This window comes from Nocardia sp. BMG111209, assembly GCF_000381925.1.
Classification (GTDB): Bacteria; Actinomycetota; Actinomycetes; order Mycobacteriales; family Mycobacteriaceae; genus Nocardia.
The window spans coordinates 1-55,825 of record NZ_KB907310.1; the positions used below are offsets into that span (position 1 = coordinate 1).

Annotated in this window: 56 protein-coding genes, 2 rRNA genes and 1 riboswitch (1 of these 59 cut by a window edge); of the genes, 38 read left to right on the forward strand and 20 right to left on the reverse strand. The window is 68.2% G+C overall.

Going from position 1 to position 55,825, the window contains the following annotated elements; translation table 11 throughout:
- The 5 genes from G361_RS0138270 to G361_RS0138295 all read left to right on the forward strand — a co-directional run.
- Positions 1-589: ribosomal RNA gene (locus tag G361_RS0138270) — 23S ribosomal RNA — on the forward strand; the annotation flags it as partial.
- A 151-nt stretch (positions 590-740) separates the two neighbouring features.
- Positions 741-857, forward strand: a 5S ribosomal RNA gene (gene rrf / locus G361_RS0138275).
- Positions 858-1,068: 211 nt separating this feature from the next.
- Positions 1,069-2,028: a nitronate monooxygenase family protein gene (locus G361_RS0138280; protein ID WP_026344020.1), complete on the forward strand. Its 960-nt coding sequence runs from the start codon at positions 1,069-1,071 to the stop codon at positions 2,026-2,028.
- 120 nt (positions 2,029-2,148) lie between these two features.
- Positions 2,149-2,233: riboswitch (ZMP/ZTP riboswitch) on the forward strand.
- 17 nt (positions 2,234-2,250) lie between these two features.
- Positions 2,251-3,657, forward strand: a complete 1,407-nt coding sequence (locus G361_RS0138290) for a glycine hydroxymethyltransferase (RefSeq protein WP_019932443.1) — start codon at positions 2,251-2,253, stop codon at positions 3,655-3,657.
- Between the two features lie 84 nt (positions 3,658-3,741).
- On the forward strand, positions 3,742-4,125 hold the full coding sequence (locus G361_RS0138295; protein WP_019932444.1) for a hypothetical protein: 384 nt from the start codon (positions 3,742-3,744) through the stop codon (positions 4,123-4,125).
- On the opposite strand, the gene G361_RS0138300 is transcribed toward G361_RS0138295, so the two are convergent.
- Entirely contained in the window at positions 4,119-4,652 is a 534-nt protein-coding gene (locus G361_RS0138300) for an LOG family protein (RefSeq protein ID WP_019932445.1), read from the reverse strand. The genes G361_RS0138295 and G361_RS0138300 overlap by 7 nt on opposite strands.
- A 210-nt stretch (positions 4,653-4,862) precedes the next feature.
- On the opposite strand from G361_RS0138300, the gene G361_RS0138305 reads away from it, so the two are divergent.
- The 5 genes from G361_RS0138305 (at position 4,863) to G361_RS0138330 (ending at position 10,863) form a co-directional block, all read left to right on the forward strand.
- Positions 4,863-5,903: an LLM class flavin-dependent oxidoreductase gene (locus G361_RS0138305; protein ID WP_019932446.1), complete on the forward strand. Its 1,041-nt coding sequence runs from the start codon at positions 4,863-4,865 to the stop codon at positions 5,901-5,903.
- A 117-nt stretch (positions 5,904-6,020) separates the two neighbouring features.
- Positions 6,021-6,812, forward strand: a complete 792-nt coding sequence (locus G361_RS0138310) for an HAD-IIA family hydrolase (RefSeq protein WP_019932447.1) — start codon at positions 6,021-6,023, stop codon at positions 6,810-6,812.
- Between the two features lie 422 nt (positions 6,813-7,234).
- Positions 7,235-7,867, forward strand: coding sequence for a TetR/AcrR family transcriptional regulator (locus G361_RS0138320; protein WP_036496571.1), 633 nt, complete (start codon positions 7,235-7,237; stop codon positions 7,865-7,867).
- Positions 7,868-7,917: 50 nt separating this feature from the next.
- Positions 7,918-9,882 carry an NAD-binding protein gene (locus tag G361_RS46165; RefSeq protein ID WP_019932449.1) on the forward strand — a complete coding sequence of 655 codons (1,965 nt, stop codon included), beginning with the start codon at positions 7,918-7,920 and terminating at the stop codon, positions 9,880-9,882.
- 120 nt (positions 9,883-10,002) lie between these two features.
- A complete protein-coding gene (locus tag G361_RS0138330) occupies positions 10,003-10,863 on the forward strand; it encodes an alpha/beta fold hydrolase (protein WP_026344022.1) in 861 nt (286 codons plus the stop codon).
- Between the two features lie 12 nt (positions 10,864-10,875).
- On the opposite strand, the gene G361_RS0138335 is transcribed toward G361_RS0138330, so the two are convergent.
- On the reverse strand, positions 10,876-12,963 hold the full coding sequence (locus G361_RS0138335) for a prolyl oligopeptidase family protein (RefSeq protein ID WP_019932451.1): 2,088 nt from the start codon (positions 12,961-12,963) through the stop codon (positions 10,876-10,878).
- 120 nt (positions 12,964-13,083) lie between these two features.
- Here G361_RS0138335 and lpdA point away from each other — a divergent pair, with 120 nt between their 5' ends.
- The gene (gene lpdA, locus G361_RS0138340) at positions 13,084-14,487 is read left to right on the forward strand and encodes a dihydrolipoyl dehydrogenase (protein WP_019932452.1); all 1,404 of its coding nucleotides are present in this window, start codon (positions 13,084-13,086) and stop codon (positions 14,485-14,487) included.
- A gap of 181 nt (positions 14,488-14,668) precedes the next feature.
- On the opposite strand, the gene sigI is transcribed toward lpdA, so the two are convergent.
- Positions 14,669-15,520 (reverse strand): RNA polymerase sigma factor SigI, encoded by an 852-nt coding sequence (gene sigI, locus G361_RS0138345; RefSeq protein ID WP_019932453.1) that lies wholly within the window; start codon positions 15,518-15,520, stop codon positions 14,669-14,671.
- 182 nt (positions 15,521-15,702) lie between these two features.
- Between sigI and G361_RS0138350 the strand changes: the two genes are divergently transcribed.
- Positions 15,703-16,572 (forward strand): hypothetical protein, encoded by an 870-nt coding sequence (locus G361_RS0138350; RefSeq protein WP_019932454.1) that lies wholly within the window; start codon positions 15,703-15,705, stop codon positions 16,570-16,572.
- On the opposite strand, the gene G361_RS46170 is transcribed toward G361_RS0138350, so the two are convergent.
- Both G361_RS46170 and G361_RS46175 read right to left on the reverse strand, forming a co-directional pair.
- Positions 16,537-18,303: an ATP-binding protein gene (locus tag G361_RS46170; RefSeq protein ID WP_063711943.1), complete on the reverse strand. Its 1,767-nt coding sequence runs from the start codon at positions 18,301-18,303 to the stop codon at positions 16,537-16,539. The genes G361_RS0138350 and G361_RS46170 overlap by 36 nt on opposite strands.
- A 100-nt stretch (positions 18,304-18,403) precedes the next feature.
- A complete protein-coding gene (locus G361_RS46175) occupies positions 18,404-18,802 on the reverse strand; it encodes a helix-turn-helix domain-containing protein (RefSeq protein ID WP_019932456.1) in 399 nt (132 codons plus the stop codon).
- 96 nt (positions 18,803-18,898) lie between these two features.
- Here G361_RS46175 and G361_RS0138365 point away from each other — a divergent pair, with 96 nt between their 5' ends.
- Positions 18,899-19,753, forward strand: a complete 855-nt coding sequence (locus G361_RS0138365; protein WP_019932457.1) for an SDR family oxidoreductase — start codon at positions 18,899-18,901, stop codon at positions 19,751-19,753.
- A gap of 126 nt (positions 19,754-19,879) precedes the next feature.
- On the opposite strand, the gene G361_RS0138370 is transcribed toward G361_RS0138365, so the two are convergent.
- A complete protein-coding gene (locus G361_RS0138370; RefSeq protein WP_019932458.1) occupies positions 19,880-20,812 on the reverse strand; it encodes an NADP-dependent oxidoreductase in 933 nt (310 codons plus the stop codon).
- Positions 20,813-20,962: 150 nt separating this feature from the next.
- On the opposite strand from G361_RS0138370, the gene G361_RS0138375 reads away from it, so the two are divergent.
- Entirely contained in the window at positions 20,963-21,481 is a 519-nt protein-coding gene (locus tag G361_RS0138375; RefSeq protein WP_019932459.1) for a MarR family winged helix-turn-helix transcriptional regulator, read from the forward strand.
- A gap of 7 nt (positions 21,482-21,488) precedes the next feature.
- On the opposite strand, the gene G361_RS0138380 is transcribed toward G361_RS0138375, so the two are convergent.
- Positions 21,489-22,049 (reverse strand): TetR/AcrR family transcriptional regulator, encoded by a 561-nt coding sequence (locus G361_RS0138380; RefSeq protein WP_019932460.1) that lies wholly within the window; start codon positions 22,047-22,049, stop codon positions 21,489-21,491.
- A gap of 104 nt (positions 22,050-22,153) precedes the next feature.
- On the opposite strand from G361_RS0138380, the gene G361_RS0138385 reads away from it, so the two are divergent.
- Positions 22,154-22,558 (forward strand): nuclear transport factor 2 family protein, encoded by a 405-nt coding sequence (locus G361_RS0138385; protein WP_019932461.1) that lies wholly within the window; start codon positions 22,154-22,156, stop codon positions 22,556-22,558.
- Here the strand turns inward: G361_RS0138385 and G361_RS0138390 are convergent.
- Positions 22,552-23,091: a carboxymuconolactone decarboxylase family protein gene (locus G361_RS0138390; RefSeq protein WP_019932462.1), complete on the reverse strand. Its 540-nt coding sequence runs from the start codon at positions 23,089-23,091 to the stop codon at positions 22,552-22,554. The two genes, G361_RS0138385 and G361_RS0138390, sit on opposite strands and share 7 nt — an antisense overlap.
- A gap of 355 nt (positions 23,092-23,446) precedes the next feature.
- On the opposite strand from G361_RS0138390, the gene urtA reads away from it, so the two are divergent.
- The 6 genes from urtA to G361_RS0138420 all read left to right on the forward strand — a co-directional run bounded on the left by urtA (position 23,447) and on the right by G361_RS0138420 (position 29,276).
- Complete coding sequence (gene urtA, locus G361_RS0138395; RefSeq protein WP_036496573.1) at positions 23,447-24,724, forward strand: urea ABC transporter substrate-binding protein; 1,278 nt, start codon at positions 23,447-23,449, stop codon at positions 24,722-24,724.
- A gap of 88 nt (positions 24,725-24,812) precedes the next feature.
- Positions 24,813-25,697, forward strand: a complete 885-nt coding sequence (urtB, locus tag G361_RS0138400) for an urea ABC transporter permease subunit UrtB (protein WP_019932464.1) — start codon at positions 24,813-24,815, stop codon at positions 25,695-25,697.
- Entirely contained in the window at positions 25,694-26,836 is a 1,143-nt protein-coding gene (gene urtC, locus G361_RS0138405; RefSeq protein WP_019932465.1) for an urea ABC transporter permease subunit UrtC, read from the forward strand. Before urtB ends, urtC begins: the two co-directional genes overlap by 4 nt.
- A gap of 254 nt (positions 26,837-27,090) precedes the next feature.
- Entirely contained in the window at positions 27,091-27,879 is a 789-nt protein-coding gene (urtD, locus tag G361_RS0138410; protein WP_052173023.1) for an urea ABC transporter ATP-binding protein UrtD, read from the forward strand.
- Entirely contained in the window at positions 27,863-28,570 is a 708-nt protein-coding gene (urtE, locus tag G361_RS0138415) for an urea ABC transporter ATP-binding subunit UrtE (RefSeq protein ID WP_019932467.1), read from the forward strand. The genes urtD and urtE overlap by 17 nt, the downstream gene beginning before the upstream one ends.
- A gap of 13 nt (positions 28,571-28,583) precedes the next feature.
- Entirely contained in the window at positions 28,584-29,276 is a 693-nt protein-coding gene (locus tag G361_RS0138420) for a GntR family transcriptional regulator (RefSeq protein WP_019932468.1), read from the forward strand.
- 15 nt (positions 29,277-29,291) lie between these two features.
- Here the strand turns inward: G361_RS0138420 and ramB are convergent, their stop codons facing one another.
- Positions 29,292-30,701, reverse strand: a complete 1,410-nt coding sequence (gene ramB, locus G361_RS0138425) for an acetate metabolism transcriptional regulator RamB (RefSeq protein WP_019932469.1) — start codon at positions 30,699-30,701, stop codon at positions 29,292-29,294.
- 142 nt (positions 30,702-30,843) lie between these two features.
- Between ramB and G361_RS0138430 the strand changes: the two genes are divergently transcribed.
- Positions 30,844-32,427: an ATP-dependent DNA ligase gene (locus tag G361_RS0138430; RefSeq protein WP_019932470.1), complete on the forward strand. Its 1,584-nt coding sequence runs from the start codon at positions 30,844-30,846 to the stop codon at positions 32,425-32,427.
- A gap of 255 nt (positions 32,428-32,682) precedes the next feature.
- On the opposite strand, the gene G361_RS0138435 is transcribed toward G361_RS0138430, so the two are convergent.
- From G361_RS0138435 to G361_RS0138460, 6 genes are all read right to left on the reverse strand, one after another.
- Positions 32,683-33,159 carry a DUF4254 domain-containing protein gene (locus tag G361_RS0138435; RefSeq protein ID WP_019932471.1) on the reverse strand — a complete coding sequence of 159 codons (477 nt, stop codon included), beginning with the start codon at positions 33,157-33,159 and terminating at the stop codon, positions 32,683-32,685.
- Between the two features lie 19 nt (positions 33,160-33,178).
- On the reverse strand, positions 33,179-34,087 hold the full coding sequence (locus tag G361_RS0138440) for a class II fructose-bisphosphate aldolase (protein ID WP_019932472.1): 909 nt from the start codon (positions 34,085-34,087) through the stop codon (positions 33,179-33,181).
- Complete coding sequence (locus G361_RS0138445) at positions 34,084-35,025, reverse strand: hexose kinase (protein ID WP_304412522.1); 942 nt, start codon at positions 35,023-35,025, stop codon at positions 34,084-34,086. Before G361_RS0138445 ends, G361_RS0138440 begins: the two co-directional genes overlap by 4 nt.
- Positions 35,026-35,033: 8 nt before the next feature.
- Positions 35,034-36,197, reverse strand: coding sequence for an N-acetylglucosamine-6-phosphate deacetylase (locus G361_RS0138450; RefSeq protein WP_019932474.1), 1,164 nt, complete (start codon positions 36,195-36,197; stop codon positions 35,034-35,036).
- A 187-nt stretch (positions 36,198-36,384) separates the two neighbouring features.
- The gene (locus tag G361_RS0138455) at positions 36,385-37,308 is read right to left on the reverse strand and encodes an ROK family protein (protein ID WP_019932475.1); all 924 of its coding nucleotides are present in this window, start codon (positions 37,306-37,308) and stop codon (positions 36,385-36,387) included.
- A complete protein-coding gene (locus G361_RS0138460; RefSeq protein ID WP_026344024.1) occupies positions 37,305-38,213 on the reverse strand; it encodes an SIS domain-containing protein in 909 nt (302 codons plus the stop codon). The genes G361_RS0138455 and G361_RS0138460 overlap by 4 nt, the downstream gene beginning before the upstream one ends.
- 152 nt (positions 38,214-38,365) lie before the next feature.
- Here G361_RS0138460 and G361_RS0138465 point away from each other — a divergent pair, with 152 nt between their 5' ends.
- From G361_RS0138465 to G361_RS0138480, 4 genes are read left to right on the forward strand one after another with little or no spacing between them, the layout of a single operon-like run.
- Positions 38,366-39,610: an extracellular solute-binding protein gene (locus tag G361_RS0138465; protein ID WP_019932477.1), complete on the forward strand. Its 1,245-nt coding sequence runs from the start codon at positions 38,366-38,368 to the stop codon at positions 39,608-39,610.
- Positions 39,607-40,503 carry a carbohydrate ABC transporter permease gene (locus tag G361_RS0138470; protein WP_026344025.1) on the forward strand — a complete coding sequence of 299 codons (897 nt, stop codon included), beginning with the start codon at positions 39,607-39,609 and terminating at the stop codon, positions 40,501-40,503. Before G361_RS0138465 ends, G361_RS0138470 begins: the two co-directional genes overlap by 4 nt.
- Positions 40,500-41,345: a carbohydrate ABC transporter permease gene (locus G361_RS0138475; RefSeq protein ID WP_019932479.1), complete on the forward strand. Its 846-nt coding sequence runs from the start codon at positions 40,500-40,502 to the stop codon at positions 41,343-41,345. The genes G361_RS0138470 and G361_RS0138475 overlap by 4 nt, the downstream gene beginning before the upstream one ends.
- Positions 41,342-42,130, forward strand: a complete 789-nt coding sequence (locus tag G361_RS0138480; protein ID WP_019932480.1) for a DeoR/GlpR family DNA-binding transcription regulator — start codon at positions 41,342-41,344, stop codon at positions 42,128-42,130. The genes G361_RS0138475 and G361_RS0138480 overlap by 4 nt, the downstream gene beginning before the upstream one ends.
- 775 nt (positions 42,131-42,905) lie before the next feature.
- Here the strand turns inward: G361_RS0138480 and G361_RS0138485 are convergent.
- Positions 42,906-43,682: a hypothetical protein gene (locus G361_RS0138485; protein WP_231387235.1), complete on the reverse strand. Its 777-nt coding sequence runs from the start codon at positions 43,680-43,682 to the stop codon at positions 42,906-42,908.
- Between the two features lie 266 nt (positions 43,683-43,948).
- Here G361_RS0138485 and G361_RS0138490 point away from each other — a divergent pair, with 266 nt between their 5' ends.
- The 8 genes from G361_RS0138490 (at position 43,949) to G361_RS0138525 (ending at position 50,296) form a co-directional block, all read left to right on the forward strand.
- Positions 43,949-44,350 (forward strand): hypothetical protein, encoded by a 402-nt coding sequence (locus tag G361_RS0138490; RefSeq protein WP_019932482.1) that lies wholly within the window; start codon positions 43,949-43,951, stop codon positions 44,348-44,350.
- Between the two features lie 87 nt (positions 44,351-44,437).
- Positions 44,438-45,310, forward strand: coding sequence for an ABC transporter ATP-binding protein (locus G361_RS46180; RefSeq protein ID WP_019932483.1), 873 nt, complete (start codon positions 44,438-44,440; stop codon positions 45,308-45,310).
- Complete coding sequence (locus tag G361_RS0138500; protein ID WP_019932484.1) at positions 45,307-46,071, forward strand: ABC transporter permease; 765 nt, start codon at positions 45,307-45,309, stop codon at positions 46,069-46,071. Before G361_RS46180 ends, G361_RS0138500 begins: the two co-directional genes overlap by 4 nt.
- Positions 46,068-46,865: an ABC transporter permease gene (locus G361_RS0138505; RefSeq protein WP_019932485.1), complete on the forward strand. Its 798-nt coding sequence runs from the start codon at positions 46,068-46,070 to the stop codon at positions 46,863-46,865. The genes G361_RS0138500 and G361_RS0138505 overlap by 4 nt, the downstream gene beginning before the upstream one ends.
- A 112-nt stretch (positions 46,866-46,977) precedes the next feature.
- Entirely contained in the window at positions 46,978-48,081 is a 1,104-nt protein-coding gene (locus G361_RS0138510; RefSeq protein WP_052173003.1) for an ABC transporter substrate-binding protein, read from the forward strand.
- Positions 48,082-48,297: 216 nt separating this feature from the next.
- Positions 48,298-48,744 (forward strand): cupin domain-containing protein, encoded by a 447-nt coding sequence (locus G361_RS46185; protein WP_019932487.1) that lies wholly within the window; start codon positions 48,298-48,300, stop codon positions 48,742-48,744.
- Positions 48,741-49,922 carry a PLP-dependent aminotransferase family protein gene (locus tag G361_RS0138520; protein WP_019932488.1) on the forward strand — a complete coding sequence of 394 codons (1,182 nt, stop codon included), beginning with the start codon at positions 48,741-48,743 and terminating at the stop codon, positions 49,920-49,922. Before G361_RS46185 ends, G361_RS0138520 begins: the two co-directional genes overlap by 4 nt.
- Positions 49,922-50,296, forward strand: coding sequence for a hypothetical protein (locus tag G361_RS0138525; RefSeq protein ID WP_036496639.1), 375 nt, complete (start codon positions 49,922-49,924; stop codon positions 50,294-50,296). Before G361_RS0138520 ends, G361_RS0138525 begins: the two co-directional genes overlap by 1 nt.
- Here the strand turns inward: G361_RS0138525 and G361_RS46190 are convergent, their stop codons facing one another.
- The gene (locus G361_RS46190) at positions 50,297-51,280 is read right to left on the reverse strand and encodes an XdhC family protein (protein ID WP_019932490.1); all 984 of its coding nucleotides are present in this window, start codon (positions 51,278-51,280) and stop codon (positions 50,297-50,299) included. It lies immediately after the preceding gene.
- Positions 51,281-51,293: 13 nt separating this feature from the next.
- Positions 51,294-51,917 (reverse strand): NTP transferase domain-containing protein, encoded by a 624-nt coding sequence (locus tag G361_RS0138535; protein WP_019932491.1) that lies wholly within the window; start codon positions 51,915-51,917, stop codon positions 51,294-51,296.
- A 78-nt stretch (positions 51,918-51,995) separates the two neighbouring features.
- On the opposite strand from G361_RS0138535, the gene uraD reads away from it, so the two are divergent.
- Positions 51,996-52,508, forward strand: coding sequence for a 2-oxo-4-hydroxy-4-carboxy-5-ureidoimidazoline decarboxylase (uraD, locus tag G361_RS0138540; protein WP_019932492.1), 513 nt, complete (start codon positions 51,996-51,998; stop codon positions 52,506-52,508).
- A complete protein-coding gene (gene uraH / locus G361_RS0138545) occupies positions 52,508-52,933 on the forward strand; it encodes a hydroxyisourate hydrolase (protein WP_019932493.1) in 426 nt (141 codons plus the stop codon). Before uraD ends, uraH begins: the two co-directional genes overlap by 1 nt.
- A gap of 39 nt (positions 52,934-52,972) precedes the next feature.
- Here uraH and G361_RS0138550 read toward each other — a convergent pair whose 3' ends face one another.
- Together G361_RS0138550 and G361_RS0138555 are read right to left on the reverse strand one after the other, a co-directional pair.
- A complete protein-coding gene (locus G361_RS0138550) occupies positions 52,973-53,698 on the reverse strand; it encodes an FAD-binding oxidoreductase (protein WP_019932494.1) in 726 nt (241 codons plus the stop codon).
- Positions 53,685-54,317 carry a sulfite oxidase-like oxidoreductase gene (locus tag G361_RS0138555; RefSeq protein WP_019932495.1) on the reverse strand — a complete coding sequence of 211 codons (633 nt, stop codon included), beginning with the start codon at positions 54,315-54,317 and terminating at the stop codon, positions 53,685-53,687. Before G361_RS0138555 ends, G361_RS0138550 begins: the two co-directional genes overlap by 14 nt.
- A gap of 241 nt (positions 54,318-54,558) precedes the next feature.
- On the opposite strand from G361_RS0138555, the gene G361_RS0138560 reads away from it, so the two are divergent.
- Together G361_RS0138560 and G361_RS50605 are read left to right on the forward strand one after the other, a co-directional pair.
- The gene (locus G361_RS0138560; RefSeq protein ID WP_019932496.1) at positions 54,559-55,650 is read left to right on the forward strand and encodes a substrate-binding domain-containing protein; all 1,092 of its coding nucleotides are present in this window, start codon (positions 54,559-54,561) and stop codon (positions 55,648-55,650) included.
- A 13-nt stretch (positions 55,651-55,663) separates the two neighbouring features.
- Positions 55,664-55,825, forward strand: partial view of a sugar ABC transporter ATP-binding protein gene (locus G361_RS50605; RefSeq protein WP_019932497.1) — the start only. Its footprint extends 1,671 nt past the window's final position; the window shows 162 of its 1,833 coding nt (coding positions 1-162); it begins with the start codon at positions 55,664-55,666; its stop codon lies beyond the right edge, outside the window.

A 55,825-nucleotide genomic window follows, 5' to 3' on the forward strand; every position in this document is an offset into this window, starting at 1 on the left:
TCAGGTGTTGAGTGTAAGTGCACAAGGGAGCTTGACTGTGAGACTGACGGGTCGAGCAGGGACGAAAGTCGGGACTAGTGATCCGGCACCGGCATGTGGAAGCGGTGTCGCTCAACGGATAAAAGGTACCCCGGGGATAACAGGCTGATCTTCCCCAAGAGTCCATATCGACGGGATGGTTTGGCACCTCGATGTCGGCTCGTCGCATCCTGGGGCTGGAGTAGGTCCCAAGGGTTGGGCTGTTCGCCCATTAAAGCGGCACGCGAGCTGGGTTTAGAACGTCGTGAGACAGTTCGGTCTCTATCCGCCGCGCGCGTTAGAAACTTGAGGAAGGCTGTCCCTAGTACGAGAGGACCGGGACGGACGAACCTCTGGTGTGCCAGTTGTTCCGCCAGGGGCATGGCTGGTTTGCTACGTTCGGAAGGGATAACCGCTGAAAGCATCTAAGCGGGAAGCCTGTTCCTAGATGAGGTTTCTCACCCCTTGAAGGGGGTAAGGCTCCCAATAGACGATTGGGTTGATAGGCCGGAACTGGAAGCGCGGTAACGTGTGGAGGTGACCGGTACTAATAGGCCGAGGGCTTACCAACGAAGGTGTTACGCGTCCACTGTGTAGTGTCTGAAACAACACACGAACCCCATGGTTCGAGGGGTTTCGGTGTGGCTGGAGAGGGTTGATTCCCTTTCTGCGCCTCACCGGAGTCTGTCGAGTGTGTGGGGGTGTGGATAGTTTCATAGAGTTACGGCGGTTATAGCGGTGGGGAAACGCCCGGTCCCATTCCGAACCCGGAAGCTAAGCCTGCCAGCGCCGATGGTACTGCACTCGCCAGGGTGTGGGAGAGTAGGACACCGCCGGAACATACATTCAGTGAAGGGGACCCGTGATTACGGGTCCCCTTCACTCGTTCCACGACCGGAAACAATGGCCTCCAACAGAATTGTTGGGGGCCTTTTTGCGTCCACGGTGCACACATGTCGACGGCTACAGAATGCGTCGACGTCCCGAGTGCGGTCCGGTCCCTGCGGGATCCGGCGACCGGTGATCGGTGATCGGTTGCAGAATCGGGGGATGACATTGCGTACCGCATTGACCGAGCAGCTCGGCGTTCGATACCCCATAGTGTCGGCACCTATGGGTGGCGAGGCCGGCGGCGCGTTGGCTGCGGCGGTCTCCGAAGGCGGCGGGTTCGGCATGATCGGCGCCGGCCGTGGTGATCGTGAATGGCTGCGCCGGGAGGCCGGGATCGCTCGGAATGCCACCGGGAAGCCTTGGGGTATCGGTTATCTCACCTGGGCGATCACAGAGGCCGTGATCGCCGACGCACTGTCCCACGAGCCTGCGGCGGTGATGCTGTCGTTCGGCGACCCGACACCGTTCGCCCGGCTCGTGCAGGATGCGGGTGTGCCACTGATCCTGCAGGTGACCGATCGGGCGGAGGCCCGGCGTGCCGTCGATCTCGGTGCCGACGTGATCGTGGCCCAGGGCGGCGACGCGGGTGGGCACAGCGGCGAGAACGCCATCGGCACCATGTCTTTCGTCCCGGCGGTGGTGGATCTGGCCGGGACGATTCCGGTGCTCGCGGCCGGCGGGATCGGTGACGGTCGTGGACTGGCGGCCGCGCTGGCGCTCGGTGCGGCGGGGGCACTCATCGGCACCCGTTTCCAGGCCAGCCCGGAAGCTCTGGTGTCCGAGGAGATCGGTAAGGCGATCGTGGCGGCGGACGGTGAGGACACCGAGATCAATCGCACGCTCGATATCGCCCGCGATGCCCCGTGGCCCGCGAACTATCCGGCTCGTACCCTCGGCAATCCGTTCCTGGACCGCTGGCGGGACCGCGACGACGAACTGCGCGCCACTCCCGAAGCGTTGCACGAGTATCGAGCGGCGGCCGCACGCGGTGACATATCGGTGATCCCGGTCTGGGCCGGGCAAGCGGTCGGCCTCGTCACCGATATCCAGCCTGCCGCGGATATCGTCGCCGCCATCGTGGCCGAAGCGGAACGCGCACTGGCCCGTATCGACCGCTGAATGCGGGACGCACCGGCTGGATGCGGAAGGCACAGAACGATCGACCGCCGAATTCGGACGCGACGCGCGCACGTCCGCCCGGCCCTGATCACACCCGGTGGCAGGTTCGACGGTATGGTGTCCCTGGGCCGTGACTGGCGCCTGTGGATGGAATCGACCATCAGGAAGCGGCCCCGAATGCTTGCCGCGCGCCTGGGCCTCTGACGAACAGGAGGCTCGAAGGTGTCCGAATCCGAGGCGTTCCGATCCGGTCTGGATGTCGTCCGCGCGGTCGAACCGCGTATCGCGGCGGCGATCGCACAGGAACTCGACGATCAGCGTGAATCGCTGAAGCTGATCGCCAGCGAGAACTACGCCTCGCCGGCGGTCCTGCTGGCGATGGGGAACTGGCTGTCCGACAAGTACGCCGAAGGAACGATCGGACGGCGGTTCTATGCGGGCTGCCGCAACGTCGACACGGTCGAGTCGATCGCGGCGGAGCATGCCCGTGCGCTGTTCGGCGCGGAACATGCCTACGTGCAACCACATTCGGGTATCGATGCGAATCTGGTGGCATTCTGGGCGGTGCTGGCGCAGCGCGTGGAGGTGCCGGCCCTCGAGCGGGCCGCGGTGCGGCAGGTCAACGATCTCACCGAGGCGGACTGGGCGGCGTTGCGACGGGAGCTCGGTGATCAGCGCATGCTCGGCATGTCGCTGGACGCCGGCGGGCATCTCACACACGGGTTCCGGCCCAACATCTCCGGCAAGATGTTCGACCAGCGCAGTTACGGGACCGATCCCGAGACCGGCCTGCTCGATTACGCGGCGGTCCGGGAGGCCGCGCGGGAATTCCGGCCGTTGATTCTGGTGGCCGGTTACTCCGCCTATCCGCGACGGGTCGACTTCGCGATCATGCGCGAGATCGCCGACGAGGTGGGTGCCACGCTGATGGTGGACATGGCCCACTTCGCGGGGCTGGTGGCCGGAAAAGTGTTCTCCGGCAACGAGGATCCGGTGCCGCACGCGCATATCGTCACCAGCACCACGCACAAGTCCCTGCGCGGTCCGCGCGGTGGGCTCGTGCTGTGCGATTCCGGTCTGGTGGATCAGGTGGACCGGGGCTGCCCGATGGTGCTCGGCGGACCGCTGCCGCATGTGATGGCGGCGAAGGCGGTCGCGCTGGCCGAGGCCCGCGCACCGGAATTCGCGGATTACGCGCAGCGCGTGGTCGACAACGCCAGAGCGCTCGCCGACGGGCTGCTGCGTCGCGGCGCTCGCCTGGTCACCGGCGGCACCGACAACCATCTGGTCCTGATCGACGTCTCCGGGTACGGGCTGACCGGTCGCCAGGCCGAGTCCGCGCTGCTGGATGCGGGCATCGTCACCAATCGCAATGCGATTCCCCGGGATCCGAACGGCGCCTGGTACACCACCGGTATCCGCGTCGGCACTCCGGCGCTGACCACCCGGGGTGTCGACGCGGCGGGTATGGACGAGATCGCCGATCTCCTCGACATCGTGCTGCGTGCCACGACGCCGACCGGTAAGGCGCGCTACGCACTTGCCGACGGTGTCGCCGAGCGCGTGCGTGCCCGCTCGGCCGAACTGCTCGCCCGCCATCCGCTGTATCCGGGTCTCGAGCTGCGATGACCACCGGGACCTGCCGCGTCACGGCCTGCCACGTTATGGGAATCACAAGGTCACCGAAAAGGTTGTGTCCCTAGTCTTTCGGGCATGAGGAAGATTCTGCCGGCCGCGATGTCGCTGGCTGTGCTGTGGGGGGCGTCGACGGGAACGGCGCATGCGTCGTTCTCGTCCTCGACTTCCGGAAGCTGTTCCGAGACCCTGGACGACTGGGGCTACTTCTACGCCTATACCTACCAGTACGCCTATGTCGACGGCGGCGTGATCGAAAGCGAAAGCCACAGCTTCAGTTTCAGCGGATTCCTGGACGGCGGGGAGACAGCGACGCTGTTGCGGAGCGCGGACAACAAGTGGGCGATCTACCGCGCCGGCGTGCTGGAATTGGCGGTGCCCTACATCTCCGGCGCCGGCCTGTACATGAGGGATGTCGGCGGGCCGGTCGCTGGCGAGTGGATTCAGTTGTGTGACTACTGAATTCGAGCAAGCGCGGCGGCGAGCGCGATCTCGGCCGCCTCGGCCGCGGTGGTCGCCGTGCGTGTGGGGCCGACGGGAGCGCCGGCGGCGTCCACGATCGACCAGCCGCCCAGCGACACCACCGGGAGGTCACGATGCCGGGCGAACGCGAATTCCGTCAAGGTGCCCCAGGATCCGCCGATCACGATGACCGCGTCCGCCGACGCCACCAGGATCGCGTTGCGGGCCTCGCCCATATTCGTGTACACCACGGCGGACAGACCCGGGCACACCGCCGTCCGATCCGTATCCGGCCGGATGCCGACCACGAAACCGCCTGCGCCGGAAGCGCCTTCGGCAACCGCCGCCATCACACCGGTGCCACCGCCGCAGAGCACCACCGCACCCGCCAAGGCCAGGAGGCGACCGGCCTCCCGAGCCGTGCCGGCTTCCGGCTCGGTGCAGTCGCGTGGGCCGCAGACCGCGATCTGTGGCGCCGGCCGGGACGGTCCGGCGGATGCGGCTGCTCCGGTGGGCACGGCGGTCATCCTAACCCCGCCGATCTCTGCGGCCACGGCTGAGCGCGGGCATCCCGGACCAACCGGTCCGATATAGCTGGTTATCCTGATCGTCGAACAAGGCAGGCCGAGATCGCACACCACCGGTGTGCACGGCGGCGAGATCGTCCTGCGCGGTACCCGCGTCCGAATTGATCGAAAATCCGGCTGTTCGCGACGCCTGTCTGACAAGGCGGTGCAATGACCTCCGCACGGATTCCCGAGCGTCTGGGCCTGTTCACCCGGCTCGTTCGTTCCTCGGCCGACGAGGACGCGGCGACGGTCTTCCGGCACGCGCTGGAGCAGATCGCGGCGGCCGAGCGGCTCGGCTTCGAGACCGCGTGGGTGGCGCAACATCATCTGGAGCCGGACGAGGGCGGGCTGCCGTCGCCGCTGGTATTCCTCGCACACGTCGCGGCCAGGTTCCCGGGGCTGCGGCTGGGCACGGCGATCGTCACGCTGGCGCTGGAGGATCCGATCCGGGTGGCGGAGGACGCGTCCGTGCTGGACACGCTGGCTTCGGGCCGGCTCGAGCTCGGTTTCGGCGCCGGTGGCTCGGGGCATGCGTTCGACCTGTTCGGAGTGCCCGGTGCCGAGCGGCAGCGCGTGTACGCGGACAAGCTGGACCGGGTGCGGGCCGCGTTGTCGGGTGCGCCGCTGCTGGGTGCGCGGCGGCTGAATCCGCCCGGTGGCACCCTGCCGCAGCGGCTCTGGCAGGCGACGTTCTCGGTATCCGGCGCGGAGCGGGCCGGTGCCGCCGGGGACGGGCTGCTGTTGTCGAAGGCGCAGCCGCGCGCGGCCGCCGCACCCGATGCCACACTGTCGCAGCTCCAGGAGCCGATGGTGGACGCGTATCTCGCGGCCCTGCCCGCCGGCGCGGTCCCGCGGATCGGGGCGTCACGCGGGGTGTTCGTGGCCGACGATCGCGAGACGGCACAAACGCTGGCCGAGCGCGGCGCCACCCGCCACCTCGCCTGGCAGCGCCGCAACGGCGGCGGCCCCGAGCGGGCCGACACCGTGGCCGAGGTGCTGCGCGACTGCTACGTGGGGACGCCGGACGATGTCGCGGAGCAGGTGGCCGCCGATACCGTACTGGGCCGCGCCACCGAGTTGATGATCCAGGTGCATCCGGTCGATCCGGGTCACGAGGCCACCCTGCGCTCTGTCGAGCTGTTCGCGACCGAGGTCGTGCCGCGGCTCGGCCGCCCGATGCCGGGCACGGTGACGACCGGAACGCTGTGACGACCGGAACGCCGGCATCGTCCACGACGGGAGTGCCGCGCACCGGACGACAGGAGTGTGAAGGCCGCGTCGGGAACAACCTCCCGGCGGCTGTTCCGGCGCGGGTAGTCTCGGGGGATGTCGGGTGTGGCGGGCGTCCTGTACGACATCGACGGGGTGCTGGTGACCTCCTGGCGGGAGATTCCGGGGGCAGCCGCTACGCTGCGCCGGATCCGGGCCGCCGGGCTGCGGCGGGCCTTTCTCACCAACACCACGTCGGTCACCTGTGCACAGATCGCGGCGCGGCTGCGGGGTGTGGGAATCGAGGTCGAGGACGGGGAGATCGTCACCGCGGCCCGGTTGACCGCCACATATCTGCGGCAGGAGTATCCGGGTGCGCGGGTGTGGGTGCTCAATCACGGTGATGTCGACGCCGATCTGGCCGGAGTGCCGCGCGACGACGAGCGGCCCGAAGTGGTGGTGCTCGGTGGCGCCGGCGCCGAATTCACGCATCGGGCGCTGAGCCGCGTGGTGGAACTGATGCTCGACGGTGTTCCGGTGGTCGCCATGCAGGGCGGGAGCACCTGGGCCACCGCCGACGGGCTGCGGATCGATACCGGCGTCTATCTGCCCGGTCTGGAGGCGGCGGGGCGCGCGCGAATCACGGTGGTGGGCAAGCCGTCCGGTACCGGATTCCACATCTGTGCGGAGTTGATCGGCAGTGGCCCTGCGGACATCGTCATGGTGGGCGACGATCTGTACTCGGATGTCCTTGCGGCACAACGGATCGGGATGATCGGAGTATTGGTGCGAACCGGTAAGTTCCATGCGGCCGCACTGGCCGGGGCGGAGCGGGCGCCGGACTATGTCGTGGACTCGATCGCGGATCTGCCGGACGTACTCGCGGGCATACCCGATGCGTTGGAGTAAAGCCGAATCGCGGAAATTAGTCTATGAATTTCCTCTCAATCATTCTTCTGGTCAAGTGATGAACTCGGCGCCGACGGGGTACGCGGTGATCGGTCGATCGCTTGTGCAATGTCGCGCGAATAAAAACTATGAGAATTATTAAAAAACGCCTTCCCTTGTCGAAGGCGCACAAGTAAGGTGTGCGTGGCAAACAGTTGGTGATCATCTGATTCTGATGGTCCGGAGAGAGAAGTACGTAATGGACGCGATCATCAGCCTGCTCAACTTCGCTGCGAACTTGGTGACGGCACTGGGCACCGGCTCATCCGCGATAGGTTAAGTCATACAGCCAACTTTCGGCTAATTTGGAAGTCTCCTGAAGCTGGAAAGGAAGACCCCGATCCGTGACAACCGGATCGGGGCTTTCGGTATTGTCTGGCGCAATGTCACAGGAAACGAACACGGGCAGGATGTACGCCGGACAGCCCGTAGAAGACCGGCAGCGGCAGCGACGTGCGCGTTTTCTGGAGTCCGGTCTCACGGTGTTCGCGCGCGACGGCTACGCGAACAGCTCGGTGGGGGCGATCTGCAAAGATGCCGGACTCTCCTCGCGTCAGTTCTACGAGGAGTTCACCGGCCGGGAATCGCTGCTGCTCGAGCTGTACGAACAGATCGACAGGGAGTCAAGGGAATCGGTGGCCGAGGCGCTGGCGGCCCATACCGACGCCGCCGCGGTGGAGACCATCGATGCGGCGGTGCGGGCCTACATCGAGTCGATCGGACGGGATCCGCGCAAGGCGCGGGTGGCGCTGGTCGAGGTGGTCGGCGCGGGGCCCAAGGTGGAGAAGTTCCGGCTCGAATTGCGCCGTGCCTGGGGATCTTTGCTGGCCGGCGCGGCCGAGGACGCGGCGTTGCACGGTGAGATCCCTTCCGGCGACTACGAGATGCGCTCGCTCGCGATCATCGGCGCGGTCAACTACGTCGTGGATGCCTGGAGCGGTTCGGATCCCAGGCCGCCGCTGACGGATGTGACCCAGGTGCTGCGGCGGGTGATCATCGGCGCGGTCAGTGCCTGAGCGCGCGCGGCAACCGTTGCCGGCGGACGCGATTCGCTAGCATCGGCAGGGTGGAATCGGCGGGGACGGCGGCGGGCGCACCGAATTTCGTTCTGTGCGGTGGCAATCCGCTCGTTCATCAGCTGGCTGTGCGGTTGCTGGAACGGTACGGCGAGGCCACCGTGACCGCCGTACTGCCCGCCTCGGACCCCGAATGGGTGCCGTTGTTGCGGGCACTGGACCGGGTGCGTGTCATATTCGCCGCACGGCCGGACGAGGCCACGTTGCGGGCCGCCGGGGTGGCCGAGGCGCACGCGCTGGCGTTGCTGGACAACGGCGATGTCGAGAATTTCCACGCCGCGCTACGGGCCTCCGAGATGAATCCGCGCATTCGGCTGGTCATCCGAATGTTCAACACCGGCCTCGGATTTCGAATCCGTACTTTGTTCGCCGACTGCGTGGTGCTGTCCATCTCGGAAATGGCGGCGCCGTCGCTCATCGCGGCCGCGCTCGGCGAGCGCGCGGTGACCTATCTGCGGCTCGGTGAACGCACGCTCTATGTCACCGAATCTGAAACAGAATCTGTTCATCCGGTGATCTGTGGCATCCGGGAAAGTCCGGACGGTGTCGAACTGGTGGCACCCGGCGAACCCGCCGACCGCGCACTGGCACTGGCGACGCGGGTGCCGTATTCGCCACGGCGGCGGCATCGCTGGCTCGGAGTGTTCCGTTATCTGGTGCGCAACACTCTGATTCGGCTGATGCTGGTGCTGCTGTGCCTGGTCGCGCTCGGCTGCTGCCTGCTGGTCGCGACCGGAACCGGTTGGGGCGCGGCAGCATACGAGACGTTGCTGGACGCGGCGGGCGCCGCCGGTTCGGAACCGGAGAAGCGGCCGATGTTCAAGGTGCTCCAGCTGGCGATCACCTTCGTCGGCCTGGCGATGACACCGGTGGTGACGGCCCTGGTCGTGGGCGGGGTGCTGCGCGCGCAGTTGACCGCGTCGGCCCGCCCGGACCCGTCCCGATACGAGAACCACGTGGTGGTGGCCGGATTGGGCAATGTCGGTATGCGCATCGTCGAGCAGCTCAGCGATCTGGGTGTCCGGGTGGTGGCCCTGGACCACAAGGAGGATGCGCGCGGCACCGCTCTCGCGCGCTCGCTCGGTGTGCCCGTGGTGTTCGGCCAGGCCACGTGGGAGGACTCGCTGCACGCCGCCGGGGTGGCCCGGGCCCGTGCTCTGGTGCTGGCCACCAACAGTGACGCGGTGAATCTGGAGGCCGCGATGCTGGGCCAGTCCTACCGTGACGACCTGCGCGTGGTGCTGCGGCTGTCCGACGACGACCTCGCCGAGCGGGTCCAGCGCAGTCTGCAGAAGGCCGTGGCGCGCAGCGTGTTCCAGCTGGCCGCACCCGGATTCGCCGCCGCGCTGGTGGAGAGCCGGGTGATCGCCACGCTGTCGATCGACCGCACCACCCTGCTGGTCGCCGAACTCCCGGTGGAATCCGGCTCCGCCCTCGCGGGGCGTCCCATGCACGCCGCAACCCTGCCCGGCCGCACTCGCGTCCTGGCGGTCCAGCGCGCGGTCGGTGTGGAACCGAGCTGGCAACCACCCCCCGACACCGTCCTCACCCCCGGCAACCACCTCATCGCGATCGCCACCCGCGCCGGTCTGGACGAGCTCCAGATCCTCTGCGCCGCAGGCACTCCCGCCGCATCAGCGGATCCGGTCGCCGAGTCGCCGCCGGTCCTGCCCCCGTCCGGGCCGGTCGCGCCGACTGTCGCGGCGGTTCGGGCATCGGTCGATTCGGCCGCCGTGACGGAGTCGCTCATCCTGTCCCAGACCGCGCCGGTCGCGCCGGTCGACGCGGCTGTCGTGACGGAGTCGCCGCTCACCCTGCCCCTGTCCGGGTCGGTCGCGCCGGCCGCCGTGGTGGCAGCGGAGCCGCCCGACTCGCCGGATACTGCTGTAGCGCAGCCGATTCGGGAGCCGTCGGCATCGGCGAGTGCGGACGAACGAACCGATCCCGTGGCGTAGGCCCATATCGGTGGCGGTGCCCGGCCGTATCGCCGGGTGCTCGGTGGGACTCGTGTTCGGCGGTCTGCGGCCGTGTCGTGGGGCAGGCTGATACCGCTGGTCCCGGTAGCGTGGCGGCGCATGGAGACTGTCCCAATCCAGTTGGCGGACGGGAGTACCGTTCCGGTGCGGATGGTGCCCGCGCGTGGGCCGCATCGGCACCCGATCACGCCGGATGCGCCGCGGGCGGTGGTCGTGATCATGCCCGGGTTGGGGGTGCCGGGGATGTACTACGGCGATTTCGCGCGGGAGCTGGCCGGGCGCGGATTCGATGTGGCGATCGGGGAGTTGCGGGGCAACGGGGACAGCCGGCCTGCCGTCGGGCCCACGAGCACCTATGGGTATCACGAGTTGGTGTCCGTGGATTTCCCGGCGATGTTCCAGGCGATCCGGGACCGGTTTCCGGCGAGTACGCCGATCCTGTTGGGGCACAGTATCGGTGGTCAGTTGGGAGTGATGTACGCGGCGCGGATCCGCGGGCGGCTCGGGGGGCTGATCCTCGTCGCGTCCGGGACGCCGCATCATCGCGGCTATCGCGGTCTGGCGGGGCCGGGCATGGTGTTCGGGCCGACCGCGGTGTCGCTGGCGGCCAACCTCTTCGGTTACTGGCCCGGCGACCGGATCACCGCCGGTGGGTTCGGCCGGCAGTCGAAGGTGCTGATCGCCGACTGGGCCCGGCTGGCCCGCACCGGCCGATTCGTCCCCGTCGACGCGGATATCGACTACGAGGAACGGATCGGCCGGCTGACCCTGCCGGTGTTGTCGATCACGGTGCGCGGCGACGAACTCGCCCCGCGCGGTTCCGCCGACCAGCTGCTGGCGAAACTGCCCCGGGCCCGGATCACGAAGTGGCACAACCCGGATCGGCTGGGCCACAACGGGTGGATCACCGATCCGGGGTCGACCGTGACGCGCGTCGAGGGCTGGCTGCGCAATATGTAGACCCCGAGCGGATCAGCGAGCGGGGTCGTCGAGCAGCATCTGGCTGAAGAACTCGTAGATCAGCGCCGCCTGGAACGCCATCTGCTTGTTGTCGGCCGCGCCGCCGTGGCCGCCCTCGATGTTCTCGTGGTACCAGATGGTGTGACCTTCCGCCTCGAGCAGCGCGGCCATCTTGCGGGCGTGACCCGGATGGACGCGATCGTCGCGGGTGGAGGTGGTGAACAGGATCGGCGGGTAGGCCCGGTCCGGATCGGTGTTCTGGTACGGGGAGTACTCGCTGATGAAGGCCCACTCCTCCGGCTTGTCCGGGTCGCCGTATTCGGCGATCCACGAGGCGCCCGCCAGCAGCAGGTGATAGCGCTTCATGTCCAGCAGCGGGACCTGGCAGACGATGGCGCCGAACAGTTCCGGATACCGGGTCAGCATGACGCCCATCAGCAGGCCACCGTTGCTGCCGCCCACCGCACCCAGTTGCGCGGCCGTCGTGATGCCCCGGGCGACAAGGTCTTTCGCGATCGAGGAGAAATCCTCGTACACGCGGTGCCGTTCGGCCTTCTGCGCCTGGGTGTGCCACTGCGGACCGTATTCGCCGCCGCCGCGGATGTTGGTCATCACCCAGGTGCCGCCGCGCTCCAGCCAGCCCATGCCGGAGGCGCCGCTGTAGGCCGGGGTGCGCGACACCTCGAAGCCGCCGTAGCCGGACATCACCGTCGGGCCCGGGGTGCCGATGTGGTCGCGGTGCCGGATCACGAAATACGGCACCCGGGTGCCGTCGTCGGAGGTGGCGAAGAACTGCTCGGTGACGATGCCCTCGGCGTCGAAGAAGCTCGGCTCCTGCTTCAGCGGGGTGGTGTCGCCGCCGACCGAACTGGCCAGCAGGGTGCCGGGGGTGGTGAAACCGCTGGAGATGAGCATGAATTCGTCGCCGCCCTCGAGCGGGTCGAGGTTCATCACACTGGTGGTGGCCATCGGCGGGGCGTCGGCGAGCGGCGACCGCTGCCAGTCGCCGGGGGTCACCACGTACAGCCTGGTCTGCACGTCCTCCAGGGTGATGAGCACCAGATAGTTCTCGGTCCAGCCGTAGCCGTGCAGCGACGTGTGCTCGTCGGGGGTGAACACCACGTCGAAATCCCGTGCGCCCGAAAGGAATCGGTCGAGGTTGATGGCGAGCAGGGCGCCCGCCGGATAGGTGACGGGGGTGCCTCCGTCGGTCTCCGGGGTCCAGGAGGTCTTGAGCCGCACCAACATCCAGTCCTTGTACCAGGATTCGGAGGCGTCGCTCGGCACGTCCATGAACCGGAGGTTGCCGTCGTCCTCGAGCAGATACACGGATTCGTTGAAGAAGTCGGTGGCGCGGGCGACGTAGTGGCGCTCGTAGCCGGGAGTGCGGTCGTACCCGGCGGAGACCATCACATCGCCGGTCTCGCCCTCGAACACGGTCTCGGCCTGCTCCAGTGGGGTGCCGCGCCGCCAGCGTTTGACGATGCGCGGATAGCCGGAGTCGGTGAGCGAACCGGGGCCGAAATCGGTTCCGACATAGACGTTGTCGGCGTCGATCCAGCGCAGCTGCGATTTCGCCTCGGGCAGGAAGAAGCCGTCGGCCGTCTCGTTCTCCGGGCTCGGCGGCTCGCGGAACTGCTTGGTGGTCATGTCGAATTCGCGGATCACCTTCGCGTCGGCGCCGCCGCGAGACAGGCTGATCAGCGCGAGTGACTGCTCGGGACGCAGCACGGCCGCGCCGCCCCACACCCAGTTCTCGTCCTCGGCGGCGGCCAGCGTGTCGAGATCGACGAGCACCTCCCACGCGGGATCGTCGGTGGCGTACTCCTCGAACGTGGTACGCCGCCACAGCCCTTTGGGGTGTTCGGCATCACGCCAGAAGTTGTACAGCCAACTGCCGCGGCGGGTCGGATAGGCGATGCGGGTGTCGGTATCGAGCATGTCGAGGATGCGGTGCTCCAACCCGGAGAACCGATCCGAGGTGGCGAAGTGCTCGACCACCACCTCGTTGTGGGCACGGGCCCAGTCCAGAGCGCGGTCCCCCGTCACCTCCTCGAGCCAGAGATACGGATCGGTCTGTTGCGCGTCGACGCCGGTCATGCCTGCCATTGTGGCCGACCGGGGCGACGCCGGTGACATGTCGGCCGTTCGGGTCGCGCTACCGCGCGGTAGGGGAGGTTGGCTGTATGCCCGATCTGCGCCGGGGTTAGGCTCGAAGCCGTGACTTCCCACTACGATGTCGTCGTTCTCGGCGCTGGTCCCGGCGGTTACGTCGCCGCGATCCGCGCAGCTCAGCTCGGCCTGCGAACAGCGATCGTCGAGCAGAAATACTGGGGCGGCGTGTGCCTGAACGTCGGGTGCATTCCGTCCAAGGCCCTGCTCCGCAACGCGGAACTGGCACATATCTTCACCAAGGAAGCGAAGACGTTCGGCATCTCCGGGGAGGCGAGCTTCGATTTCGGCGCCGCGTTCGACCGCAGCCGCAAGGTCGCCGACGGCCGCGTCAAGGGCGTCCACTTCCTGATGAAGAAGAACAAGATCGACGAGCTCGACGGGAAGGGCACCTTCGTCGATCCGCACACCATCTCCGTCGCCCTGAGCAACGGCGGCACCGAGACGGTCACCTTCGACAATGTGATCATCTCCACCGGCACCATCACCAAGCTGCTGCCCGGTACCTCGCTGTCGCAGAACGTGGTCACCTACGAGGAGCAGATCCTCACCCGGGAACTGCCGGGCTCGATCCTCATCGTGGGCGCCGGCGCGATCGGCATGGAGTTCGCCTACGTCCTGAAGAACTACGGCGTGGACGTGCGGATCGTCGAGTTCCTCGACCGCGCGCTGCCGAACGAGGACGCCGACGTCTCCAAGGAGATCACCAAGGCATACAAGAAGCTGGGCATCACCATCAGCACCGGCGCCGCGGTGCAGTCGATCGAGGACAACGGGACCAAGGTCACGGTTGCCATCAAGGACAACAAGTCCGGCAACATCGAGACGGTCACCGTCGACAAGGTGTTGCAGGCGGTCGGTTTCGCGCCGCGGGTGGAGGGCTACGGCCTGGAGGCCACCGGCGTGCAGCTCACCGAGCGCGGCGCCATCGCGATCGACGAGTACATGCGCACCAACGTGCCGCACATCTTCGCCATCGGCGATGTCACCGCGAAGCTGCAGCTGGCGCACGTCGCCGAGGCGCAGGGCGTGGTGGCCGCGGAGAGTATCGCGGGCGCCGAGACGCTGCCGCTGGGCGACTACCGGATGATGCCGCGCGCCACCTTCTGCCAGCCGCAGGTCGCGAGCTTCGGCCTCACCGAGGAGCAGGCCCGCAACGAGGGCTACGACGTGAAGGTCGCCAACTTCCCGTTCACCGCCAACGGCAAGGCGCACGGCCTCGGCGACGCCACCGGTTTCGTGAAGCTGATCTCCGACGCCAAGTACGGCGAGCTGATCGGCGGCCACCTGATCGGCCCCGATGTCTCGGAGCTGCTGCCCGAACTGACCCTGGCGCAGAAGTGGGACCTCACGGTCAACGAGCTGGCCCGCAACGTGCACACCCACCCGACGCTGAGTGAGGCGTTGCAGGAGGCCATCCACGGCCTGGCCGGGCACATGATCAACTTCTGAGTGCAGGATCACCGAGGCGCCCCGGGACGGTTCGTCCCGGGGCGTTGCCGTGTCCGGTGTTCCGGCGAATTCGGTTGATACGCGGCAGTTTCCGGTCGTCGAGAGCATCTGCGAGTGTCCGGCGGTGCTGGGAACGGGTGTGCCGTGCCGGAGTCGGCGAAGGCCCGGTGTGTCCGCCCGCTCAGGCGGGGTCGACCGTCGCTTCGATGCGCAGGATCCGATCCTCGGCGATGGTGAGGACCAGCACGGCGAACAGGCGGCGGTCGCGGTAGGCCAGCACGGCGGGCCGGTCGCTGTGTGGATGGGTCACCATGGTGACACCGGGACCGTAGAAGGGCAGCAGGGTCGTCGCCACCTCGTGCGGACCCCGGCTGACCACGGGTGCCAGGCCGATATCGGCCGCGAACGAGGCCCGGCCCCACGCCTCGGGATGCAGGACCGCGACCAGCGCGTCCAGATCGCCGCCGGTGCAGGCGGCGATGAAACGTTCGGTGACGTCCCGATGCTGTTCTGCGGCAACGGCTTTCGATATCCGATCGGCATCCGAGAGCTTGCCGCGGGCCCGCCGGGCCAACTGCCGGCAGGTGCCGGTGGGGCGGCCGAGCGTATCGGCGATCAGCTCGAACGGCTGCCCGAACACGTCGTGCAGGATGAAGGCCACCCGCTCGGCGGGTGCGAGCCGCTGCAACAGCACCAGCAGCGCGAGCTGGACCTCGTCGTCGAGGGTGACCCGATCCGCCGGATCCGGGCTCGGTGTCGGCAGCACCGGATCGGCGTTCGTGAGATCGGCCGGGTCCGAGGGTTTCTCGTGCCGATGCCAGGCGCTGCGCAGCTGGTCCAGGCACAATCGGCCGGTCACCACGGTCAGCCAGGCCCGCTCGTCCTCGACGTCGCGTGCCAGCGACAGCCGGGTGAACGCCTCCTGCACCGCGTCCTCGGCCGCCCCGATATCGCCGAGGATGCGGAAGGCCAGGTCCACCAGATGAATGCGGTGGGCCCGCCAGGCGTCGGTGAATTCCCGAGACATCTCCATATGGTTCCGGACGAGACGGCCGGGCGAAAAGTTACCGGTGTCGCGGCGAGTCGGAGAGTTGCTCTCCTGACGGGCCGGGGAAGGCGTGATTCCGGGGGCCCGGTGGCGGTCGTGACCCGGCGGGCCGCACATCCGCGGCCGCCGACGGTAACTTTCGGAGCGGTCGCTCTCGTCCTGAGTACATGACCCACTTCACCCGCAGAACACGCACTCGCTCACTGTCGCTGCTCGCACTGCTCACCGCGGCGCTGACCCCCTGCGCGGCGCCGGCGTCCGCCGACCCCGCCGCCCCGTTTCTGGGAGTCTGGAACTACGACCAGCCCGATCGGTCCACCATGACGAATATCGCCACCCTGGACCTCGGCGGTTTCCCCGCGACCTTCCCGCAGATCGGGACCGTGGTGTTCAGCCACGGCGACAACGGCGAAATCCTCGGCCACACCGATCAGGGCTGCACCTGGCGGTTCCGGGTCGAGGGCACGGCACTCGAACTGGCCACCCCCGACCAGCACTGCTTCAACCACATCATCGACTCCGAGTACAACATCGACCGCTGGCGGGTCGACACCGACGGCGATCAGGAACGAGAAACGATGCACGCCAACAGTTATCAGGGTGGATCGACCTTCTCGTTCGAACTCGCCGCCGGCCGCCGCACCCGCGCCGCCGCCGGTCACCGCGCCGACACCGTGCGCGCGTTCACCGGCAGCTGGCGCTTCGACCCGGTCGACCCGGCCCGCCTGATCAATCTCGCTCAGGTCAGCGGCGCGTCGCCGGTCACGGTACCGACCCCGATCGGCGGGACGATCGACTTCCGCCCGGGCCCCGGCGACACGATGATCGCCCGGACCACCGACGGCTGCGACTGGACCTTCGAAACCCACGGCAACACCGCCGAACTCGCCCCGGAAACCCAATCCTGCGGCGGTAACACCCGCACCTTCTGGTCGGCCGCCGCCGACGGGCAACGGCAGACCACCATCATGGCCGGCGTGGCCCCCGACGGTTCCCGGTTCTCACTGACCACCGGTGAACTGACCCGGGTGTCGTGACGGAATGCGTAACCGGTATTGCTGGCGTGAACTGTGCCGAGCGAATTCCCGCTCGACCACACCCGCATCGATCAATTTGCGCAAACGTCGGAGGACCGTTTGGTAGTTCATGCCCAGTGCGGTTTCCAGTGATCGCGTCGTCGTGTGCCCGGCTCGGATGGCTTGGACGATCGCATCGAGTTCGCTGCCGGTCCCGGACACTGAATCCTGTTCTGCGCGACGAACGATCGGAGCGGTCTCGGTCGGCACGGTGAGTTGATAATTCGCGTATCGGCGACCGCCGGTCGTCGCGGCCACGCCCCGGTCGACGAGGTCTCTCAGCGCCGATCTGGCGGTTGTGCGATCCACGCCCCAGGCTTGCATCATCGCGTTCGTGACGCGGCCGGTACTCCGCATCATCGCCAGGGCAAGATTCTGCTGATCGGTCAGGCCATCCAGACCCAGCGTCCCGATCCATTCGATCGTGCCGATATCGAGCAGCGCATGCTGCGGAACGGTGACCTGGACATGTCCCGGTGCCACATCGAATGCGGCCGGGCTCATTCCGGCCCTCCGCAGAGTTGCCATGACGGTGGGCAATCCCGAACCTCGGTTCTCGCTGACGGCCTGATCGCCAGAGGTATCGGCGGGAAGGTCCGACAGCAGTTTCGCCAGAGATGCGTTCCGCGAGGAGGAGGATTGTTCGCTGGTGCCCAAGAGTGGGCCGATCACATTGCCGTACAACCCACCCGGGCTCTTGACGACGAGACGATCACGGTACATCTCGATCTGGATCTGTGTCCCACGGGCTCCGGGGCTGTAGTCGCGGTGCATCAGTGCGTTGACGATCAACTCACGGATGACTTCCAGCGGATAGTCGTAGCGATCCTCCCGAAACAATCCGTTGACGACCGCTGCTCTGCGCATATTGCGTTGCAGTGCCGCCGAGGCGGTGGCCAGCATGACCGGAATCGGCCCGTCGAGGCTCACGTTGTCGAGGAAACGGGCGCCACCAGCGGACAACTCGCCCATCTCGGTGCCGGGAAGTACCACCAGGGAAACGAACAGCTGTGGAAAGAACTGCTGTGGATAGCTGCCCAGACACAGCAGCCCACCCAGGGTGGGCCGCATGATCCCGTCGACGTTCGTGAGCGCATTCAATCGAACCAGAGCTTCATCCGTCTCCAGATGTCCGAAAGCGCGCGGTTGCCGCTGCCTCGCCCGACGAACCACCCGTCGGACGAGATCGTCGTCCAGATCCGAGCGTGCGGCGTTCACGACGGGTTCGAGGTCGTACACCGGTTGCGTTCGGTTGGACAGTAGTTGTGTGACCTCGTAGTGGCCGAGTTTGCGATCGCCGTCGCCGCTGCGAATGAACGAACCTTGGTAATGACCGCGAGCCTTCACGAAACACGGTTTGTCCATCGGGTCGAGTTCGGGAATCTCGGCGGTGACGATCAAGGCGCCCTCGAACTCCTCGATGTCGATCCGTACCCGTAGCGGCGGATCCATGAGATCGGAGCAGGTGCCCGCCAGCGCGGTGCGTACCGCCTCGGCGTCGAATCCCGGTGCGGGCGTGAAATTGTCGTGCTCGGAGAGGCCGAGCACGACAGACCCACCGCCTCCGTTCGCAAATGCACTGAGGGTCTCTGCGATATTTTTCGGCAGACCACCGGCTGCGGACTTCACTTCGACCTCTGCCAGGTCGCTCCCCATCCTCCGCATCAGTGTGACCAGCGCGGCGGTATCCATTGCCCTCCCGGGTCGGTGCACTCCATCACTCTGTCAAGCGACTCTATCAAACTGTGTCAGAGTGATAGAGTCGCTTGACAGAGTGCGCCCGGCGCGCTGGTCAGTCGCGGTGGTAGGCAGCCTGGGCGGTGCGGATGGTGTCCATGTTGGATTCCAGGACGTGGATGAGGTCCCCGAGGCGTTGGGCCACTTCGGTGCCGAGGTCGGTGAGGGTGTATTCGACGTGCGGGGGGATGGCCTGCTGGACCTCGCGGTGGACCATGCCGTCGCGTTCGAGGGTTTGCAGGGTTTGGGAGAGCATGCGCTCGCTGACGCCGTCGACGCGGCGGCGCAGGGCGCTGAAGCGGTGGGGGCCGGCGAGGAGGGCGACGAGGGCGAGGACGCCCCAGCGGCTCGCGACGTTCTGCAGGACCGGACGGGAGGTGCAGTTCCGGGCGAAGACGTCGGGCTCCAACCCCGGGTCGGCGTAGTCCGCCGCGGTGTCGTGGCCATGGTCCATGCGAGTGATGCTACCTATTGCGTTGTTCTGCGGGAAGCTGTAGTACTTACTAATAGTTAGTGCCATATATTCTGTTTGTAGATCTGGAGGTACGTCATGACCATCGCCGTCACCGGGGCCAGTGGACAGTTGGGCCGTCTCGTCGTGGAGGCGTTGCTGCGGCGGGAGGCGGGGCCGGTCGTCGCGATCGTGCGCGATCTGGACAAGGTCGCCGATCTGGCCGCGCGCGGGGTGGAGGTCCGGCGCGGTGATTACGACGATGTCGAGTCGCTGGATCGGGCGCTGATGGGGGTGCGGCGGTTGCTGCTGGTCTCCGGGAGTGAGCCGGGGAATCGAATTACGCAGCACACCAATGTGATCCGGGCCGCAGAGCGGGCCGGGGTGCAGCTGCTGGCGTACACCGGGATCCTGCGGGCGTCGGAGAGTCCCATGCTGCTCGCGACCGAGCATCGCGGCACCGAGGAGGTGCTCGCCGGGTCGAGCGTGCCACATGTGTTCCTGCGCAACGGCTGGTACTGGGAGAACTATCTGCGCGGGCTGGAACCGGCGCTGGCGACCGGCGTGTTGTACGGCGCCGCGGGCGAGGGCCGCGTGGCCGCCGCGACCCGCGCCGACTATGCGGAGGCGGCGGCCGTGGTGCTGTCGGAGGACGGACATGGCGGTGCGGTCTACGAACTCGGTGGCGACGAGCATCTCACCCTCACCGAGTTGGCTGCCGTCATCTCGGAGGTGTCGGGCAAAACCGTTCGCTATCAAGACCTGTCGGCTGCGGAGTATGCGGAGGCGCTCGAAAAGAACGGAGTTCCGGGCGGTTTCGCGCAGATCCTCGCGGACTCCGATACCGGTCTGCGCAATGGCTGGCTCGACGACAGCACCGGTGATCTGCACAAGTTGATCGGTCGCGCGTCGACGCCGGTCGCCGAGGTGTTCCGGGACGCGTTGGGCAGCTGAGGGGTACGGAGCGGCGGGATGTCCGGTTCGGTTGTGCGGCAATGAGTTCGGCCATGTTCCGGTGATCGGCCGGGTCCCGTACCGGAGCGGTACGGGACCCGGCGGTGATCGCGGGGCCTGGTGAGGTCAGGGGATCAGGACGGTTTTGCCGGGGAGTCGTCCGGTGGTGGCGTCGTCGTGGACGGCGGCCAGGTCGGACAGTGGGCGGCGTTGGGCGACATGGATTTTCAGGTCGCCGGTGTCGACTCGCCGGACCAGTTCGGCGAGTTGGGTGGCGTCGCTGCGGACGAAGACCCGTACCGTGCGTACCCCGCGGCCGGCGTCCTCGGGGGCCGGGGTGGTGGTGCTGACGAATGCTCCGCCGTCGGCGACCAGGTCCACCAGGGCCGCGGTCTCCTCCGGATTGGTGGGGACGAGATTGAGTGCCGCGTCGAATCGTTGTCCGGCCAGGGCCTGCGGGAGCGGGGTGGCGGTGTGGTCGATGATTCGGTCGGCGCCGTAGGCGCGCACGCGGTCGGCGCTGCGGGGACCGGCGGTGGCGGTGACCTGGGCGCCGGCCTGTGCGGCCAGTTGGACGGCGTAGCCGCCTACCGCGCCGCCCGCTCCGTTGATCAGTAGGGTCTGGCCGGGCTGGAGGTCCGCGTGTTCGAACAGTGACTGCCAGGCGGTCAGGGCTGCCGAGGGCAGTGCGGCGGCATCGGCCGGGTTCACGTTCTTCGGTGCGGCGGCGAGGGTTTCGGCCGGTGCCGACGCGTACTCGGCGGCGGCTCCGGGCTCGTTCATCGGGAGGAAAGCCACCACCGCGTCGCCGGTCTGCCAGTCGGTGACGCCCTCGCCGACCTCGGTGATCACCCCGGACATATCGAAGCCCGGGGTGTGCGGGAAGGTCAGCGGGAACACGTCGCGCAGGTAGCCCGCGCGGATCGCGACGTCGACCGGGTTGAACGCGGTCGCGGCCACCCGCACCAGCACTGCGCCCGCGCCGGCCGTCGGACGGTCGGCATCCTCGTGGACCAGGACGTCGCTGTCGCCGTATGCGTGGAAACGTACTGCCTTCATGATTGCTCCTCGTATTCGATCACTGCTTCGAAATCGAAGCATATTGAGGAGAACTTGCTTCGAATCCGAAGCAATGCCCGACTTGGCTGTGATGCTCGTCACTCGCGTGTGATTGTGATGCTTTGAATTCGCAGTACATAGACTGGGGGGATGTCCGAGAGCAGCCCCGCGGCCGAGGGTGTCCAGCCGCTCGGGCCCGCGCAGCTGAACACCTACTTCGTGCTGCTGGAGTCGGTCAGTCTGCTCCAATATCAGCTCGAACAGCAGCTGCGGGCCGAGGGTGGCATCAGCTACGTGCAGTTCGAACTGCTGGCCCGGCTCGCCGATGCGGCCGGTCCGCTGACCATGACCCAGTTGGCGGACGGTGTCGTCTACAGCCGCAGCGGCCTGACCTACCAGGCCGGTCTGCTGGAGAAGGCCGGTCTGATCACTCGCCGGCCCGACTCCGACGACGAGCGCGCGACCGCCGTCACTCTCACCGACGAGGGGCGGGCTCTCATCCAGCGCATCCTGCCCGGCCATGTCGAGCTCGTCCGCCGCCTGCTGTTCGATCCCCTCACCGGCGAGGACCTGCGCCACCTGGGCGACATCATGACGCGGGTCCGCGACCATATGCGGACCCAACCGGCCCGCTCGGCCGCACCGCGTAAACGCCGCCGCGAGAACTGATTCGCGGTCAGGACGCCGGTGTCGCGGTGATGCCGCGGCGGAGGATGGTGAGCAGGCGGTGGGCCTGGTCGTCGTCCACGGTGGCGTGGCCGATTCCGGTGGCGGCGGCGAGGAGATCGGCGATGTCGAGGTCGGGGCGGATCTCGCCGGATTGCTGTGCGCGGGTGAGTAGTTCGGTGGCGGTGGTGCGCATGGTGTCGTGCCACTGCTGGTACAGGGTGGTGCGCTGTCCGTCGGTGTCTTCGGGGATGGCAAGGGGGAGTTCGCGTTTCGTCGCGACGTGGGTGACGAAGGCGTGCAGCCAGGTGAAAAGGGCTTCGGCGGGCGGTGATTCGGTGAGGGTGTGGCCGAGGTCGGACAGGACGGTGACCTCGTCGGCGTAGACGGCGATGACCAGTTCCCGGCGGGTGGGGAAGTGGCGGTACATCGTGGCGTTGCCGACGCCTGCCCGGCGGGCGATCTCGTCCAGGGGAGCGGTCACGCCCAGTTCGCCGAACACCTGCTTGGCGGCGGTCAGTACCAGGTCGTAGTTGCGGCGCGCGTCGGCGCGTCTCGGTCGGTCGGGCACGCCTCTCCTTCGTCGCGGGCACTCTTGTGTAGTGGGGAACTCCCCGGTTAGTCTAACCGGGACATAAACGGGGAGTTCCCCACTTATAGCGAAGGGTTTCGCTCATGACATCGGAAATCGCCGCCGCGGACCGGATCGAGATTCACGAGGTGATCGCGCTGCACGGACATGTGGTCGACGATCGGGACGCCGATCGGCTCGGTGAGGTGTTCGCCGAGGATGTGGTCATGGATGTGGACGGATTCGGTTACGGCACGATCCGTGGCCTGGCCGCGATGCGTGAGGTGGTGCGCACCGCGGTCGCCGCGGAGCATCCGCTCGGGCACCATGTCACCAACATCGTGGTGCTCGGGCCCGAGGGCGACGGGGTGCGGGCCCGGTCGAAGGGGCTGGCGATCGGGGCCGACGGTTCGGCGGGCACGTGCATCTATGAGGACGTGCTCCGGCGGGGGCCGCAGGGCTGGCGCATCGGGTATCGGAAGGTGGTGGCGCGCAAGCACCCTCAGTGATCGGTCTGGATGCGCAGGGCGGTGATGGTGCTGGCGAGGCCCTCGTATTGGTTTGCCAGCAGGACGATTTCGATCAGGCGGCGCTCGTCGTAGTGGGTGGCCAGCGCCTGCCAGGTCGCGTCGTCCAGGTCGCGGGTCTCGACGAGCCGGTCGACGGCGGTGAGCAGGGCGCGTTCCCGGTCGGACCAGCCTGCGGCCGTGGGGCCCTCGCGCAGGCGGTCCAGGATCTCCTGGGTGACGCCGGCCCGTTTGCCCAGGCGGATGTGGTGGTCGGTCTCGTATTCGCAGTGCCGCAGGTGAGCGACGCGCAGGATCACCAATTCGGTGTCGTAGCGGCGCAATCGGCCGCCGGGCATCAGCTTGCCCGAATAGTGTAGCCAGCCCCGGAACAGGCCGCCGGTGCGGCCGAGGGTGCTGAACAGGTGAGCGTCGGGGGTGCCGGCGGCCCGCGAGAGCGCCTGCCAGGCAAGCCAGTTGACGGGGCCCAGCTCGCGTAGCCGGCCCGGTGCGATCCGCGGCGCTGTCGACTCCATAGGGCCACCGTAACAAAACGGGGTCGCGCGGCGGCCGCTGTGGACCGGCGATTCGGTGGGTTCGTCGCAGGGAGCACTCGCCGCGCAAACCTCGCGGACGACCCGGCGATACGTTTCCGGCATACCATTGGACGGTTCATCCGCTCGAAACATCGGCAATGCAACCGTCACGGGCGGACATCGGCGCGTTATCCAGGGTCATTCTCGCGCAACACAATCCACCTAATCTTCGTCGCACGGATACAAACGCTGTATACAACGGGCCGGTATACCGATAACGGCCGGAGGGCGGCGAGCGTGTCCGGGCGGCGCACGCGCGCCGCCGAGCACCTGATGAAGTGAGAAGGGTCCGCCCATGTCAGTTTCTCGTGACGCTCGTCGCGGTCACGTTCGCCGCGCTGCCCGATTGCTCGCGGTGCCGACGGCACTCGCGCTGTCGGCAGTGCTGGTGGCCGGTTGCGGTAGCAAGGACGATGCCGGTTCCGGCGAGGCCGCCAAGTCCTGCGTGGACACCTCGAAGGACACCGTCAAGATCGGTTCGCTGCACTCGCTCACCGGCACCATGTCCATCTCCGAGGTGACCGTGGCCAACTCCACCAAGTTGGCGGTGGACCAGATCAACGCCGCGGGCGGGGTACTGGGCAAGAAGCTCCAGATCGTCGCCGAGGACGGCGCGTCGGACCCGAAGACCTTCGCCGAGAAGGCCGAGAAACTCGTCAGCTCCGACTGTGTCGCAGCCGTTTTCGGTGGTTGGACCTCGGCCAGCCGCAAGGCGATGAAGCCGAAGTTCGAGGCGCTGAACTCGCTGCTGTTCTACCCGGTGCAGTACGAGGGCCTGGAGGACAGCAAGAACATCTTCTACACCGGCGCCACCACCAACCAGCAGATCGTGCCGGCGCTGGACTATCTGAAGCAGAAGGGCATCAAGTCCCTCTACCTGGTCGGCAGCGACTACGTGTTCCCGCAGACCGCCAATCGCGAGATCAAGGCGTACGCGGCGGCCAACGGTATCGAGATCAAGGGCGAGGACTACGCGCCGCTGGGCTCGACCGACTTCTCCACCATCGTCAACAAGGTGCGTAATGCCAAGGCGGGAGCGGTGTTCAACACCCTCAACGGTGACTCCAATGTCGCCTTCTTCCGCGAGTACGGCAACGCCGGGCTGAAAGCCGCTGATATGCCGGTGGTTTCGGTGTCCATCGCGGAGGAGGAGGCCGCGGGTATCGGCCCGCAGTTCCTGGCCGGGCAGCTGACCGCCTGGAACTACTACGAAACCCTGGACACCCCGCAGAACAAGGCCTTCGTCACGGCGTACCAGGCCGCGGTCGGGGCGGGCAAGCCCACCTCCGACCCGATGGAGGCCGCGTACACCTCCGTGTACCTGTGGAAGAACATGGTCGAGAAGGCGAAGTCGTTCGCCGTCGCCGATATCCAGAAGGCCGCCGACGGAGTCACTTTCGACGCCCCCGAGGGCATGGTGACCGTCAACGGCAGCAACCACCACATCACCAAGACCGCCCGGATCGGTGAGATCCACCCGGACGGCCTGATCTACACGGTGTGGGATTCCGGCAAGCCGATCACCCCGGACCCGTACCTGACGTCCTACGACTGGGCCAAGGGCCTGAAGTAACCGACAGCCGTCGATGAGGGGCGGTGTGGGGTCGCCGGCACGTCCGGCGGCCCCTCACCGGAACAGTAGTGAAATCGAGGTATCCCCAATGGAAGTGGCGATCGGACAGCTCTTCACCGGGTTGAGTCTGGGCTCCGTTCTGTTGCTGGCCGCGCTGGGTCTGTCGCTGACGTTCGGGCAGATGGGCGTCATCAACATGGCGCACGGCGAATTCATCATGGCCGGCTGCTACACCACCTATGTCGTCGAACAGGTCGTCCACGCGACCGGTGTCGCGCTGATCGTTGCCCTGCCGGTGGGCTTCCTGGTCGGCGGGATACTCGGTGCCGTACTGGAAATGGCGCTGATCCGCTGGATGTACGACCGGCCGATGGACACCCTGCTGGTGACCTTCGGCGTCGGGCTGATCCTGCAACAGGTGGTGCGCAACATCTTCGGCGCCCCGGCGAAGAACGTCGTGGTGCCGCACTGGCTCACCGGCGGTCTGAGTATTGCCGGAACCGTGGTGCCCAAGACCCGGATCTTCATTCTCGTGCTGGCGATCGTCGTGGTGGCGGTGCTCGCCGTCGTGCTGAAGGTCACCCCGCTGGGACGGCGGATCCGGGCGGTGGTGCAGAACCGCAGCCTCGCCGAAACCAGCGGCGTCTCCAGCAGATTGACCGATGTGAGCACGTTCTTCATCGGGTCCGGGCTGGCCGCGCTGGCCGGGGTGGCGCTGACCCTGATCGGGTCGACCAGCCCCACCATCGGGCAGAGCTACATCGTCGACGCCTTTCTCGTCGTGGTCATCGGCGGACTGGGGCAGATCAAGGGCACCGTGCTCGCGGCCTTCGGTCTGGGACTGCTGAATTCGTTCATCGAGTACTCGACCACCGCCTCGGTCGCGAAGGTGATCGTCTTCGTGCTGATCGTGATCTTCCTGCAGGTACGCCCGCAGGGGTTGTTCACCGTCCGGACCAGGAGCCTGGCATGAGTGTGCTGCGGAATCCGTTGTTGCGCACGGTGGGCGGGTTCGTACTCGCCGCGGTCGTGCTGTTCGTGGTGGCGCCGGCGGCCCTGAGCAACTTCCGGCTCAATCTGCTGGCGAAGTTCCTGTGCTTCGCGATCGTCGCGGTCGGGATCGGATTGGCTTGGGGCCGTGGCGGAATGCTCACCCTCGGCCAGGGTGTGTTCTTCGGTATCGGCGCGTATCTGATGGCGATGCATCTGCAACTCGCCGATGCGGCCCGGACGCACCAGGAGGTACCGGATTTCATGCAGATCTCCGGCATCTCCACGCTGCCGGCGTACTGGCGGCCGATGGCCTCGGGGCCGGTGGCGATCCTCGCGATCCTGATCCTGCCGGGGCTGGCCGCGGCGTTGCTCGGCTTCGGCGTGTTCAAGCGGCGGGTGAAGGGCGCGTACTTCTCGATCCTGTCGCAGGCGCTGGTCGCGGCGCTGGCGATCCTGCTCACCGGACAGCAGTCCATCGGCGGGTTCACCGGGCTCAGTGACTTCCGGGCCTTCTTCGGATTCCGGCTCAGCGATCCGGTGAACCGGCGGATGCTGTTCTTCATCGCCGCGGCGGCGTTGCTGATCGTGGTGGCCATCGCGCGGCAGCTGATGCACAGCCGGTACGGGGAGCTGCTGGTCGCGGTGCGCGATCAGGAGGAACGGGTGCGCTTCCTCGGCTACGATCCGGCGAATATCAAGATCGTCGCGTATGTGGTGGCGGCCTTCTTCGCCGGTATCGCGGGGGCGCTGTTCACGCCGATCGTCGGCATCATCTCGCCGGCCGATATCGGGGTGGTGCCCTCGATCGTCTTCCTCATCGGTGTCGCCATCGGCGGTCGCACCACGCTGCTCGGCCCGGTCCTGGGCGCGATCGGCGTGGCGTGGGCGCAGACCACCTTCTCCGAGCACTTCCCCTCGGGCTGGACCTATCTCCAGGGGGCGCTGTTCGTCCTGGTGGTCGGCTTCGTTCCGGCCGGGCTGGCGGGCTTCGGGCCGTTGCTGAAGGGGCTGCTGGAGCGGGTGCGGCCCGGTATCGCGGAATCCGTACCGGTACCGCTGCCGGTCGCGACGACTCCGTCGCCGATCGAATCCGCTGATCCCACGAAGGTGGAGGCATGATGAGCGACGAGCCCGATTCCACTCCGGTTGCTGCCGAAACCGCCGCTGCGGAAACGGTTTCGGCTGACGCTGCCGCAGCCGAGCCTGCCGTGGCCGAGTCCGCGGCGGCCGAGCCCGATGTGGCCGAGCCTGCCGTGGCCGAGCCTGCGGCGGCGGAGTCCGATGTAGCCGAGTCTGCCGTGGCGAAGTCCGATGTGGCAGAGCCTGTCGTGGACGAGCCCGCTCCGGCGGCCGAGACCGTGCCGGCCTCCCGGATGGGCGAGACCGAATACCTCGAGATCCGCGGTCTGTCGGTGAGTTTCGACGGGTTCAAGGCGGTGACCGACGTCGATCTGACCGTCCTGCAAGGGGATCTGCGATTTCTCATCGGGCCCAACGGGGCCGGTAAGACGACGCTGATCGACGCGATCACCGGGCTGGTTCCGGCGAGCGGGTCGGCGCAGAAGTCCGGTTCGGAACTGCTGGGCCGCAAGGTGCACGAGATCGCGCGGCTCGGGGTCGGCCGGACCTTCCAGACCGCGAGCGTCTTCGAGCAGTTGACGGTGTTGCAGAATCTCGATATCGCCGCGGGCGCGGGGCGTTCCGCGCTCACGCTGTTGCGGCGCCGGCGATCGGTGCTGCCGAGTATCGAGGCGGCGCTGGAGACGACCGGACTGGAAGCGTTGCGGGACAAGCCCGCCGGGGTGCTCGCGCACGGCCAGAAGCAGTGGCTCGAGATCGGGATGCTGCTGGTGCAGAACGCCTCGGTGCTGTTGCTGGACGAACCGGTGGCGGGCATGAGTACCGAGGAGCGCGAGGAGACCGGAAATCTGTTGCGCCGCATCGGATCCGATCGAGTGGTGATCGTGGTCGAACACGATATGGATTTCATGCGCGCGTTCGCGAATTCGGTGACGGTCCTGGCCGGTGGCCGCGTGCTCAGTGAGGGCACCGTGGAGCAGGTCCAGGCCGATCACAAGGTGCAGGAGGTCTACCTCGGCACCGCCGCCGCCGGGGACATCTACGCCGAGACCGAGGAGCCCGTCGATGCTGGAACTCGTTGACGTCCATGCCGGATACGGCCGCACCGAGGTGATCCACGGTGTGTCGCTGACCGTTCCGGACGACGGGGTCGCCGCGATCATGGGGCACAACGGCGCCGGCAAGACCACGCTGCTGCGCGCGGTGGTGGGACTGCTGCCCGTGCGGTCCGGGCAGATCCGGTTCGACGGCGAGGTGATCTCGAAACTGTCCCCGTCGCGGCGGGTGCGCCGCGGTATCGCCTATGTGCCACAGGGGCAGCAGTCGTTCCCGCAGCTCAGCACCGCGGAGAATCTACAGGTGGTCGCCGACGGCCGCCGCAACGGCAAGGCGCTGATCGACGACGCGCTGGAGCTGTTCCCGGCGCTGCGGGAGTTGTTGTCCCGCAAGGCGGGCCTGCTGTCCGGCGGCCAGCGGCAGCAGCTCGCCATCGCGCGGGCGCTGATCACCGAGCCGCGGCTGCTGATCCTGGACGAGCCGACCGAGGGTATCCAGCCCTCGGTGGTGGCCGAGATCGAGCGCACCGTCATCGATCTCACGCAGCGGACCACCGGCGGTAAGGGCCGCCTGAGCGTGCTGCTGGTGGAGCAGCACATCGGATTCGCGTTGCAGGCGGCGCAGCAGTACTACGTGCTGCGGTCGGGGCGCGTCTCCTCCTCCGGTGCGGGCGGTGCCGACGCCGCCACCGAGGTCCGTGCGGCCATGGCGATCTGATCCGGATTCGCGGATGCCGCGCAAGGGGCGAAACTCGTTGAGCGAGAAGGTTTACCGCTCGCTGCTCCGAGACCTGTCCGCGGGGGTGATCGTGCCCTCGGAACGCCTGGCCGAGGAACGTCTCGCCGACATCTACGGCGTCTCGCGTACTCCGGTGCGCGAGGCGCTGGCGCGGTTGCTCGCCGACGGGCTGCTGGAGCGGCATGCCGACGGCCTCTACCCCTACCGGCCGCGCCTGGATCAGCTGGCGGATCTGTTCGAGCTGCGAATAATCCTGGAGGCCAGGGGAATCCAACGGGTCATCGCCGGGAATTCGACCCACGACCTGGTCGCGATCCAGCGCGAGCTGGACCTGTGGCGCACTCGCCTGGCCGATCCGCCCGACCCCGGCCCGGAGCTGGTCGTGGCGGACGAACAATTCCACGCCACGCTGCTGGCGGCCGCGGGCAACGCCTCGCTGGTCGAGGCGCTCGCCACGGTCCACGCCCGGGTCCGGCCGCTGCGCGCCCTGGACGTGCCCGCCGCCGACCGCATCGCGACCATGACCACCGAGCACATCCGGATCGCCGAACACCTGCTGGCGGGTGAACTGGACACCGCCCTGGTGGCGCTGCTCGCGCACATCACCGGTTCCCGGGACCACGTGCTGGCGCGCGCCCGGCAGGCGCTCGCGTTCACCCGCCTCGGCCAGGCCGTCCGCGACTGATTCGGCCCGCCGAGCTCAGCGGAGCACGTACGGCGAGATGGAGCTGCGGTGCTCGCTGATGTCGAGCGATTTGCCCAGCGGCGGGAAGGCGCGCTGCGGGCAGTTGGCGCGCTCGCAGACCCGGCAGCCCGCGCCGATCGGGGTGGCCTTCGGCTCGACCAGATCCAGGCCGTCGGCGTACACCACCCGATTGGCATGTCGCAGTTCGCATCCCAGGCCGATCGCGAAGGTCTTGCTGGGCTCGCCGTAGCGGGTGGCGCGGCGCTCCACGGTCCGCGCGATCCACAGATAGTTGCGGCCGTCGGGCATCTGGGCGATCTGGGTCATGATCCGGCCCGGATAGGCGAAGGTCTCGTACACATTCCACAGCGGGCAGGTGCCGCCCGCGGAGGAGAAATGGAATCCGGTGGCGGACTGGCGTTTCGACATATTTCCCGCGCGGTCCACCCGCACGAACGAGAACGGCACGCCGCGCAGTTTGGGCCGTTGCAGCGTCGACAGCCGATGGCAGATGGTCTCGTAACTCTGCATGAAGAAGGAGGACAATCGCTCTATGTCGTAACGGAAATCCTCGGCCACCTCGTGGAATTGGCTGTACGGCAGCACGATTGCGGCGGCGAAGTAATTGGCCAGGCCCAGCCGGGCCAGCCGCCGGGTGTCCTCGGAGACGAAATTGGCCTCGTCGACCAATTTCTCGATCAGCCCGCCCTGTTCGAGATAGGCCAGTTCGGCGGCGAGTTTGAACACCCGCTGACCACCGGACAGGTGCGGGGCGATCTCCAGCCGCCGCAACCCGGGATCGAAGCGGTGCAGGACGCCCTCGCCGAGGTCGATGCGCTCGACGATCTGCACCCCGTGCGCGGTGTCGAGCCGGCGGGCGATCTCGCGGGCGACGTCGCCGCCGTGGAAACGCATCCGCACGGCGAGTTCCTCGGCGGCCGTATCCAGTTCGTGGATGTAGTTCTGCCGCTGATAGAAGAAGTCGCGGACCTCCTCGTGCGGCCGGGAGATGGAACCGGTGCCGCTGCCGTCGGCGAATCGGTCCTCGGTGGCCGCGGCGAGCTGGGCGGTCGTGTTGCGGTAGCGCCGGTGCATGTTGACCATGGCGCGGGCCAGGCCCGGATGCGCGGAGACCATATCGGCGACCTCCTGGGCGTCGGCCTCGATACCGAGCTCCTGATCCATCACCACCTCCTGCAGCTCCGCGACCAGGCGGGTGTCGTCCTGCGAGGAGAAGAAGGTGGGATCGACGCCGAACACCTCGCTGATGCGCAGCAGGACCGGCACGGTGAGCGGCCGCACATCGTGCTCGATCTGATTCAGGTAGCTCGCCGATATCTCCAGTTGTTTGGCGAGCAGGACCTGACTCAGCCCTCGTTCGGTGCGCAGCTGACGTAATCGCGCGCCGACATAAGTTTTGGCCATTCGCCCAGTTTATGGAGGATTTCGCACGCTTGCCAACTGATCAATTAACAAAATGGTGCGCAAGATGTCACATCAACGATCCGGCGGCCACGCCGACGCCGGTTCCGCGGTACCTGTCGGTCCCTGCCGTTACGGTCGACACATGCTGCTCTCGGAGGTGGTGACGGCCTCGGCGGACGTCCGGGCGACCCGGTCGCGGAAGGCGAAGATCGCGACGCTGGCCGCCCTCGTCGGCCGCGCCGGGCCGGAGGCGGCCGCCCAGGTCGTGGCCTGGGTGTCCGGGGAGCTGCCGCAGGGCCGGATCGGCACCGGGTGGCGCACGCTGGCGGCGGTCGAGGCCGATCCGGCCACCCCGGCCGCCTCGGGGACGCTCACCGTCGCCACGGTCGACGCCACCCTCACCGAACTCGCCGGCACCAACGGCGCCGGATCGGCGGCCCGCCGCCGCGAGCTGCTGGGCACGCTGCTGTCGGCGGCCACGGCGGCCGAGCGCGAGTTCCTCATCCGGCTGCTGACCGGTGAGCTGCGGCAGGGCGCGCTCGCGGCGATCGTCGCGGAGGCGGTCGCGGTCGCCGCCGGCGTGCCGGTCGACGCGGTGCGCCGGGCCGCCATGCTGTCCGGGCGGCTGCCGGTCACGGCGGTGGCCGCGCTCACCGGCGGGGAGGCGGCGCTGGCCGAGTTCCGGCTCGAGGTGGGGCGGCCGATCCAGCCCATGCTGGCCTCGCCCGGCGCCACCCTCGACGACGCGCTGGCCGAGTTCGACGGCGACGTCAGCGTCGAGCACAAACTCGACGGCGCCCGAATTCAGGTGCACCGCAAGGGTTCCCGGGTCTGGGTGTTCACCCGGACGCTGCGCGACATCACCGCCGGGGTGCCGGAGCTGGTGCGGCTGGTGGCCGAATTGCCCTGTGAGAGCGTGGTACTCGACGGGGAGACCCTGGCGCTCACCGATGCCGGCCGCCCGCGTCCGTTCCAGGAGACGATGAGCCGCTTCGCCACCGTGGAGCCCGGCGCCGCAGCCGAGATCACCTCCACGCGGGATCTGTTGCTGCATCCGTATTTCTTCGACTGCCTGCACCTGGACGGCATCGACTTCCTCGACTCCCCGCTGCGCGAGCGGCGGGCGGCGCTGCTGCGGGTGGCGCGGCGGCACACCATTCCGGCGCTGGTCGATCCCGATGCCGAATCCGCCGCCGAATACTTCGACGGCGCGCTGGCCTCGGGCCACGAGGGCATCATGGTCAAATCGCTGGCCGCACCCTACGCGGCGGGGCGCCGTGGCCGCGCCTGGCAGAAGATCAAGCCCACGCACACCCTGGATCTGGTGGTACTCGGCGCCGAGTGGGGATACGGCCGCCGCACCGGATATCTGTCGAATCTGCATCTGGGCGCCCGCGATCCGGGCGGCGGCGAGCCGATCATGGTCGGCAAGACGTTCAAGGGCCTCACCGATGCGCTGTTGCAGTGGCAGACCAACGAATTCCCGCAGCACGAGCGGGCCCGGGATCAGCACACGGTATATCTGTGGCCGGAGCTGGTCGTCGAGATCGCGCTCGACGGTGTGCAGATCAGCCCGCGCTATCCCGGTGGCGTCGCGCTGCGGTTCGCCCGGGTGGTGCGATATCGCCCCGACAAGGACCTCACCGGCGTGGACACCATCGACGCCGTGCGGGCACTGCTGCCCGAGGGGCTCGCGGCCGTCCATGCGCAGCCCAGCGGGGAGTAAAAGTGCAGTAAAACTACACGTTTCGGGCATCAGCGACTGCCAGGTACTTCACAGGCGTATCCACGGACTCGTTGAGGTTCCGCGCGCAGGATGAGAGGCGTCGGGCAACCGACACGGATCAACTGCCCTGATCCGCCATCCCCAAAAGCCGGCGAACTGTCCATCCCTCGCCAGACAGCCGGCAACTCGAGGGCCGCCGACGACACCGTCCTTCCTCATCCGGTGCGCCGGCGGCCCCCGGCGTTCACACCGGAATCAGTGCTCGTATTCGTGTGGCCCGCGGTCGTATTCGTGATGACCGCTGAAATCGGGCAACCGGCAGACGCCGGTCGAGACCTCGGTGGCCAGATCCTCGTAGGCCACCGCCAATTCCGAGAGCCGGCGCCAGGCGTCGTGCACCATCCATTCGGGCGAGCCGAGCAGTGTCGAATAGGCCTGGGCCGAGAACTGGGCGAGCCGATCGATCACGGTGCCGACGGTCTCGGTGTGCATGCGGGCGCCTCCGTGCGCCGTGGGTAACTCCCGGGCCACCCACCGATCGATGGCGTGCACCAGCCGGGCGCGGTCGTGGTCGATCTCGGTCACGGTGCCCGGCGCGGCGGCCATGCGCTGCTCGTGCAGCTCGGCCAGGCGGCAGGCGCAGCGCAACACGAAGTGTGCGTCTGGGCCCTGCTCGACCGGCAGGCCACGGCAGGCATCCAGGAGGCGGTGTTTCGGTGGGAGGGGTTCCACGGGTGCTGATGATGCACGTTCAATATTTCTGATCGGCAACAACATTCACTGACCTGGATCGTTGTCGACCGACCGGTTCCGATCGGGCGGGGGTCGCCGCGGCCGGATCCAGCAGGCGCAGGAAATGTTCGACCTCGGTCTGGACCGCGCGGCGGGCGGGGGCCAGGTAGTGGCGGGGGTCGGTGGCGGTGGGGTTCTCGGCCAGGACCGTCCGCACCGTGCCGGTCAGGGCGATGTTCAGGCGGGTCGCGATGTTGATCTTCGCCATGCCGTGCCGCACCGCGGAGAGCAGGCCCGCGTCGGGTACGCCGGAGGAACCGTGCAGGACCAGCGGTACCGGTACGCGCGCCGCCAGCCGTGCGATCAACTCGTCGTCGAGGCGGGCGTCACGGGTCTGCATGGCGTGTTCGGAGCCGACCGCGACCGCCAGCGCGTCCACCCCGGTCGCGACCACGAAGGCCGCCGCGTCGGCCGGATCGGTCCGCACCCCGGGAGTGTGTGCGCCGCCCTTGCCGCCGACCGCGCCGAGTTCGGCCTCGACGACCACGCCGCGGGCATGGCACCAGCGGGTGATCGCGGCGGTGGTGGCCCGGTTCTCGGCATCGGCCAGCGCGGAGCCGTCGTACATCACCGAGGTGATGCCCAGGGCGACCGCGGCTTCGATCAGCGCGGCGGTGGTGGCGTGGTCCAGATGTACCGCCAGCGGGGCGGAACTGTCGTCGGCGATCTGCCGGCAGGCCCGCGCGAGCGGGGCGAGGCCGCCGTGATGCCGCACGGTGTTCTCCGAGATCTGCAGGATCGCGGGACGTTTCGCCGATTCCGCGGCGGCGGCGATCGCCTCGGCGTGTTCCAAGGTGATGACGTTGAAGGCGGCCAGCGCACCCGGGCGGGCCGCCGCGAGTAGGTCGGGTACCGGTGCCGAGGTCATGGTGAGGCGGCCTCCTGGTCGGCGGGACGGAGTTCGGTGACGATGACCGTCGGCGTCAGCCGCTCCCGCAGCGAGCGATCGATCTCGCCGGCGACCGGGATCACCACCGCCGCGGCGGAGGTCGCGATCGCGTCGACGAGGATCGCGGGCCAGTCCGGTTCGCCGCCGGTCGACAGGGCCGCGATGACGGCGGCGGCCGCGGCGTCCCCGGCGCCGGTCGGATTGCCCGCCAGCGGTTCCGGCAGGGCGGCCGACCAGGCCCCGCCCGCCGTGACCGCGACCATGCCGTCCGCGCCGAGGGTGGCGATGAGGGCGCGTACCCCCGCGGTGATCAGCGGCCGGACCGCGGCCGGGATATCCGAGGGCCCGGTCACCGGCTCGCCGACCAGGCGGCGCAACTCGTCCAGATTGGGCATCAGCACCACGCCGGGCACCTCGGCGGCGTAGCGCAGCGCCGGGCCGTCGACATCGCAGATGACCGGCACCCCGGCGGCCACCGCGGTCCGGGCCAGATTCGCCGGGACGGTCGGGCTGACCCCGCCGGGCAGCGATCCGGACACCACCAGTCCGCCGGAGTCGGGCAGCAGACCCGAAACCCGCACGCGCAGCTGATCGACCGAATGCGATTCGCTGAGCCGGGGGCCCGGTTCCGACAGGCCGGTGGCGTTGCCGTCCGCGGATTCGCTGATCACCACCGTCCGGCGGACCCACGGCAGCGCGTGCACGAAATCCACCGGCAGCTCCAGCTCGGCCGCGGCGGCGAACATGTGGTCGGCGAATCCGGTTGCCCGGGAGTACTTTCCGATCTGGTTGAGCACCCGGCTGACATTGATGCCCTTGCCTCCGATGCGCTGCTGCACCGACAGCACCCGCTGCTGGACGCCGCGTTCCAGCCGCTCCACCCGATAGGTGGTGTCGTAGGCGGGATTCATTGTCACGGTAAGGATCACGACAACCACTGTCCACGTCGTAGCACCCGCCGCAACTCCAGTGCGTCGCCGAGAATCAGCGCATCGGCGAACATTCCGGGCCGCAGGTCGCCGACCTCGGACAATCCCGCCGCGGCGGCCGGGATATCGGTGGCCGCGCGCACTGCTACCGGCAGCGGCACCCCGCACTCGCGCACTGCCCAGCGCAGGCAGCGCAGCAGGGTGGCGGTGCCGCCGGCGATCGAACCGCCCGCGACGCGCGCCACCCCGTCGATCACCCGGACCGTCTGCGGGCCGAGCCGATAGCTGCCGTCGGGCATCCCGGCGGCCTGCATCGCATCGGTGATCAGCGCGACCCGCTCCGGTGCGGTCGCGAAAACCAGTGCGCCGAAACCCGAATCGACGTGCACACCGTCGCCGATGAGCTCGACGGTGGCCTGTCGCGCGGCGGCGGCCACCAGCGCCGCAGCCACCGGGCCCGCCGCGCGGTGGTGCAGTGGTGGCATGCCGTTGGCCAGATGGGTGACCAGCGTGCCGGGGCCGGTGGGTGACAGGGCGGCCCGGAACGCGGCAAAGCTCGCATCGCTGTGCCCGAGCGCGACGATCACGCCGTGGTCCGCCAGCAGCGTTGCGGCGCGGTCGAATCCGGGACGTTCCGGCGCGAGGGTCATCACCCGCAGCCACCCGTCCGCCGCCTGTACCAGCGCTGCGATCAGGTCCGGATCGGGATCGATCAGGAAGCGGGGATCCTGTGCGCCGCACCGTACCTCGGACAGGAACGGGCCCTCGGCGTGTATTCCGGCGACCACCCCGGCCGCGGCCAGCTCGCGCAGGGCGGCGGTCTGCGCGACCATCTCCGCGCCGGGTGCGGTGACGATGCTCGCCATCACACTGGTCGTGCCCTGGGTGTGATGGAATTCCGCTGCCGCTTGGGCATCCTCGACATCGACCGTGTCGAACCGATGTCCGAAACCGCCGTGGTTGTGGATGTCCACCAGACCGGGCACGACCGTTCCCAGGAACTCCGGCAGTACCCGGCCACCGTGTCGCGCCGACCATTCCGCGCTGTCGCCGACATCGGTGACGCGGGTACCGCCGACCGTGATCACGCCGTCCTCGAGCACCGTGCCGGAGGTGACGATCCGGCCCCGCAGTGACAGAACACCTTCGGAGCCGGTCATCCGGCCACCCGGGGCCGACCGGTGGCAGGAAATTCTCGGCGACCTGGGTTGCCGGAGCGCGGGTTGCCGGGGCACCGGCTGCCGGAGTGCGGGTTGCCGGTCCCTGTCGTTCCGGCGCAATCACCGGCGCGTTGCGATCGACCGTGGCCCGAGTGTGCGCCGGTCCCGGCCGGGCCTGGTGGCCTGGTCATTCCAGTGCTCCGGTGCGCGCGTAGTGGGCGGCGCCGACGAGTCCGGCGCGGATCCCGAAGGCGCCCACGGCGACCGCGGGGACCGGGACCACGCGCAGCAGTTCGGACAGGCGGGTGTGCAGGGCGGTGGTGAGGATCTCACCCGCGCCGGAGAGGCCGCCGCCGAGTACGACGAGATCGATTCGGGTGGCGTGCAGGATGCCGAGCAGGCCCGTGGCGAGGGCGTCCACGGCGTCGGCGATCACCGCGCGGGCCGCCGGATCGTGCGGAGCGCGTTCGAAGACCGTTGCGGCGCCCGGAATCTCGTGGCCGGTGCGCGCGGTGTAGGCGCGGGCGATGGCGCTGCCGGAGGCCACCGTCTCCACGCAGCCCACATTGCCGCAGGGACAGGGCAATCCGTCGCGGGGACGGATCGGGATGTGACCGTATTCGCCGGCCTGACCGGGACCGCCGCGGACCAGGCGGCCCGCCACGGCGAGCATGCCGGCGATACCGGTGCCGAGGATCAGGACGCACACGTTGTCGTGGCCGCGACCTGCGCCGTGCCGCCACTCGGCCCAACCGGCCACGGCCACATCGTGTTCCAGCCGGATCGGGATACCCCAGCGAGCGGTGAAGCGGTCACCGAGGGGGACGTCGCGCCAGCCGATATTGCTGCTGAACACGGCCAGCGCGCGGGCCGGGTCCACGATGCCGGGCAGTACCACCGCGGCCCGGGTCACGCGGACCCGTTGCGCGGCGGGCAGTCCGGTGAGCAGACGGTCGCCGAGGTCCTCGACCGCGTCGAAGGCGGCCGGACCGGACGGGGTGGGGACGGCCCCGGTGGCCAGCACCGTACCCGCGGCGTCGGTGATCTCGGCCTTGATGGTGGTGCCGCCGACATCGACGGCGAGGACCGGATCCGAGGGGCCGCCGGTCACCCGAGAATCACCGAACGGGTCAGGCCGCGTGGCCGATCCGGGTCCAGGCCCAGATCGGCGGCGCGCAGCAGGCACAGCCGGTGCACCCGGACCAGCTCGGCCATCGGGTCGATGTCGCGATGTTCGAAATGCGCTCCGGTCGCGGCGATATCGTCCGCCAGGCCGGGAATCACCGGGCCCAGGGCCCACACCGCGCGGCCCGGACCGGCGATGCTGATCGGGCCGTGCCGATATTCGGTGGCCAGGTAGCCCTCGGTCCAGGCACGGCAGGACTCGCGCAGTTTGAGCCCGGCCTCCTCGGCCAGTGCGGCGGCGAAACCCATTCCGACGAAGCTGATCTGCTCGGCGTGCCGGACACCGGCCAGGGCTACGGCCGGATCCTCGGCCAGTACCGCGCGGGCCTGTTCGATCGCCGGGGTCAGATCCTCGCCGAAGTGCCGCCGCAGGATCGCCAGCGTCGTGGTGGCGAACCGGGTCTGCACCACCGACCGCTCGTCGACCTCGTCGATCAGGATCGGGTCGGCCAGCTCCAGCACGGGAGTGCCGGGGCTGGAACAGATCACGGTGCGCGGTACCCCGGCGGGCAGTTCGCGCAGCGCGCGGATCACCTCGGTGGTGGTGCCCGATCTGCAGATCACCAGGTACCGGTCGTAGTCGTGGCGGCGCACCTCGCCCGCGGGCCAGGCGTCGGTGGGGCCGAGGCCCGCGGCCTCGCGCCGGGCGGCGATCGCGCGGGACATGAACAGGGAAGTGCCGCAACCGATCACGGCCACTCGCTCACCCGGAGACGGCAGCAGGTCCCGGTGGTCGGCGGCGATCGTGGCGGCGCGCGCCCAATCGTCGGGCTGGGTGGCCACCTCGGCGGCCAGATGTGGGCTGGTATCGCGATCGGTGGAGGTCGACACGTCACCAGGATCGGCCCGGTGATCGTTCATGTCAAATTTACAGTCGAAACAGTCACATTCGATCATGCGAAGCGTTAAATTCGGACCGTCGATCCTCTGCTCCAGCATCCGTGCCTCGCATCGCCGGATGTGCACTTCGAAAGGCTCAGATCGTGAAACATCCACTCCGCGGCGCTTTCTCGTCGATGGTCCTGGCCACCGGGCTGGTATTGGCCGTCTCCTCCTGCGGATTCGGCGGTGACAAGTCGGACGATTCGGATCCGAACACGCTGTCGTTCCTCGCGCCGGTGTACAGCGACGGCACGAAAGCGGAGTGGGACAAGATCATCGGGGACTTCCGGAAGGCGAACCCGGATATCAAGGTCACGTTGCAGACCGAGTCCTGGGACTCCATCAACGATGTGGTGCGCACCAAGCTGCAGTCGAAGTCGACGACGCCGGACATCCTCAACATCGACGCCTATTCCACCTATGCCACCGACGGCCTGCTCTATCCGGCCGCCGACGTGGTCGACCCCGCGGTGATCGCCGATATCCAGCCCGGGTTCGCGAAGAACGCCTCGATCAACGGAACCCAGTGGGCGCTACCGTTGTTCGCCTCCGCGCGGACGCTGTTCTACAACACCGACCTGTTCGCCGCGGCCGGGGTGACCGCACCGCCGAAGACCTGGGCGGAACTGACCGACGACGCGAAGAAGGTGCAGGCGCTGGGCAACGGCGTCTCCGGCTACGGCCTGCCGCTGGGTAGCGAGGAGGCGCAGGGCGAGACCTCCATCTGGACGTTCGGCGCGGGTGGCACCTGGTCCGACGGTGACCACATCACCGTGAACACCCCGCAGAACCTCGAAGGTGTGCAGGCGATGAAGGCGATCGCCGATGCCGGTGCCACGGAACCGAATCCGGGCGCGACCAACCGCGCCGATGTGATCAACGCCTTCATCCAGGGCAAGATCGGCATGATCGAGGGACTGCCGCCGACCATCGGCCAGATCGCGCAGAAGAATCCGGCGCTGAAGTACACGACCGCGCCCTCGCCGACCAAATCCGGTGATCCGTCCACCCTCGGCGTCGCGGATCATCTGATGGCCTTCAAGAAGGACGGCCGGAAACAGGACGCGATCAAGAAATTCCTGACCTATTTCTATTCCGCCCCGGTGTATTCCGGCTTCGTGTCCAGTGAGCACTTCATCCCGATCACGGTGTCCGGCGCGAAGGCCCTCGCCGACGATCCGGTGACCAAGGCGTTCGCGACCATTCTGCCGTCGGCGAAGTTCTACCCGAGCAACAATCCGAAATGGGGTGCGGTGCAGGGCGCGATCCGGCAGCAGCTGGGCACCGTGACCCAGGGCGCCGATCCCGCCGCGGTGCTGCAGAAGATCCAGCAGGCGGCGAGTTGAGTCGCACGCCGAGCCGAGCCGCGGCGGCGTTGCGCGCGCTGCCGTGGATCGGGCCCGTGCTGGTGCTCATCGCCGCGATCGTCGGCTTCCCGGCCGGATACATGCTGTGGACCTCGACCCGTGATCTGAGCGCGTACGGAACCGATCGCGGCCCCGCGGGCTGGGCCAACTTCCGGAAGTTGTTCGCGCTGGAGGAATTACCGCGCATCCTGCTGCACACCCTGGCGTGGACGGTGGCGGTCGTGGTGATCACGCTGGCGCTGTCGGCGGCGCTGGCGCAGTTCCTGAACAAGGACTTTCCCGGCCGGACCGCGGTGCGGCTGGCGATCCTGGTGCCGTGGGCGGCCTCGGTGGTGATGACCACCACGGTGTTCGACTATCTGCTGGATCCCGACGTCGGCCTCGCCAACCGGTTCCTCGTGGATATCGGTGTGCTGCATCGGGGTTTCGGATTCACCAAGGAGGCGGGCCCGGCCTTCCTGGTGGCGATCGGGGTCGCGGCGTTCGTCTCGATCCCGTTCACCACCTACACGATTCTGGCCGGGCTGCAGGCGATTCCGGCCGAGATGGACGAGGCGGGCCGGGTCGACGGCGCGAGCCCGTGGCAGCGCTATCGGTATCTCACACTGCCGCAACTGCGTTCGGCGATGGCGGTGGCGACGGTGATCAATCTGATCAACGCGTTCAATTCGCTGCCGATCCTGCAGGTGCTCACCGGCAGCATCGCGGGTTTCGACGCCGACACCACGACCACGTTGACGTTCAAGCTGATCCGGCAGAATCAGCAGCTCGCCACCGCCGCCGCGATGAGCGTGCTGAACTTCGTGCTGATCGCGGTGATCATCGCGATCTACGTGAAGGTGATCCGGCCGGCGGGGGAGGAGGCGCGGTGACCGCGCGCGGAAATCGGCGGCGCCGCAGGCGCTGGGATCTGACCGCGGCCGGGGCGGTGCTGGCCGTGCTGTTTCTGCTGCCGTACCTGGTCATGCTGCTCGGATCGCTGAAACCGCGCGCGGAGATCCTGCGTATCCCGCCGACCTATCTGCCGCAGCAGTGGCGTCCGGACAACTACGTCACGGTCTGGCACACCTCGGAGACCCCGCTGCCGTTCAATCTGGTCAGCACCCTGGTGATCGCGGTCGGCGGCACGCTGCTGGTCCTGGTCGCGGCGGTCCCGGCGGCGTATCACACCGCGCGGCGGCGGTTCCCGGGGAAGGCGGCATTCCTGGGACTGGTGCTGGTGACCCAGATGTTGCAGCCGACGGTGCTGGTCACCGGGCTGTTGCGGGAGTTCTTCACCCTCGGCATCAATGACACCTGGCTGGCGATGATCCTGGTGGACGGCGCGTTCAATCTGTCGTTCGCGGTCTGGATCCTGCACAGCTTCTTCCGTGGCGTGCCGGTGGAACTGGAGGAGGCGGCCGCCCTGGACGGGCTGAACCGGTGGCAGATCCTCACCCGGGTGAGCCTGCCGCTGGTGTGGCCGGGCATCGTCACGGCCACCATCTTCGCCTTCGTCTCCTGCTGGAACGAGTTCGCGGCCAGCCTGGTGATCCTGACCACGCCGGAGAATCAGCCGTTGTCGGTGGCCCTGACCAAGTTCATCGGGCAGTACGACACGGCTTGGCAATACGTCTTCGCGATCTCTACCGTCGGCATCGTGCCCGTCGTCATCCTGTTCGCCCTGATCGAGAAGCGCCTGGTGGCCGGACTGACCGCCGGTAGCGTGAAATGACCGCGCCCGCCGACCGGCCGCAACGATGGAATCGCCTGCTGGAACTGCTCGCCGAGCTGGGCCGGTTGTCGGTGGAGGATGCGGCGGGCCGGCTCGGTGTCTCGCCCGCCACCATCCGCCGGGACTTCACCGCGCTGGCCGATCAGCAACTGGCCACCCGCACCCACGGCGGCATCGTCGCCACGGCCGTCGCCTACGATCTGCCGGCCCGCTACCGCGGCAGCGGTGACGAGGCGAAACAGCGGGTGGCCGAATATGCCGCGGCGCTGGTGGAACCGACGGTGGTGGGGCTCAACGGCGGTACCACCACCACCGCGGTGGCGCGGGCGCTGGCCGGGCGGCCGGATCTGCCGACCTCCGCCGATCACCAGCCGACGATCGTGACGAATGCGCTCAACATCGCCGGGGAAATGGTGTTGCGGCCGCATCTGCGCACGATATGTCTCGGTGGAATGGCGCGCAGGGAATCATACGAATTGCATGGTCCGCTCGCGGAACGCGCATTGGCCGAATTGCGTTTGGACACCCTCGTACTCGGCGTCGATGCAATCTCCGCGGTGGGGGGTGCGCAATGCCGCCATCTGGGTGAGGCCGGCGTGAACGCGGAAATGGTCCGGCGCGCGAATCGGGTGATCGTGGCGGCCACCGCCGACAAACTCGCGCGCACCGCGCTGGCCCGGATCTGCCCGATCGAGGACATAGATGTGCTGGTCATCGACACCGCGGCGGATCCGGTGGCGATCGCGGACATCCGTGCGGCCGGGGTGCGCGTGGATCTGGTGTGACCCGCCCGCGTGCCGACCGGTCGGCCGAGGAATCTGGTCCGCGATATTCGGCGATATTGCGAAGATGATGCGACTCTTGTGAATTCCGGCCGAACCCGGAGATCTCGGCGCTCCCTGGTTTACCGTGAATATCGGAGTCGCTGCGGAGTCACCGCGGACTCCTGTCGAATTCGCGCAGGCGTTCGGCAGTGCAACGAAAGGAAATACCCGCCATGCTGTTTCACGGTTTCCCGCATGCCCCGTTCTTCCTGCCCGGTCACTGGTGGTGGCGGCCCTGGTTGCCGCTGACCGGTAGTTGGTGGTGATCGTTTCCCGATCGGCTGGGGGATCGGGTCGAGCGACCTCCGATTCCGCTGTGAAGATCGCCGAATTCCTGTGAATTTCACACGACGGTGGACCTTTTCGGGGCGCCTCGTTACCGTGAATTGCGGAGCCGCGAACGGAGTTTCGTCCGGCTCCGTCGAATTCGCAGACAGCGAGCGACTTCTCGAAGGAAGGATCGAAACATGCCGCCGTTTTTCCCGGGCTATCCGCATCATCATCACCACCACCTCCCGCCCGGCGGCTGGTGGGGCCCGTGGCTGCCGCCGACCGGCAGCTGGTGACTTCGAGGACGATATGCCGTCGTGACGATTCCGGTAGCTAGCCGGATATCGATCATGCGACGTGCGGGCAACCGGTGTCGGGGCCGGGAGCTCGCGTTCACAGCCGCCGGGGGCCTGCGGTGTGAACGACGGAAACCGGACCGCCCGGGGCGACGGGGCGGTCCGGAGCTTCAGGCGGTCGCGACCGCCGGTGTGCGGGAATCCTGCCGGGCGAGCACGGCCACCAGGGCCACGATCGCCACGGCCGCGACCACGGTCACCCGGCCGGTGCCGAGATTCATACCGTCGTGGCGATCCCCGCCCAGCCAGTCGGCGACCGAGGCGCCCAGCGGACGGGTGAGCACGTAGGCGAACCAGAAGGCCGCGACCGCGTTCACCCCCGGCCGCCGGCGCGCGACCGCGGGTAGCGCGATGAGCGCCGCGAACAGCACGATCGACCAGCGGTAGCCGAGATGCATCCGGCTCGCGGTCAGATCGCCCGCGGCGGTACCCAGCATGAAGGTGACGATCACCGCGGCCCAGTAGAACGACTCCCGGCGGAGGGTCGTGATGCTGTGCACGGCGAGGGTGCCCTCGACCCGGTGCCAGACCGCGAACAGGATCGCGAGGGCGAGCAGGAATACGATCGTCGACACCGGTAGTGGCACCTTCCAGCGGAAGTCGATGGTGTCGGCGGCCATCGTGCCCCAGATGCCGACCATCACCACCACGAACCAGTAGCGCCAGGGGTGATGGCGCCGGGCCGCCAGCTGCGCGATCAGCGCGCCGGCCAGCACCACCGTGGTGAGCAGGATCGCGAGGTCGCGGTCGGTCCGGCCGTCGAGGAAGTCCGCGAAGGATTCGCCCATACCCGTGGTGAGCACCTTGACGACCCAGAACAGCGCCGTGATCTGCGGAACCTTGGTTCCGGGCGACCGGTCGGCGCGGTCAGGGGTCGAGTCGATCACCTCGACACTGTCTCCGGCGAAACTGTGAAGAACCTTCACACCCGTCTGCGAATCGGCTGTGACAACGCATCCGGGCATTTCGCGCGCGTTGTCACCGTACCGGTCGGTCCGCACGCTACAGTCCGCTCGGGCCGTTCGTTCGCCCGGCGCCGCTTCGTCCGACGCTTGCTCTCGTGCCCCAACGCTCGCTCTCGTGCCAACGCTCGATGTCGTGTCCGTGCCGGTGTCCTCCCGCGTGGCGCCGTGCCGGCGAGATGGGAGGGTGGATGTCCGACAACGGGTTTCGGCCCGATTCGATCGCCGGCGGGATCGATACCGGCCGGATGCCCGCGGCGGTGCGCTCGGCGCAACTGCTCGCGCTGGGCCTGGCGCTGATGGGGATCGTGTGCACGGCCGCGGCCGGCTGGCTGTTCGGTACCCGCTCGGCGCTGGTCACCTCGCTGGCCTTCGTACCGAGCTGGCTGCTCGGGTTGCTCGCACTGGCGTTCGGCGCGGTCGGCAGCGGCATCCGGATCGGCGCGATCGGGCTCGCGGCGTTGAACATGGCGTGGACCGTCCCCTCGATCACGATGGGTCATCCGCCCGGCTGGCTGGGTCCGGCCGGTTCGATCGGGCTGATCGTGCTGATGTTCCGGCCCGCCGCGCGGGACTGGTTCGAGGATTGGTAGCGCGCTCCTGACACGGTCGTAACATCCGCGAAACCTGGTGTGCCGATTCGCAATGCCGGTGCAACCGGGTGCTCCTACTGTGACGGGATGAGTTCGGAAACCGCCGCCGCCACCGGCATTCACATCAGCGGATTGAGCAAGACCTTCCGGGTGGGACGGCGCGCGGTGCCGGCACTGGACTCGGTCGATCTGCACACCGATCAGGGCACCTTCCTGTCGTTGCTCGGACCCTCGGGCTGCGGGAAATCGACGGTGCTGCGCATCCTGGCCGGTCTGGAGACGCCGACGGCCGGGACCGCGCGCATCGACGGCGCCACCCCCGCCGAACTGCGCCGCCGGCACGAATTCGGGATCGCCTTCCAGGATTCGGCGCTGTTGTCCTGGCGCACCGTGGAATCCAATATCAAGCTGCCGTTGCAGGTGGCCGGGCTGCCGGTGGAGTCCGGCGCGATCACGGAGCTGATCGAACTCGTCGGCCTGCAGGGCTTCGAGAAGGCGAAGCCGGCGCAGCTGTCCGGCGGTATGCGGCAACGGGTTTCGATCGCGCGGGCCCTGGTGGTGAAGCCGACGGTGCTGCTGCTGGACGAACCGTTCGGCGCCCTGGACGATATGACCCGGCAACGGCTGAATCTGGAACTGCTGCGCATCTGGACCGAGAAGCCCGCGACCACGCTGATGGTGACGCACGGCATCGCCGAGGCGGTGTTCCTGTCCGACGTGGTCGCGGTGATGAGCCCGCGGCCGGGGCGGGTGGTGCAGATGGTGGAGATCGATCTGCCGCGGCCGCGCACCCCGGAGATGATGCGCACCCCGGAATTCCACAAGTTGCACGACTACCTGTCGGAGTTGCTGTTCGGTCGCAACGGCGACGGCGGTATCGAGGCCGCGGCCGAGGCGCTCGAGACCGTGGCGGCGCCGGAGAGCGCCGGCGCGGCGGAGCCGACGGGTGGTGCGCAGTGAACGGGCGGGCCGGCCGGGGTCTCAGCGGCGCGATCGGCGTCGTGGCGCTGATCGTGCTCTGGTGGGTGCTGGCGGAGTTGCGGGTCGCCGGCGGCACCATCCCCGGACCGTGGACGGTGCTGCACACCATGTACACCGACGGCTGGGGGCTGTACGGGCCGAACTTCCGGATCACCGCGCTCGGGGCGTTGAAGGGATTCGTCTGGGGCAACGTGCTGGCCATCGGCCTGGCGATCCTGGTGCTGCTGGTGCCGCCGATCGAATCCTTGGCCACCCAGCTGGCGATCCTGAGTTATTGCACGCCGCTGCTCGCGCTGGGCCCGATCATCCTGGTGGTGTTCGGCGGCCGCACGCCGACGGTGTTCCTGGCGGGGATGTACTGCTTCTTCACCACCATGGTGGGCACGGTGGCCGGGCTGCGCTCGGCCGATCGCACCAGCCTGGATCTGATCCGCGCCTACGGCGGCGGCCGCTGGCAACGCCTGTGGCGGGTGCAGTTGATCGCGGCGTTGCCGAATACGTTGGCGGCCTTGAAGATCGCGGCGCCGTCGGCGGTGCTGGGTGCGATCCTGGGTGAATATCTGGGTGGCGTCGACACCGGGATCGGGGTGGCGCTCACGGCCGCGCAGAACTCCTACAACGTGCCCCGCACCTGGGGGATGGCACTGGCCGCGGCCGCGCTGGCGGGCGTGGGCTATCTGCTGGTGAGCCTGCTGGCCCGAGCGCTGCGGCCGTGGACCGGAACGGAGGCACGGGCGTGAACGTGCTGCGCAGAATCGCGAAATTCCTTTTCCCCCTGGTGATCTCGGTGATCCTGATGGGGGTGATCTGGACCGTCTTCCTGAAGGCGTTCCCGCAGGTCGGGCCGCGGGTGGGCAAGACGCCCGCGGATGTGTGGCGCTACCTGGTCACCGGGCCGACCGCGGGGACCGCGCGGCAGGCCATCCTGGCCGATCTGCGCATCACCCTGCAGGACGCCGCGCTCGGCTTCGGCGTGGGCATGCTCGTCGCGCTGGCGCTGGCGGCGCTGTTCGTCACCGTGCCGGCCGCCGAGCGGTCGTTCATGCCGGTGGCCCTGTTGCTGCGGTCCGTGCCGCTGGTGGCGCTGACGCCGATCATCGTGCTGGTCTGCGGACGCGGTCCGGGCGGGGTGACCACCATGGCGGCCATCGTGGTGTTGTTCCCGGCGCTGGTGCTGATCATGACCGGATTGCGCGGCGCGCCACAGCAGGCCATGGAACTGATCGCGGTCTACGGTGGCTCGCGCTGGACCGCGCTGCGCATGGTGGCGGTGCCGGCCGCGCTGCCGACGGTGTTCGCGGCGGCCCGGATCTCGGTGCCGGGCGCGCTGATCGGCGCACTGCTCGGCGAGTGGCTCGGTAGCGGTAAGGGTCTGGGCTCCAGCCTGATCCGGGCCGTGGCGAGCTTCCAGTACAACAAGCTGTGGGCCTCGATCGTGCTGGTCACGCTGGTGTCGGTGCTGCTGTACGCGATCGTCGGCGTGCTGGAGAATCTGGTACTGGCCCGGTTCGGACCGGACGCGGGCCGGTCCTGAGTTTACTTGCAGCACACAATTTTACATCGCGGGAACAATGCATTTACCTGGGATACACAACTGTCGCACGGAAAGCAAAGTATCCGAAATCGAAACACCTTACATTTCCGACATGACTCGCGTGACAGGCCCCTTGCCGGCCCAGAAGTTCGCCGTGGACCGTCGGTCCTTCCTTCGTTTCTCGGTCCTCGCCGGAGCTGCCGCGGGTGGCGCCGGAGTGCTTGCCGCATGCGGGAATTCGTCCTCGTCCAGCGGTGGCGGCGGCACCTCCGCCGACGGTTCGAAGTTCGGGACCGTGGCGATCCAGTTGTCCTGGTTGAAGAACATCGAATTCGCCGGTGAGTTCTTCGCCGACAGCAAGGGTTACTACAAGGATGCCGGTTTCGGGAAGGTCGACCTGATCGCCGGTGGCGCGGCGGGCACCACGGTGGAGGCCGGCCTGGACACCAAGAAGGTCTGGCTGGGCATGTCGGCCCCGATGCTGACCGCCCCCGCGGTGCTGGAGGGCCTGCCCGCGAAGATCGTGGGCACCACCTATCAGAAGAATCCGTTCTGCATCGTCAGCTCGGCGGCCAAGCCGATCAAGACCCCGCAGGACATGAAGGGCCGCAAGATCGGTGTGCAGGACGGCAATCAGCTCGTGTTCGGCGCGCTGCTGGCGGCCAACGGCCTCACGCCCAGCGACGTCACCATCGTTCCGGCGCAATACGATCCGACACCGCTGGCCAGCGGCGAGGTCGACGGCTGGGTCAGCTATGTGACCAACGAGCCGATCACGCTGGCGGCCAAGGGCTTCCAGAACGCCAACTTCCTGTTCGCCGATTTCGGGCTGCCGCTGGTCGCGGAGACGCTGACCGTGCGGCAGGAGACCATCGACAAGGAGCGGGACAAGCTGAAGGCGTTCCTGGTCGCGGAGATCAAGGGCTGGAAGGACGCGGTCGCGAATCCGGCGGAGTCGGCCCGGCTGGCCGTGGAGGTCTACGGCAAGGATCAGCACCTGGAGGCCGGCGAACAGACCCTGGAGGCGAAGGCGCAGAACGATCTGGTCGTCTCCGCCGACACCAAGACCAACGGGCTGTTCACCATCTCCGATCAGCTGGTCGGCCAGAACATCGAGGCCCTCGGCAAGGCGAAGATCAGCATCAAGGCCGATCAGTTGTTCGACCTGTCGGTGCTGAAGGAGGTCTACGCCGAACATCCGGAGCTCAAGAGCTGAGCCACCCCGTCGCACCCCGGTCCGGCCCGGGGTGCGACGAAACCTGTTCTTTATGTGATTCGCATCACATTTCACCTTCATGCATCAGCTGGACCTGCACCGGCGTCGCGTGGCTCGGCGGTTCCCGAACCTGGGAACAGCCTGTGATCACGGGGTCCGATATTTGTTGACAGGTCATCGAGCCGGAGCGATTGCGAGTGATGCGAGATGAGTCGGATGCTCAAGTCCGTCCGAGTGGTGCGATCTGTCGACACCGCCGAAGTCCTCGGACCGCAGCGACAACGGCTCACGCCGTGTATCACCGCGGAAGTCTGTGGCACCGAAGGGATTTCGGCCGGTACGGTGTACATGCCGCCGGGCGCGATGTCGCGCGCGCACTACCACGCGCACAGTGAGATCGTGGTGTTCTGCCTGCGCGGCAACGCCGTGACGCTGATCGGGCCCGAACTGGAACCGTACTTCCACGGTCCCGGCGAATTCATCTACATTCCCGAGGGAATCGTGCACGTCGCCGTGAATCTCGGTGTCTCGGACGATCTCGTCGCCGTCGAGATGCGCACCGACCCGCGGTTCAACGACGACGTGGTGCTGACCCCGGAATACGACGAGGCCGCCGCCGCGGTCGCCACGCGGTTGCGCGCCGAACTCCCGGTCGCGACATGATCGAACGCAAGCGCAGCCACGCCGCCGTGATCACCCGCAGCGGGCCGATCGATGAGCTGTTCGCCGCCGCCGCGCGCCGGCCGGAGCTGGTCTCGTTCGCGGCGGGTGCGCCGGATCCGGCGCTGCTGCCGGTCGAGTCGATCGCCGGGCTCGCCGCGGCGGCACTCGACCGCCACGGCCGGGCCGCATTGCAGTACGGGCTCACCGGCGGCCTGCCCGCGTTGCAGGAATTGTCCCGAAAGCTGTTGTCCGAGCGGGGAATCGACTGCGCGACCGGCGACATCCACATCGCCACCGGCGCCTCCGGCGCACTGCACAACATCTGCCTGGCGACCCTCGACCGGGGTGATGTGGTGCTGGTCGAGACACCGACGCACGGCCCGGCGGTCACCCTGTTCCGCAGTCACGGCGCGACCGTGATCGGGGTCGAATGCGACGAGTCCGGGGTGCTGCCCGAGGCGCTCGACGATGCGATCCGGCGGCATCTGCCCGCCTTCGTCTACCTGATGCCGACCTTCCACAACCCGACCGGCCGCACGATGTCCGCCGAACGCCGGGCACGGACGGCCGAGGTGATCCGGCGGCACCGGATGCTGGCGATCGAGGACGACGTCTATGTGGAGTTGCGCTACCGCGGGGCCGAGGTGCCCGCGCTGACCTCGTTCGTGCCGGAGTTCTGCGCCTACCTCACCTCGCTGTCGAAATGTGTCGCGCCGGCGCTGCGGATCGGGATCACCACGATGCCGCAGCCGCTGCTGCGCGATGTGCTGGTGCTCAAACAGGGCATCGATATGCAGACCTCCTCGCTCACCCAGGCGCTCGCCGCCGAATTCCTCGGCGGGCCCGAGCGCGCGGCGCACCGGCAACGGCTGGTCGAGCACTACGCGGCCAAACTCGACCGGCTCGCCGGCGCGCTCGGCGAACACCTCGGGCCGGACTTCCGCTGGACCGTTCCCGACGGCGGGCTGTTCGTCTGGGTCGAGGGCCCACCGGATTTCGACGCCGGCGCGGTGCTGCCGGCCGCGCTCGACCACGGGGTCGCGTACCTGCCGGGCAGCCATTTCTACGCCGACGGCGGCGCGGACCGTGGCAACACCCTGCGCCTGAGCTTCTCCGCGGTACCGATCGGGGATATCGACCGGGGCGTCGCGGCGCTGGCGCGGGTGTGCCGGCCGTGATGCCGCAGGCGCATCCGATCGTCGGCGTATGGGAGGTCACCGCGCCGGACGCGCCGTTCCCGCACCACGTCATGACCTTCCACGCCGACGGCACCATGGCACAGTCGAATCCGGATATCGGCAATCGGCAGACCAGCGACAGCGGCGGGATGGGGATCTGGCGGGCCGACGGCGGCGAGGTCGCCGGGAAGTTCGTCGAATACACCGTGGATCGGGCGGAGCCGTCGATCGTCCGGCGGGGCGTGGTCGAATTCCGGATGGTGGTGGCGGCCGGTGAGTTCCGCGGCGACGCCGCGGCGACCTTCACGCAGCTGCCGGACGGGCCGGTCACCGAGCCGGCGCGTACCTCGTTGTACGGCAGGCGGCTGATCTGATCAGGCGGCGGCCATGGTGGCCGTCGCGCGGGAACGGATCGCGAGCATCTCGGCGGCCACGGCGATCGCGGTCTCCATCGGGGTGTGCGCGCCGATGTCGAGTCCGGCCGGCGCGCACAGCCGGCCCAGGGTCATATCGTCGAATCCGCCGGCCCGCAGCGCCTCGATCCGCCGCAGATGGGCGTTGCGGGAGCCGAGGGCGCCCAGATAACCGAAGTCGTGCAGCCGCAGCGCGACCGTGAGCAGGGGAACCTCGAATTTGGGGTCCTGGGAGACCAGCACCAGGGCGGTGGAACCGTCGATGCGACCGGCGGCGGCCTCCGCGTTCAGATAGCGGTGCGGCCATTCGACCACGACCTCCGCCCCCGGGAAGGACTGCGGCGACGCGAACGCCTCGCGGGCGTCGCACACGGTGACCCGGTAGCCGAGTAGTCGGGCCTGCACGGTGAGCGCGGACGCGAACGGGTTGGCGCCGAAGATGATCATCCGCGGCGGCGCGGTGTACGAGCGGACGAAGATGTCCGACTCCGGCAGCGACACCAGCTCGGTGTTGTGCTTGCGCTCGGTGACCAGGTGCTGGCCGATCACCTCGGGATCGGTATGCCACACCACGGTGAACACCGTGACCGGTTTGTGCGCGGCGATCTCCTGCGCGACGGTCGGGAACTCCGGGAAATGGCCACGGGAGAACGGTTCCACGAACACGTCGATGGTGCCGCAGTCGGTGCCCACCTCCAGACCGGAGGTCGGATCGAAGCGCCGCAGCTCACGCCGCCCGGTGGCCGCCGCGATCCGGGCCGTCTCCAGCACCGCCGCCTCGTAACAGCCGTCGGACACCGTGCCGTGCACCCCGCCGTCGGGATCCACCAGCATGGCCGAACCGACCGGCAGGGGTGACGAGCCGAAGGTGCGGACGAGCGTCGCCAGGCCACCTACACGGCCGCTCTGCCACACTCGCATCATATCTTCGAGAATGTCGCGCATCACAGGCTCCCGATCACTGTGCACGATTGTGCGGGTAGTCGTGGTCACGTCCCGTCGCCAAATCGTCGCACGTGACGGCCACCATATCCGGTCTTTTGTCCAGATACGCCCTTGCGCCCGAATCTCCTCGTGCGGAATCGATCACGTTTGTCCAATGTTCATGTCCTATGACCACCGGATGTCCGGGTGCTTCACCGAAGACCGCGCGGGCGAGCCCACTGGACGCGGCGCGGGCGGCGGCGAGTACCCGCGCGACCACCGCCGGACCGACGTCCGGAGTGTCGACGGGCATGATCGCCGCGTAGTCGGCGGCCGCGGGGCCGGATTCGGCCAGGGCGCCGAGCCCGGACCGCAGCGAGGCGGACATCCCGGTCGCCCAGTCCGCCGCCCAGACCGGCCGCGCTTCCGCCGGAAGTTCGATTGCGGGTTGTTCGCTTATCTGCCATCCACCGCTCGCCGAGGGGCGGGCCGGGCCGCTGGCACCCAGCACCACGACCACCTCCGCGCACCCGCCGCCGCGCAGTGCGGCAACCGCCGAGCGCAGCCAGTTCCCGTCGGCCGCCAGTACTTTGGGCCGCCCGTACCGAGTGCCCGCACCGGCGGCGAGTACGATGCCGTCGCAGCGTCCGAGGGTCATGGCGGCGAGGGTAGCCCAGATCGGTGATCTTCGCTGTCCGAGTGGCACTACTGCCGGGGATGGTCGAAGCTGGGTCGAGTGACCACCGATGTGATCGCTCTCGAGGAGTTCGGCGCACTGCCCGAACCCGCGGCGATCGAACTACTGCTGAAATGTTGCTCATCTCCGGCCTGGGCCCGCGCGGTGGCCGCGCGCCGCCCCTACGCCACCGTCGAGGCGATGCTCGGCGCGGCCGATACGGCGCTGGCGCAGCTCTCCGAGAACGAGTTGGACCGCGCGCTGGCCGGACATCCGCGGATCGGCGCCCGCCCGAGCGATCCGTCCGCGCAACGGGAACAGGCGGGTATCGCCGGAACCGGCGACGATGTGCGGGCCACGCTCGCGGCCTGGAATCGGGAGTACGAGGCCACCTTCGGGCACGTGTATCTGGTCCGCGCGACCGGCCGGACGGCCAGTGAGCTGCTGGAGAACCTGTTGACTCGGTTGCGCAACGACCCGGCCACCGAACGCCGTATCGTGCGGGGGGAACTGGCCCAGATCAACCGCATCCGCTTGCGCCGGCTGTTCGGCGCGGACCCCGGGGAGTCGTGATGAGCACGCTGAGCACTCATGTTCTGGACGCGGTGCGGGGTGGTCCCGCGGTCGGCGTCACCGTGACGTTGTTCGGCCCGGATTCCGGTGCGCCGGGCAGTGCCCCGGCGCCGAGCGGCGCGGCACTGCTGCCCGGCGATGCGACCACGGTGTCGCCGGAGGGTTCGGCGGTGGCGCCCTCGGGCGATGTGGTGATGCTGGCCTCGGCGGTGACCGATGCCGACGGGCGCATTCCGGCGCTGGGTGGCGATCTCGCCCCCGGGCTGCACCGACTGCGCTTCGAGACCGGCGATTGGTTTGCCGCCCAGGGCATCCCGGCCTTCTACCCCGAGGTCACCGTCGCCTTCACCATCGGCGACGAGCAGCATCACCACGTCCCGTTGTTGTTGTCGCCCTTCGCATATTCGACCTATCGCGGCAGCTGACACCCGACCGCGGGTCCGGTCGTCGGGTCCGGGATCCGGTCAGCCGAAGCGCTCGATGCGCACGCGGTCGCGTGGCTGCCCGGCCGCGACGAGGAGGCGGGAGGCGTGTTCGGCGAAACCGTTGCTGCCGCAGACGTAGGCCTCCCAGCCACCCTCGGGCCGTTCGGCCAGAGCGGATGCCAGATGACCCGCGTGCAGCCGGCCCGCGGTGCGGGTGGTCACCACGGTCGTCTCCGGGCCGAATTCGCCCGCGTAGGGCAGGCTTTCCCGGGTTCGCACCGAAATGATCAGGCGCAGTGGGACTTTCGAGCCGGTCTCGCGGCGGTGCCGCAGCATCGACATCAACGGGACGACGCCGGAGCCGCCGCCGAGCAACAGGGCCGGACGGTCGCCGGGCCAGGCGAAGAAGCCGCCGAGCGGACCCTTGATCTCCACGGTGTCACCGGGTTTCGCGACGGTGTGCAGGTGGCCGGACACCTCGCCGCCGGGTACCCGGTCGACGGTGAGTTCGATGTGGCCGGTATCGCCGGGGGTGGAGGCCAGCGAATAGTGGCGCTGCGCGGTGTAGCCGTCGGCGGCGGTGAGGCGCACCATCACGTGCTGGCCGGGCAGGTGCCCGGACCAGTCCGGTACCGCGAAGCGGAAGGTGGACATCGTCGCGGTCTCGCGGCGGATGCCGGCCAGGGTGGCGGGGCGGAAGACGGCCGCCGCGCGGTTGCTGGGGACCAATCGTGGTGGGACGGCGAAGGTCTCACTCACCGGCATAGCGTTCCTCGTGCCACGGATCGCCCTCGTTGTGATAGCCGTTATGCTCCCAGAATCCGGGCTCGTCGTGATCGAGCAGCCGCAGGCCGGTGATCCACTTGGCGCTCTTCCAGAAGTAACGGCCGGGTACGAGCAGTCGCGCCGGGCCGCCGTGCTCGGGTGTCAGCGGGAGTCCGTCCGCCTCCCAGGCGATCCAGGCCCGGCCGGAACGTAGTTCCGCCAGCGGGAGATTGGTGGTGTAGCCGGTGTGGGAACGGGCCAGTACGTGTGTGGCTTCGGGCAAAGGGCTTGCGGTGGTGAGGAATTCGTCGAGGTCGACGCCCGCGAACCAGGTGCCGAATCGGGACCAGCCGGTGACGCAATGGATATCGCCGCGGTACTCCGAGCGGGGCAGGGCGTGCGCCTCGTCCCAGGTCCAGGTACGTGGGGTGGTGACCAGGCCGTCGATGCGGAGGGTCCAGTCGGTGGCGGTCAGTTCCGGCGTCACCTCCGCCGACAGCACCGGCCACGCCTGCCCGGCGTCGTACTGCCCGGGCGGCAGTCGCGGGTCGCGGTCGGCGCCGCGGCTGCGGAACCCTCGGGTGACGATCACGGCGAGCCAGCCTACACGTCGGATCATCCCATATCTTGGGACGTACGGCCGATAACTTTGACGTCCGTCCAGTTGGACAGGCAAGATCACAATTATGTCTGCGCTTTTGTTGACGCGCCGGCTGTACGTGGATTTGCTGCGGACGACCACGGCCAGCTGTCGCCGGCCCTGATCGACCTCGCGAACCCCCTCCCGCGGCGGCCTCTCGTCCGTCCCGGCCCTGCGGTCCCGTCGTACCGCAGATTCCTCTCTCTGCTGGAGCCCCACCATGCCCCGTTTCACCGCGGTCGCCGCCGCCACCGTGCTGTCCTGCGCCCTGCTGGCCACCGGCTGTTCGCAGAGCGACAACGCCACCGGTAACTCCGGGAGTGCCACCCCCTCCGTCGGTCAGGCGACCGGGCCGAGGCCGGCCCCGTTCGACAAGGGCGCGGTGAAGGTCGCGCTGGTCCGCCAGAGCGGGGCCGGCGACTACTTCGAGCAGTGGGGTAACGGCGCGAAGGCGCAGGCCAAGGCCCTCGGCATCGACCTGGCGGTCTACGACGCGCAGTCCGACAACGCCAAGCAGGCCACCGACTTCTCGCAGGCCGTCAACTCCGGGGCGAGCGCGATCATCGTCGACCACGGCTTCCCGGCCACCATCGAGCCGCTGATCGATCAGGCCGTGGCCAAGGGCATCACGGTGGTGAGTTACGACGTCGACACCACCAACCCGAAGGTGATCACCACCCGGCAGAGCGACGCGGATATCGCGAAGGCCGCGCTGAGCGCGCTGGAGTCCGCGGTCGGGAAGAACGCGCCGATCGGCTACGTGAATGTGGCCGGATTCGCGCCGCTGGACCGCCGCGACACCGTCTGGCAGCAGACCAAGGGCGGCGAGGGCTGGACCGAGGCGTTCAAGGTCGGCAAGGTGACCGATTCCACCGCCACCGACAACGTGCCGCTGGTCAACGCCGCGCTCACCCAGCATCCCGAGGTGAAGGGCATCTTCGCCCCCTACGACGAGCTGGCCAAGGGTGCGACGCTGGCCGTCCAGAACAAGCATGTGGAGAGTTCGGTGAAGGTGGTCGGCGCTGACGTGTCCAACGCCGACATCCAGATCATCACCGCCGACAACAGCCCGTGGGTCGCGACCGCCGGCACCGACCCGTCCGCGGTCGGCGCGGCCGTGGTGCGGACCGCCGCACTGCAACTGGCGGGGCAGCTGAACAAGCCGACCGTCGAATTCCCCGCGGTGGCGATCACCCGGGAACTGTTGGTGTCCGAGAAGATCGCGAACATGGACCAGCTGCGCAAGGCGCTGCCGGAGCTCAACCTGGCCCAGGTGAGCGCGGCGAACTGGATCCCGGTCGTCTCCTACTGATGCGCGGGCTCCGATGACCGGCACCGACCGGCCCGCCGTCGCGCTGCGCGGCGTGGGCATGGCCTTCGGCGGGAAGGCGGTGCTGGCGGACGTGTCCCTGGACGTGGCCGGCGGCGCCGTGACCGCGCTGCTCGGCGCCAACGGCGCCGGGAAATCCACCCTGATCAAGGTGCTG

Excerpts from the sequence above, each read along its gene's own strand:
- urtA (WP_036496573.1), top strand. The coding sequence starts at position 23,447 with ATGTCAGTTTCTCGTGACGCTCGTCGCGGTCACGTTCGCCGCGCTGCC.
- G361_RS0138430 (WP_019932470.1), top strand. The coding sequence starts at position 30,844 with ATGCTGCTCTCGGAGGTGGTGACGGCCTCGGCGGACGTCCGGGCGACC.
- G361_RS0138370 (WP_019932458.1), bottom strand. The coding sequence starts at position 20,812 with ATGAAGGCAGTACGTTTCCACGCATACGGCGACAGCGACGTCCTGGTC.
- G361_RS0138420 (WP_019932468.1), top strand. The coding sequence starts at position 28,584 with ATGCCGCGCAAGGGGCGAAACTCGTTGAGCGAGAAGGTTTACCGCTCG.
- G361_RS0138390 (WP_019932462.1), bottom strand. The coding sequence starts at position 23,091 with ATGGAGTCGACAGCGCCGCGGATCGCACCGGGCCGGCTACGCGAGCTG.
- G361_RS0138385 (WP_019932461.1), top strand. The coding sequence starts at position 22,154 with ATGACATCGGAAATCGCCGCCGCGGACCGGATCGAGATTCACGAGGTG.
- urtB (WP_019932464.1), top strand. The coding sequence starts at position 24,813 with ATGGAAGTGGCGATCGGACAGCTCTTCACCGGGTTGAGTCTGGGCTCC.
- G361_RS0138320 (WP_036496571.1), top strand. The coding sequence starts at position 7,235 with ATGTCACAGGAAACGAACACGGGCAGGATGTACGCCGGACAGCCCGTA.
- ramB (WP_019932469.1), bottom strand. The coding sequence starts at position 30,701 with ATGGCCAAAACTTATGTCGGCGCGCGATTACGTCAGCTGCGCACCGAA.
- G361_RS0138440 (WP_019932472.1), bottom strand. The coding sequence starts at position 34,087 with ATGACCTCGGCACCGGTACCCGACCTACTCGCGGCGGCCCGCCCGGGT.
- G361_RS0138335 (WP_019932451.1), bottom strand. The coding sequence starts at position 12,963 with ATGACCGGCGTCGACGCGCAACAGACCGATCCGTATCTCTGGCTCGAG.
- uraH (WP_019932493.1), top strand. The coding sequence starts at position 52,508 with ATGAGCACGCTGAGCACTCATGTTCTGGACGCGGTGCGGGGTGGTCCC.
- G361_RS46180 (WP_019932483.1), top strand. The coding sequence starts at position 44,438 with ATGAGTTCGGAAACCGCCGCCGCCACCGGCATTCACATCAGCGGATTG.
- G361_RS0138490 (WP_019932482.1), top strand. The coding sequence starts at position 43,949 with ATGTCCGACAACGGGTTTCGGCCCGATTCGATCGCCGGCGGGATCGAT.
- G361_RS46190 (WP_019932490.1), bottom strand. The coding sequence starts at position 51,280 with ATGCGCGACATTCTCGAAGATATGATGCGAGTGTGGCAGAGCGGCCGT.
- G361_RS0138280 (WP_026344020.1), top strand. The coding sequence starts at position 1,069 with ATGACATTGCGTACCGCATTGACCGAGCAGCTCGGCGTTCGATACCCC.
- urtC (WP_019932465.1), top strand. The coding sequence starts at position 25,694 with ATGAGTGTGCTGCGGAATCCGTTGTTGCGCACGGTGGGCGGGTTCGTA.
- G361_RS0138310 (WP_019932447.1), top strand. The coding sequence starts at position 6,021 with ATGTCGGGTGTGGCGGGCGTCCTGTACGACATCGACGGGGTGCTGGTG.
- G361_RS0138300 (WP_019932445.1), bottom strand. The coding sequence starts at position 4,652 with ATGACCGCCGTGCCCACCGGAGCAGCCGCATCCGCCGGACCGTCCCGG.
- G361_RS46175 (WP_019932456.1), bottom strand. The coding sequence starts at position 18,802 with ATGGACCATGGCCACGACACCGCGGCGGACTACGCCGACCCGGGGTTG.
- urtE (WP_019932467.1), top strand. The coding sequence starts at position 27,863 with ATGCTGGAACTCGTTGACGTCCATGCCGGATACGGCCGCACCGAGGTG.
- G361_RS0138350 (WP_019932454.1), top strand. The coding sequence starts at position 15,703 with ATGACCCACTTCACCCGCAGAACACGCACTCGCTCACTGTCGCTGCTC.
- G361_RS0138375 (WP_019932459.1), top strand. The coding sequence starts at position 20,963 with ATGTCCGAGAGCAGCCCCGCGGCCGAGGGTGTCCAGCCGCTCGGGCCC.
- G361_RS0138535 (WP_019932491.1), bottom strand. The coding sequence starts at position 51,917 with ATGACCCTCGGACGCTGCGACGGCATCGTACTCGCCGCCGGTGCGGGC.
- G361_RS46170 (WP_063711943.1), bottom strand. The coding sequence starts at position 18,303 with ATGGATACCGCCGCGCTGGTCACACTGATGCGGAGGATGGGGAGCGAC.
- G361_RS46185 (WP_019932487.1), top strand. The coding sequence starts at position 48,298 with ATGCTCAAGTCCGTCCGAGTGGTGCGATCTGTCGACACCGCCGAAGTC.
- G361_RS0138560 (WP_019932496.1), top strand. The coding sequence starts at position 54,559 with ATGCCCCGTTTCACCGCGGTCGCCGCCGCCACCGTGCTGTCCTGCGCC.
- G361_RS0138510 (WP_052173003.1), top strand. The coding sequence starts at position 46,978 with ATGACTCGCGTGACAGGCCCCTTGCCGGCCCAGAAGTTCGCCGTGGAC.
- G361_RS0138365 (WP_019932457.1), top strand. The coding sequence starts at position 18,899 with ATGACCATCGCCGTCACCGGGGCCAGTGGACAGTTGGGCCGTCTCGTC.
- urtD (WP_052173023.1), top strand. The coding sequence starts at position 27,091 with ATGGGCGAGACCGAATACCTCGAGATCCGCGGTCTGTCGGTGAGTTTC.
- G361_RS0138450 (WP_019932474.1), bottom strand. The coding sequence starts at position 36,197 with ATGACCGGCTCCGAAGGTGTTCTGTCACTGCGGGGCCGGATCGTCACC.
- G361_RS0138330 (WP_026344022.1), top strand. The coding sequence starts at position 10,003 with ATGGAGACTGTCCCAATCCAGTTGGCGGACGGGAGTACCGTTCCGGTG.
- G361_RS0138555 (WP_019932495.1), bottom strand. The coding sequence starts at position 54,317 with ATGATCCGACGTGTAGGCTGGCTCGCCGTGATCGTCACCCGAGGGTTC.
- G361_RS0138295 (WP_019932444.1), top strand. The coding sequence starts at position 3,742 with ATGAGGAAGATTCTGCCGGCCGCGATGTCGCTGGCTGTGCTGTGGGGG.
- G361_RS0138550 (WP_019932494.1), bottom strand. The coding sequence starts at position 53,698 with ATGCCGGTGAGTGAGACCTTCGCCGTCCCACCACGATTGGTCCCCAGC.
- G361_RS0138305 (WP_019932446.1), top strand. The coding sequence starts at position 4,863 with ATGACCTCCGCACGGATTCCCGAGCGTCTGGGCCTGTTCACCCGGCTC.
- G361_RS0138480 (WP_019932480.1), top strand. The coding sequence starts at position 41,342 with ATGACCGCGCCCGCCGACCGGCCGCAACGATGGAATCGCCTGCTGGAA.
- G361_RS0138520 (WP_019932488.1), top strand. The coding sequence starts at position 48,741 with ATGATCGAACGCAAGCGCAGCCACGCCGCCGTGATCACCCGCAGCGGG.
- G361_RS0138525 (WP_036496639.1), top strand. The coding sequence starts at position 49,922 with ATGCCGCAGGCGCATCCGATCGTCGGCGTATGGGAGGTCACCGCGCCG.
- sigI (WP_019932453.1), bottom strand. The coding sequence starts at position 15,520 with ATGGAGATGTCTCGGGAATTCACCGACGCCTGGCGGGCCCACCGCATT.